This is a genomic window from Trichococcus flocculiformis, from assembly GCF_900113645.1.
Taxonomy (GTDB): Bacteria; Bacillota; Bacilli; order Lactobacillales; family Aerococcaceae; genus Trichococcus; species Trichococcus flocculiformis.
In genome coordinates this window covers 1-57,671 of the sequence record NZ_FOQC01000011.1, presented here as the reverse complement: position 1 = coordinate 57,671, position 57,671 = coordinate 1, and the positions used below count along the sequence as shown (strand labels likewise).

Here is a 57,671-nt window from a genome sequence, read left to right as displayed (position 1 = left end):
TTTGTTGCGGTTCAGGAATTCGACGTAGCTCTTGATCCCACCTTCGTAATGATATTCTTGTTTCAAAGGTTCTTCCGGACGATTGTCGACGATCGAGATGTTCAGTCCTTTATTCAAAAAGGCCAATTCCCTTACACGCACAGCCAATTTTTCAAAATCAAAAACGGTTGTTTCCTTGAATATTTCCGGATCCGGAAGGAAATTTACGGTCGTTCCGTGCTTATCCGTATCGCCGGTCACTGTCAATTCGGAAGTGATGTCCCCGCGCTCAAATGTCTGCGTATAAATTTTGTTGTCTTTATGTACACTGACGGACAGCTTGGAGGAAAGGGCGTTTACGACGGAAGCTCCAACACCGTGCAGGCCGCCGGATACTTTATAGCCTCCGCCGCCGAATTTACCGCCTGCGTGAAGAACAGTGAAGACTGTTTCCACAGCGGGACGACCGGTATTGGCTTGGATATCGACAGGAATGCCGCGTCCGTTATCGGTTACAGTGATGCTGTTGTCCTCTTCGATTGCGATTTCGATTTTTGTCGCAAAACCAGCCAGCGCTTCATCGATGGAATTATCCACGATTTCCCAGACTAAATGATGCAGACCTGCGCCACTGGTGGAACCAATATACATCCCGGGACGTTTACGGACTGCTTCCAGTCCTTCCAGAACCTGGATCTGACTGGCATCATATTCCTTAGCTCGTTCAGCTTTGTTCTTTTCGTTTTCTACCATTCTGTTACACACCTTCCATTTCTACTTCACCGTTTTTTATATGGTAGATAGTCGGTTCGTCTATCTTATTCTTCTTTATGCCATCCAAACTGGTTGTCGTCAAAAAGGTCTGAACCTTCTTCTCGATCGCTTTCAACAAATGGGTCTGGCGTTCATCATCCAATTCTGACAGGACATCATCCAACAAGAGGATCGGATACTCCCCCAGAACCTCATTCATACATTCGATTTCCGCCAGTTTGAGACTGAGTACAGTTGTTCTTTGCTGTCCTTGAGAGCCAAAGTTTTGGACATTGCGCCCGTTCACCTGAAAAACCAGATCATCACGGTGCGGGCCGAAAAGGGTGACTGCCTGGTCTCTTTCACGGCTTTTCCCTTGCTTGAAAGCTTCCATCAGTTTCAAAAAAAGAGCGTCCTTATCCATCTCATCCGACAACTCGACATTGGATTTGTAGGCGATCGTCAGTTCTTCCCGCTCCAAAGAAATCTCTTTATGAAGCGGTTGGGCCCAGGCTTCCAATTTTTTGATGAACTGCAGACGGTAGACCAGCAGATCGGCACCCAAAATGGCCAATTGCTCAGTCAGCACATCCAAATAGACTTCATCCTTGGCTTTGCCGGTCACCAACTGCTTCAGATAAAGATTCCGTTGCTTCAGTATCCGCTGATATTGCACAAGATCATGCAGGTAGACCGGGTTCATCTGGCCCAGCTCCATGTCCAGGAATTTTCTCCGGTTGGCCGGTGCACCCTTGACTAAATTCAAGTCTTCGGGAGCAAACAACACAACATTCAGTTGGCCGATGTATTGGCTCAGCTTTTTTTGCTCCAAATGATTGACTTTAGCGATCTTACCCTTTTTGGAAAAAATGATTTCTAAAGGGAATGTTGAAACCCTTTTTTGGATTTTTCCGGTTATCTTGGCGGAGTCTTCTTGCCATCGAATCATTTCTTTTTCGTTTGACGTACGCGGACTTCTTGCCAAAGCCAATGCATAGATAGCTTCCATGAGATTGGTTTTGCCTTGCGCATTCTCACCTAAAAACACATTGATGCCATCTGAAAAGGACACAGAAAGAGACGGATAATTCCGAAAATTTTGCAGCGTCACTTCTTTCAGGATCATGCTTCGGACTCACTGTTGTCTTGCTCAGCCTCTTCTTTATCCGATTTTGTTGACTGAATGAAGAAAGTGCCTTCACCAGGGATGTCGATCATCGTACCAGGAAATAATTTGCGGCCTCTGCGGTCTTCTTTTTCGTTGTCTACATACACCACATATTCTGAAAGGAACCATTTGGCCATACCGCCGCTGGAAATCAGATTGACATGTTTCAGTAGTTGACCAAGAGTAATGAACTCTGCGTCAATATTCACAATATTTTTCAAGAAATTCACCTATTTTCCAATAAAATAAGCGTGGAAAACAAAATCCACGCGACCATGCTGATTGATACGTTTATTATACTATTTTTTTTGATCAATTTCAAATTTTCGCGAAAAAAAAGGCCCTTATTTCAATTTTTTTAGAAAACAATACAAATTGGCTATATCCAAACGAAAGCGTCTATAGGCTTATAAATTAAAAATTCGCGTTTTTTATTCATTTTATCTTTATCTGAACAAAAGGACCGAATGCTAACTTTCTTCCTATAGGAAAACAGCAGATCCAAAATTTTTCATTTTCAGATAAACAAAAAGCAAGGAAACGAAAGCATACGTTTCCTTGCTTTTTGGATTTAAGCGGTGGGATTAATAAGTCCTTACAGGCGTGATCAACTGGATGAACGAATTATCGTTTTCGTCTTCACGATCCGCCGGTACGACTGTGAATGGCCGTACAGCTGAAGTGAAATTGACTTGGACATCCTGTTGGCCGAATGTGCGCAGCGCATCCTTCATGTAATCAGGATTGAAGGATATGATCAGTGGGTCGCCACTGGCGGACTGATAGGCTAGGGATTCCTCCACATTACCGACTTCAGGTGAGTTTCCTGAAAGCTCGACTTTATTGGAGTCAATGGACAATTTGACGACGTTGTTCTTTCCTTCATGCGAAAGCAAGGAGGCACGGTCGGTAGCCTGCAGCAAATCGTAAGCGTTCAGGACAATCTGTGTACTTGAGCTGGCTGGAATCAAGCGATTTGTATCGGGATAATAGCCCTCCAACAAACGTGAATAGAAATAAACATTTTCGGCTTTGAAAAGGACCTGGTTCTCCGTGATCATCATTTCGATGGTTGGTTGGTTCTCAACGATCCGTGACAGCTCTACCAGGCTTTTTCCTGGAATGATGACATTGTAGTTTTTTTCAAGCTGTGATTCCGGCGCGGCAATCGAGATGATCCGTTGGCTTAATCGATGGCTGTCCGTAGCGACAGCCGTCAATTTGCCATCTTTGATGGTCATGTTCACTCCCGTCAAAATCGGACGGCTTTCTTGTGTCGACGTTGCGATTACCGTATGTTGGATCACTTGTTTGAACAGGGCTGTCGGCAAGGTGATGACTTCATTCGAATCGATGACCGGAAAATTTGGATAGTTGTTTACATCGATTCCATTGATGGTAAAAGAAGCTTTTGCCGAAGTGATGTTTGTCTGGAAGTGATCTTTGACTTCAATCGTAATTTTTTCATCAGCTAATTTTTTTACGATTTCACTGAAGAAACGAGCTGGCAAGACAATGCCGCCTTGTGTGTGGATTTCGATCTGGTTATTCTCTTCCGACACAGGAATCAGTGTTTCGATGGAAATATCCGAATCGCTTCCGCTCAATACGATCCCATTTTCATCAGCACTGATTTTTACCCCTGTCAAAATAGGAATTGTCGTTCTGCTGGAAATAGCTCTTTGTACGTCAGATAAGTGTTTGATCAAAACCTGACGATTAATGGAAAATTTCATAATAAGGGACCTCCGATGGTTATTCATATAAATTAAATAATATTAGTAATAGTAGTAGGGCCTGTTCATACTGTGGATAAGTGAAAGAAGCCGATAAAACCAATCGTTTTCCACTTGTGGATAACGTGTTCGTAAATGGCGTCTTAGTTATTGGCTTATCCACAATGCGCGAGAGGATCATTTTTTCAGACTGTTTTGGATCGTCTCGATTTCGCGTTGCAGAACAGGGTCTTTTTTTACGGAAAGGGCAATCTTGTCATGGGCGTGGATGACGGTTGTGTGGTCCTTGCCGCCGAATTCAGAACCGATTTTCGGCAAGGAATTGTCCGTCATGACCCGGGAAAGATACATGGCGATTTGTCTTGGCACCACGATTCCCTTAGTGCGCTTTTTGCCTTTCAATTCCTCGACGGTCACATGGTAATATTTCCCTACCGCTTGTTGAATGGCATAGATGGATAATGCTTTTGGTTTTTCGGAAGGCATGATGCTCTTCAGCGCATCCGCAGCCAGGCTGGTGGTGATGTCGGTCCCTTGGATAGCAGAATAGGCTTGAACGCGGACCAGCGCACCTTCCAATTCCCGGATGTTGGAATCTATCTGTCCAGCGATGTAACTGAGAGTGTCATCCGGAATCTCCAGGCGTTCGCTGTTGGCTTTTTTGCGCAGAATAGCAATGCGCGTCTCCAGATCCGGCGGCGTGATATCAACCGATAAGCCCCAAGCAAAACGGGAGACGAGCCGTTCCTGCAGTTTAGGGATTTCATTCGGCAAGCGATCGCTCGTCAATACGATTTGCTTGCGTTCATCGTAAAGCGCATTGAAAGTATGGAAGAACTCTTCCTGCGTTCCTTCTTTGTCGGCAAAAAATTGAATATCATCGACCATCAACAAGTCGACGCTGCGGTATTCATTGCGGAATTGCTCCTGCGTCCGATTCTGGATGGAATTGATGAAATCATTGGCGAACGTTTCGCTGCTGACATATTTTACCCGTGCGGTTGGGCGCAGTTGCAACATTTGATGGCCGATGGCGTGCATCAAATGGGTCTTGCCTAAGCCGACGCCTCCATAGAAGAAGAGTGGGTTGTAGATTGTTCCGGGTTCTTCTGCCACGACGAGGGCAGCTGCGTGAGCCATCTGGTTTCCTTTTCCGATAACAAAGGTGTCAAAGGTATACTTGCTGTTCAGTTGGGCATCCTTGAAGAGACGATTGTTGTTGGTGCGTTTGATGGTCGGTTTTGCAATATCGGGCATTTCCTCGTTCTTGATCATAAAAATGGGAGTCAGTTCTTTGCCGCTGAATTCGTAGATGCCTTCAACAATTCTGCTCATCAAATTATTTTGCCAATAATCTTTATGTAAAGAAGAGGGAACTTCGATGATGATATTCGTATCAGTCAGTCGGACCGGGACTGCGCTGTCTATCCAAGTATCGTAGCTGACTTTTGACAGTGATTCTTGAAATTTTTCTTGCAGATAACGCCATAATGAATAGATGTCATCCAAATGGGACACCTCCTTTTAGTGAGTCCTTTTTATTTTAGCATTATATCAAAAAGTTTTCCACAACTCTTTTAAGCTGTGAATAAAACAATTAACCGGTGTATAAATAGTTGTCCACAGGTCGATTTAGGATGTGGACAAGGTTTGTGGACGAAGTTGTTATCCACGGTTTTTTGTGTGTTTTAATTCGGGTTTAAATGCCATTGTTACAGCTTTTGGAACACTTATCCACAAGTTCCGGAAATGGTTATCCTACGGAAATACACACCCTGTAAGAATGTGGACAAGTCGGTTCGAAGGTGTGCGCAAGCGAGGGGATTGCAGGAGTTATCCATGGGCATTGTGCATTAAAAAAAAGGTTGTGGATAATTTTATTTCGATGAAAATCAAATTTTTTTCAAGAAAGGTGTTTAATCTTTCATTGTTTTGTGCTATTATATCTCAGTGAGTTCAATAAAAATGAACCAATTTTACTTGACAGGTCACATTCTGTCTCTTTATAATGTATTGGACTGTCTAAACAGTGAAATATAACCTATTTGAAAGATAGTTTATCAGGAGGTGTAAAGATCAATGAAAAGAACATACCAACCTAAAAAACGTCACCGTCAATCCGTTCATGGTTTCCGTAAACGTATGAGCACAAAAAACGGCCGTAGAGTATTAGCAAGAAGACGCGCTAAAGGCAGAAAAGTTATCTCTGCATAGATCACTGACCGTTTCAGTGGTCTTTTTTTTTAAGTATTTCGAAAAATGCAAAAATGTCTTTCTTAAATGGAGAGTGTGACAAATGTGTCCGACAGAACCGAAAGCTGTAAAGCTTCGGGAGTGGGTTTGCATTTGTGATGAGAACGGAGAGAGAAATTTTTCTGTTTTTCTCCATTTTCGGGAGATTTTTTTGTATGTTATGATTGCAGATTTGAGGGAAGAAACATGAGGAAATCTTTTCGTGTTAAGAAAGAGAAAGAATTTCAAAAAGTATTTCATAATGGTGTTTCCAAAGCGAATCGCCAATTCGTGGTTTATGTGCTCGATAAAAAAGGACAACCGCATTTCCGGGTAGGGTTGTCCGTCGGCAAAAAAATCGGCAACGCCGTAGTGCGGAATGCCGTCAAAAGAAAAATCCGCCAGGCACTCACGGAATTGAAGGAAGAGTTGGTTCAGGATATTGACTTCATCGTTATCGCACGCAAGCCGGTTGCTGAAATGTCGGCTGCGGAAGTAAAGAAAAGCCTGATCCATGTTCTTAAGCTTTCCAACCTTTTGAAAAAAAAATAAACTATATTATTCCTATTAAGGAGGAGTTCTCTTGTCAAAGCGTAAGCGATTACTTTTTACACTCAGCTTATTTGCTGTTATGATGGTTCTATCAGCATGTGGAACGGAACCTATCACCTCAGAAAGTACCGGTTTTTGGGATCGGTATGTTGTTTTAAACTTCTCAAACATGATTGTGTGGTTGTCCAATCTATTTTTCAGTAATTATGGTCTGGGAATCATTGCCTTTACGATCATCATCCGGGTTATCCTATTGCCGCTCAATCATTTTCAGACGAAGAGCACGAAAAAGATGTCGGCTGTTCAACCAAAGGTAAAAGCGTTGCAGGAAAAATATGCCTCTAAAGATCGGGAGACGCAGGAACGTCTGCAAAAGGAAGTTTCTAAGCTGTATGCAGATAATGATGTGAATCCTTATATGGGATGTTTGCCTGTTTTGGTTCAGATGCCTGTATTGATGGCACTGTATCAAGCAATCAGCCGGACTGAAATTTTGAAGAGCGGTAGCTTCCTCTGGATGAACTTGGGAGAACGCGATCCATTCTTTATTTTACCAATAGTGGCCGCGATACTGACGTATGCCACCAGTAAGCTGACGATGATGTCACAAGCAGAAGCGAATTCTGCGACAAAATCGATGACGTACACGATGCCGATTATGATTTTGTTGATGGGTATCAACTTCCCGAGTGCCCTGTCGTTGTACTGGGTAGCCAGCAATGCCTTCTCGGTAGGACAGACGATGTTGTTGAACAATCCGTATAAGGCCATCCGTGAACGCGAAGAAGCTGAAGCTCAGGCAAAGGCGCGCGAAAAAGCATTGAAGAAAGCCCAAAATCCTAAAAAGAAAAAGAAAAACTAGTTAGACTTTGAAGTAGGAAAGGATGACATTCTATTATGGATAAAGTAATTGCGAAAGATACGACTGTTGACAAAGCCATCCGCAAAGGTCTGGATATGTTGGGCGTCGATAGCCATGAGGCCGATATCGTCATAATCTCTGAAGGAAAAAAAGGGATTTTCGGATTCGGACAAAAAGAGGCTGTCGTGGAAATCACGCGCAAAGAAATCAGGGACTTTGATGAAGCCGGCGATATCCAATTAGCCGAAATCGAGGAGACAGTCGAAGATATCGTAGAAGATCTTGAAGAGGATTATCCGGAAGCTGCGGAAAAGATATTGGCTGATCAACCTGAAGTCGATAAGGTGATTTATTCGGACGAGAACGTGGAATCTTTCCCGGAAGATTATGATGAAGAATCCGGTCGCGATGAAGCGATTGCCGCCGTGACTGCTTATCTTACATCTGTAGCTGAAGCATACGGGGCTCCTGCGATCGTGACGGTCGAAGAGAAGAACAACATGCTGATTTTCCAAATGGAAAGCGAAAAGCCAGGCTTATTGATCGGCAAATACGGAAAAATCGTCAATGCTTTGCAGATATTGGCCCAAGCGCTGGTGCAACGTTATGTGCGTCGCCGCTTGTCCGTAATCGTGAACGTCGGTGACTACCGTGAGCGCAGAGCTTCCGTTTTGGAAAGCATCGCTGACCGTACTGCAGAACGCGTCCTCAAAACGAGACAGCCCGTGTTCCTTGAGCCGCTGCCTGCTTTCGAAAGAAAACAGATCCATGCGCGCTTGAGCCAGAACAAACGCATCAAAACCCATTCCGAAGGCAAAGAGCCGCATCGTTATTTGGTTGTTGAGATAGCGGACTAATCGAATATCCTAAAACCTTCATCGGGGATCAGCTTGATTCTCGGTGAAGGTTTTTTTATTTGGCTCTTTTTTCATGTGGGTTGCGGGGAAGAGGTCGCAAATTATGGGCAGATGGATTAAACTTAAGAAAATACACGCTGAAAAGAGGGAAATGCAGTATGGAAGAGTTCAAAGCTTTATGGGCGGAAAATATAGATGCGAAAGTGGAAACGACGGTCAGAACATTCAACGAAGAGGACTTACCTGATGGGGAGGTGCTGATCGAAGTGCACTATTCGAGCGTCAACTACAAGGACGGGCTGGCCGGAACCAATCCGAAAAGCGGGGTCATCCGCAACTATCCGATGATTTTGGGGATCGATCTGAGCGGCGTGGTTGTGGAATCGCTCGATCCAACTTTCCAGGCAGGGGATAAGGTGATCGTGACTGGCTACGGTTTAGGTGTGAGTCATTTCGGCGGATTCAGCCAATATGCCCGGGTCCCTGCAGCCTGGGTCGTGCCGTTGCCTGAAGGGTTGAGTTTAAGGGAAGCAATGATTTTCGGGACGGCCGGGTACACAGCGGCTGAATCGGTGGATGCTTTGGAGAAGCAAGGCATCCAGCCGCGAATGGGGAACGTATTGGTGACAGGTGCTTCCGGCGGTGTCGGCGGGATGGCGATCGCGATGCTGAAGCGCCTAGGTTATACGGTCGAAGCTGTGTCCCGCAAAAAAGCGGACTGCACGGATTACCTGAAGAAGGGACTCGGTGCTGAAGCGGTCCTCCATCCCGATGAAGTAGCACTGGAGAAGAAGCGGCCATTGGCACAGCAACGTTGGGCGGCGATCGTCGATCCGGTCGGCGGTCCGATGTTGCCTGACTTGCTGGCGCAGCTGCACTACGGCGGCTGTATGGCTTTGAGCGGGAATGCTGGCGGAATCGCATTCGAGGCGACCGTGCTGCCATTCATCCTGAGGGGCGTCAAGCTTGTGGGGATCGACTCGGTGAGCCATCCTTACGCAGAGCGCATCAAACTTTGGGGGCGGATGGCAAGCGATCTGAAGCCGGAAAATCTGGATCTGTTGGTGGAACAGGAAATCACGCTGGAGGATTTACCGGTGGCTTTCGAGAAAATCATGGAAGGAAAGATGCACGGGCGTACGTTGGTGAAAGTGAAGCAAGGGATATGATCGGTTTGGCATAATCAAAAAAACGGCAAGGGACCGGTAATTCGATCCTTTTGCCGTTTTTTTTAGTGCAATTGTCCAGTATTCTAATGGTTAATGAAACAGTAAAAACCATGAACTTGTCTATACAAGAAAAAGAATAGCGGATGGAAAACGTTTGCATTGCCCGTCCATTCACGGTAAAATAGAATCGTCAGGAACATGTATATACAAGTTGAGGAGGAGAAAAAATGGTGGATTTCAACAAAGATGCAAAAGATTTGCTGGAGTATATCGGAGGGCCCGATAATATTTCTGCCGTCAGTCACTGTGCCACTCGGATGCGTTTCGTTCTGAATGACCCTGCTGCCGCCAACATCAAGAAAATCGAAGACATACCCGCAGTCAAAGGAACCTTCACGCAAGCTGGACAATTTCAGGTCATCATCGGTAATGAAGTGCCACAATTCTATAATGCATTCGCGAAGGTATCAGGCAAAGAGGGTGTTTCGAAGGATGAGGCAAAAGCTGCAGCAAAGCAGAACCAAAATGTAGTGCAGCGTGCCATGGCTGTGCTGGCGGAAATCTTTACGCCGCTGATTCCGGCGATCGTAGTAGGGGGTCTTATCCTCGGATTTCGGAATGTGATTGAAGGGATCAATTTCGCCAACGGCACAATCGTTTCCAATTCCCAGTTCTGGACAGGCGTCAATGATTTTCTTTGGCTGATCGGTGAGGCGATTTTCCACTTCTTGCCAGTCGGTATCACTTGGAGCATCACGAAAAAGATGGGCACTACGCAGATTCTGGGTATCGTTCTCGGGATTACATTGGTATCACCGCAATTATTGAATGCTTATGGTGTCGCTGGTGCAACAGAGATTCCGTTCTGGGATTTCGGTGCTTTCACGATCAACAAGATCGGCTATCAAGCACAAGTCATTCCCGCCATGTTGGCTGGGTTTGTGCTGGCCTATCTGGAGATTTGGCTGCGTAAATGGGTTCCGCAATATATTTCGATGATTGTGGTCCCATTGTTGGCCCTGGTTCCTACTGTCATCATCGCGCATACGGTGCTGGGCCCTATCGGTTGGACGATCGGACAATGGGTTTCCGAAGTCGTCTATGCCGGATTGACTGGGGACTTCAGATGGTTGTTCGGTCTGTTCTTCGGTACGCTGTATTCTCCGCTTGTCATCACAGGGCTTCATCATATGTCCAATGCCATCGACCTGCAGCTGATTGCTGATTTCGGCGGCACGAACCTGTGGCCGATGATCGCCCTTTCGAATATCGCACAAGGCTCGGCCGTGCTGGCAATCATCTTCCTGCACAGAGGCAATGAAAAAGAGGAACAAGTTTCCATCCCTGCTGCCATTTCCTGCTACTTGGGCGTAACCGAGCCGGCCATGTTCGGGATCAACATCAAATACATCTATCCGTTCGTTGCAGCCATGATTGGATCCGGAATCGCCGGATTGGTGGCTACGACCTTCAACGTCATGGCGAACAGTATCGGAGTAGGTGGGATTCCAGGTTTCTTGAGTATCCAGACCGATTCGATGGCAATGTTCATCGTATGTATGGCCATCGCGATTGTCGTGCCGTTCCTGTTGACGGTTTTGTTCGAAAAGAAACAACTTTTCGCTCCTAAAGGCGAAGTCGAGGACGCACCGGTTATCCAAACGCAAAAATAAAAAGTGAATTACTGAAGACAAAAAGCTGTGACTGAAGCTTTTTGCCTTCAGTCATAGTAAGAAGACAGGGGGCTTTACAATGAAAGACTTTCAAAAAAAAGTGATCTATCAGCTTTATCCAAAATCATTCAAGGATTCCGATGGCAATGGTATCGGTGATCTCCAAGGGATCATCAGCAAAGTGCCCTATTTGGCGGAGTTAGGCATCGATATGATTTGGATGAATCCGATCTTCGTATCCCCGCAAATGGACAATGGATACGACATCACTGATTATTATGCCATCGATCCTGTTTTCGGCACGATGGCGGATTTTGAAGAACTGATCGGCAAGCTGAAGCAGCATGGCATCGAAATTATGTTCGACATGGTGTTCAATCATACATCGACCACACATGAGTGGTTCCGGAAAGCGTTGGCCGGGGACAAAGAGTACCAGGATTATTACATCATCCGCGATCCGAAAGAAGACGGCAGCCTGCCGACCAACTGGAGTTCGAAATTCGGCGGCGAGGCGTGGGCGCCATTCGGGGACACCGGCAAGTACTACCTGCATCTGTTTGATGTCACGCAAGCGGATCTGAACTGGCGCAACCCGAAAGTGCGCGAGGAACTGCAGAAAGTCGTCAATTTCTGGTTGGAAAAGGGCATCAAGGGCTTCCGCTTCGATGTGTTGAACCTGATAGGCAAAGATGTCGCGCTGGTCGACAGTGAAGGAAGCAACGAAAAGAGCCTCTACACGGATCGACCGATCGTCCATGAGTACATCCGTGAGTTGAACCAAGCATCGTTCGGGACGCTGGAGGATATCATCACGGTCGGCGAGATGTCCTCGACCACTGTCGAAAATGGTATTCTTTATTCGAATCCGGACAGAAACGAACTCTCGATGATTTTCAGTTTCCACCATCTGAAAGTTGATTACAAAGATGGTGAAAAATGGACGGATCAGCCATTCGATTTTCTTGAACTGAAGCGAATTCTGAATGAGTGGCAGGCAGGGATGTCGGACGGAAACGGATGGAACGCACTGTTCTGGAACAATCATGATCAACCGCGAGCCAACAGCCGATTCGGTGATCCGGAGCGGTATCCTTTCGAGACAGCCTCCATGCTGGCGCAAACAATCCATCTCTTGCGGGGAACGCCTTACATCTATCAAGGCGAGGAAATCGGCATGACGAATCCGGATTATGATGACATCAGCAGTTATCGGGATATCGAATCGCACAATGCCTACCGCGAGCTGAAACTTGCCGGATTGACGCATCAGGAGGCAATGCGGATCATCAAACAAAAATCCCGCGACAACAGCCGGACGCCGATGCAATGGGACAGCAGCCGGCACGCAGGCTTCACGACCGGCGAACCATGGCTGCAGGTCGCGGCCAATTATCCAGAAGTAAACGTCGAAAAAGAATGCGCTGAGGGCCAAATTTTCCGTTACTACCAGGAGTTGATCCGTATCCGCAAAGAGCATGCAGTCATTGCGGATGGTTCCTACGAGGGTATCCTGTTGGACGATTCGGAAGTGTTCGCCTATATCCGGGAGAACGAGGAAGAAAAAGTGTTGGTTCTGAATCATTTCTATGCCGGTGAGTACACAATCAGCGTACCGGAAGAATGGGCAAGCAAGGCCAGCAGTTTCTTGGTCGGCAATTATGGGGAAAGGCAGCTTGCGTCTTCCTTCACGCTGAACCCGTACGAAACCATCGCTTTCAGGATAATCAAATAAGCACAAAAGAAATGGTCGTCTCACTAGAGATGGCCATTTTTTGGTGCCCTGCTCCGGTAAGACGCATGCTCACAGGAGAAAACCGGCAACTATCGATGTGAACGCCGACGAAGCGGCGCTCATAGGAGCTGGCAAGAAAAATGTTGGCCGGCATCTGGCGAGGCCTCCTATTACCGGAGCAGAACGGTGATAGGAGACGATGAAGGATGATTACACAGAAAGTTACCGGCTAACGCCAAAAATACCGGGCGGCCTCAAAAATGGGGCCGCTCGGTATTTTTGTTGTTTGGCAATCGCTCCTGCACTTCACAGTAGTTCAGGAAAGGGTGCGTTTTTCGCCGTCAAGATCGATGATCGGCTGGATGTCCTGCACATATTCAAGGGTTCCCATGTAGCTGCCGTCGTCATCCCTGACGGCGCGATAGGTTACCAGGATGAATTTACCCATCGCGCGGAACCACATCGATTCGCTTTCTTTGGCGCCTGATTTCAAGTCAGCGAGCAGTTTTGTGACAATCGGCAAACTCTTCGGTGGATGGCAATTCAGCACATCTCGGCCGATTGCACTGCTTGTGCGCTTGAAGAACTTTTCTTCGCCGTTGTCGTTGTAGTAGCGCACGATATTGTCGGCATCGACGAAAGTCAATTCCAAAGGGATATTATTCAGCATCTTTTCCAACTGGTGCGGCGTCAGATGTCCGGTTTGGAAATTTATGTATGCATTTTCTTCAGTTATAAATGTTTCATGTGAAACATTTTCTGGGAGGGTCCGTTCCGGCACCCATTTTGCTTCCGGTTTTACGATGCAGTAGCCGATTTCATCAGACTCCTGGGCGATCTGTAGCCAATGGTCCTCGTTGAAGATGTCGATAATCATCGGCAAGAGGATATCTTCCTCTTTTGTGATCATTTCCGTCATTTCGTATTTCAGGTCGGAGAATGCTTTCGGGATCGCATCGAAGTCCTCGTTCTGCAACAGTGTTCGGAATTCCTTGAACATGCTGCGAATTTCATCATCGACACCCCACATGACTTTCGGTGGGGCTGTGATGCCTTTGTTTTCCATAATCGGGAAGATGGCGTATTCTTTGCGGGCATAGTGCTTATCGAATTCGCCGAGCAAATTCAATTGGTTTTGGATACCTTTTTTGATTTCCGGCTCTTTTGTTTCAAGATAGACAGCCAGTAATTTGCTGATTTTTTCCAGCGTATTTTCGATGGCTAAGTTTTCGAGTTTCATAACTTGGATTGGATGGCCGGCATGCTGCTGTTCTGTTGAAGTGGTGTAGACCGCTTCGATGGATCCGCCGAAGAGCGAGGCGTGCACGTTGCAAAGGCGCTGGATGTCTTCGGCGTCAATCCCTTTGCCCATCAGGCCTTGCTCCATGACGGAAATTTCGTAGGCACTGACGCCCGTGAAATGTTTCTTGAAGTCGGCTTGCACCGCATCCCAGTCCTCCCCTCTATGCAAACGCAGGATGAGGCTCTGCAGAATGTCTTGGCGCTCCTGGAATTCCGTTGAACCCATGCGGGCAATTCCACCGGTTGGAGCAGAGGGCTCTTCGGATTCGCTTGGGGCAACCGTTACGGCTGATATTGCCAATTCCTTCACGCTGAATCCGTTTTTCGCCAGCGTTTCAACGAATAGTTCCTCCGGCACATCATTGCGCTTGAGGGCTTTCCCTATAGTCATGATGCGGCCGGCGGTGTTCAGCATTTTGTCGCTGCGCAATGGTTCGAAGCCTAGGCTGATGATGAGCTCCCTGATTTCAGGGTACTGCTTTACCAGAATGTAGACGGTATCGTTCAAACTGATTTCCTTCATATTTTTTCCACCTCTATTTAAAATTTGTGAAATGTTTCTTTTAGTTTCGTGCTGGCTTCATTATACTTGAAAGGAGCTGCTCAGTGCCACAGCATTCGTGCACGGCAGCAATAGTTAGGGTAATGCCTTAGAAAGCGGTTGTGATATAATGAAGATAACTAAGGCAGAAGGTGGGAAAAAAATATGAGAAAGAAAGTTCCGAATCTGATGGTAGCGTTAGTGGTGCCCCTATTAGCTTCTTGCAGTCTCTTTGGAGGATCCGATTCCTCATCCGATTCTTCGGCTGCCAGCAGTGTATCTTCTTCCGTGTCCAGTTCAACAGACAGCGGCTCGGCTTCCTCGTCCTCTTCCGAAAATGTAGAAGCAGTGACAATCGAAGCTTATTATCCGTTCAGCGCATCCGTATTCACTAAATATTTGGGCGAGGGGAATGAGTATGCTTCCTTCACGGTCTATCCGCAATACATCGAGGGTAACCGGATGCAAATCACTTCCAACAACGGTGGCACGCAGGTTGTGACGGTATTGGAACTGGCTGACGGGGAACTCAGAGAAGTATTCACGCGTCCGGAAACCTACTTCAGGGAAAATATGCTTGAAAAAACAGCAAGCGGCGATGCGGCAAACCAGTTGGATATTCTGTTGAAGGAGCCTTTGGAAGTCGGGAACAGTTGGGTGAATGCGAGCGGAGTCCCTTCCGAAATCACGAATCTGACGGCACAGATCGAAACACCAATGGGTAATTTTGAAGCGCTTGAAGTGACGACGACTTATGAAGCTTCGACTACCAAGGATTACTATGTGAAAGATATGGGTTTGGTGAAACGGGTGACGGACCTTGGGGATGACATGGTTGTCTCTTCCAGTCTGGAAGCCCGCAACGAGGACGTTCCGGAAACGCAACAGTTGCGCGTTTTTTATCCGGACAGCGAGCTGATGGGATTGAATGCAACAAGCATCGCTTTATCTTATACGACCAATGATATTACCCGCACCATTCTGGCGGAAGCGCTGAAGAATGTTCCGGATGCTCCGGGGGGAAGTCTGATTGGGCCGAATGTCTCCATCAACAGCTTGTCCTTGAGTGACGATGGGCGTGTCTATGTGGACTTCTCGCAGGAATTTGTTTCTGAAATGAATGCCGGAACATCAGCGGAATCATTGATTTTGCAGGGAGTCGTCAATACGATCGGGGAATATTACGGAGTCCAGGAAGTCTACCTTACGGTGGCCGGAAACCCTTACGAATCAGGGCATATCCTGATGGCTGAAGGTGCCTATTTTACTGTTGATTATACGGAAGTCAATGAATGAACAGTCCCTGCACAACCAAAAAAGATGAGGCCATGCCGGCTTCATCTTTTTTCTAATTTGTAGCATGTTATTAACTAAAAAGCGCATCACCATGGGTGTTTTATAGGTTTGCACAACGTTTTATGCATCTAAAATGATGGCTAGCGGTCCAAGCCTGCCTCTCGGAAATTAGATAAATCTGACCCATTGCGCTCTGCGATGCTCATTTGCATGGGAGTCTTAGGGATTCATCCCTTAGACTCCCAGTACAAGGTGACCGCAGGGAACGTTGCGAGGCCAGATTTCCTAAATTTCTTTCGAGGCAAAGTGGGCTTGTCCCGCTTTTCTTTTATAGGCTGTGTTTTCTGCGGGCGAATTCGACGAAGCGGAAGCGATCCAAACGATGGCGAGACTCGGTGTACTGGAAAAGGCGAGTATCCTCCAGATAGACTTCGCTCTTTACGACAACAATATGCGTGTCATCTTTTAAATTCATCAGTTTGTGATCTTCCCGTGTCGCAGGCTCCACAACGAATTCCTTTTTGGCATAAGCGATATTCAGACCAAGTTCATTCTCCAAATACGCATAAATGGAATTTTCAGCAGCTTCGGAAGGGATTTGTTCGACGATATCATGGAAGAGATAGTCTTTGTCCATGATGACAACTTCCCCGGCAATCTTGCGAAGCCGGACAAGGGAAATTACTTCGCGGCCTGGATCTACCTTCAAATTTTCTGCAAGGAACTCCGGAAGCGTCTCTAGTTTATTTTTGATGACGATTGTTTCATTTGGGATTTGTTGGGAGTCTTGAAGCTCTTTAAAACTGGTAAGCCCGGAAACAGGGAAATTGAAGCGTCTGATGTCAAGTACAATGGAACCTTTGCCTTGTTTCTTTTGGATATAGCCACCTTCCAGCAACAGGGCCAAAGCCTTTCTGATTGTTTCCCGCGAAACGTGATAGTGGTCCGAAAGTGTTTTTTCGCTGGGCAACAGAGATCCTGTTTCGAATTCAGCATGTTCGATTTTTTTTCTCAAATCCATATAGATATCAAAGAATTTATTCATAATCATCACTCCTTCTGTAAGTGGATGGGTTTATTGGAAATAAAATAAATAAGTTGAAATAATCGTGTTTAATAATATTATTCCCGTTTATTCTATATTATAACCACGGAAATAAAAAGAGAATCAGCATTATTTTAATTTGTAAGGGTTTGCATATCATTATTTTATCATATTGTTGCCATTTATGGTGAAAAATTTTCACTTTTTTAATGTGAAATGAGGTCATTATTTCTTCTCTTTTGAAAAAAAATAGATTATTTCCGAACGAACGGTCCTTCAGTATCTAAAATTGTTTGGAATAATTACAGGTGATGTGCTATATTAAAAATGAAAAATCGATAATGGGGGAAAATGGATGAATACGGTTGTTTCTGTCGTAATGGGTAGTACTTCTGACTGGGAAACTATGAAAGAAGCTTGCATAATACTGGATGAATTCGGTATCGCTTATGAAAAGAAAGTCGTTTCGGCACACCGGACGCCTGATCTGATGTTCACTTTTGCGGAACAAGCACGGGCTGCGGGAACGAAAGTCATCATTGCCGGCGCGGGCGGCGCAGCGCACCTTCCGGGCATGATTGCCGCGAAAACGACGCTTCCGGTCATCGGTGTTCCGGTCCAATCGCGCGCTTTGAGCGGAATGGATTCTTTGTTGTCCATCGTCCAGATGCCCGGTGGTGTTCCGGTTGCGACGGTAGCGATCGGCAAAGCAGGGGCAATCAATGCCGGTCTGCTGGCCGTGCAGATCCTTTCAATCGAAAATCAGGATTTGGCCGATCAATTGGAAAAGAGACGGGAAGATTTAAAACAAAAAGTATTGGAAAGTAGTGAAGATCTTGTATAAAATACTGAAACCGAACGACGTGATCGGCATCATCGGCGGGGGACAATTAGGACGTATGCTGGCACAGTCCGCAAAGAGGATGGGATTCACCGTCGGAATTTTGGATCCGGGAGAAAATTGCCCGGCAGCCCAAGTTGCGGATTGGCACATCCAGGCGGCATACGCTGACGCGGTGGCTTTGCGCGAATTGGCCGAAAAATCCGATGTCGTGACATTCGAATTTGAGAACATCGATGCAGTAGCGCTGCAGGAAGTGGAAACACTGTCCAGCATTCCGCAAGGCAGCGGAATTTTGACGATCACGCAGGACCGCATCAAGGAGAAGGAATTCCTTCAATCCGCCGGTGTATCGATTGCGCAATTCGCGGTAGTGGAAAATGCGGAACAATTGGATGCGGCCATCGCTAAAATCGGTTATCCGAGTGTTTTAAAAACGACCCGTTTCGGGTATGATGGTAAGGGACAGGTTGTCCTGAAATCGGAAGCGGACAAAGCGGAAGCCATGAAACTGGCAACGGACAGCATCTGCGTTTTGGAGGCTTGGGTTCCGTTCACGAAAGAACTTTCGGTCATGATCGTACGCAATCAAAAAGGTGAAGCGACGGTGTTCCCGGTCTCCGAAAATATCCACATCAACAATATTCTGCACGAATCGATTGTGCCGGCCCGCGTCACGCCTGCGGTAGCCGAAAAAGCCAACAAGGCGGCCCACCAAATCGCCGACGCGCTGCAGTTGGTAGGTACGCTGGGCATCGAAATGTTCCTGGCTGCGGATGATACGATCTTCATCAATGAGTTGGCGCCGCGTCCGCATAATTCTGGCCATTACACAATCGAGGCAATGAACGTTTCCCAATTTGATGCCCATATCCAAGCAGTCGCCGGATTGCCGATGCCGACAGCGCGTCAATTGTCGCCTGCCATCATGGTCAATATCCTGGGACAGCATATGGAAGGCACAATCGCGCTGCGGGAAGAAAAAGCGGATTGGTCTTTCCATTACTACGGCAAAGCGGAATCGCGCACAGACAGAAAAATGGGTCATATCACCATTTTGACAGATGATCAAGAAGCAACCTTAACAGAAATAGACAATACCCGAATCTGGAACGGAGGAACAATTTAAAATGCTTACACGTTATACACGCCCTGAGATGGCCGAGGTTTGGTCCGAATACAATCGTTACAAATGCTGGCTGGAGGTCGAAATCCTGGCTGATGAAGCTTGGGCAGCCCTAGGTGAGATCCCTGCGGAAGACGTTGCTAAAATCCGCGCGAATGCAACTTTTGATATCGACCGTATCCTTGAAATCGAAAAAGAGACCAGACATGATGTAGTGGCGTTCACACGCGCCGTTTCCGAATCTTTGGGAGAAGAAAGAAAATGGGTCCACTATGGCCTTACGAGTACCGATGTGGTCGATACTGCCTACGGTTACCAATTAAAGCAAGCTAATGATATCCTGCGCAAGGATCTGCAGAATATGCTGGAAATCATCGGCAACAAGGCAAAAGAACACAAAAAGACTGTCTGCATGGGTCGTACGCATGGTGTACATGCAGAACCTACGACATTCGGCTTGAAACTGGCTACGATGTATTCAGAAATGAAACGCAACATCGAGCGTTTTGAACACGCAGCAAAAGGTGTTGAAGCCGGAAAAATCAGCGGTGCAGTAGGCACTTTCGCAAACATCCCGCCATTCGTGGAGGAGTATGTCTGTGAAAAATTAGGTATAAGACCGCAAGAGATTTCGACGCAGGTTCTTCCGCGCGATCTGCATGCCGAATATATGGCAACGATCGCTTTGATCGCGACAAGCATCGAGCGTTTCGCAACTGAAATACGTGGACTGCAAAAATCGGAAACCCGCGAAGTGGAAGAATTCTTCGCGAAAGGCCAAAAAGGTTCTTCCGCTATGCCGCACAAGCGCAACCCGATCGGTTCCGAAAATATGGTTGGCCTTGCCCGCGTCATCCGCGGTTACATGGTAACTGCTTACGAGAATGTAGGCTTATGGCATGAACGCGACATTTCCCACTCTTCAGCGGAACGCATCATCCTTCCTGACGCAACGACATTGTTGAACTATCAGTTGAACCGTTTTGGGAACATCATCAAGAACTTGACTGTGTTCCCTGAGAATATGCTCCGCAACATGAATGCCACGTTCGGATTGATCTATAGCCAACGCGTTCTGTTGAAATTGATCGACAAAGGTATGAGCCGTGAAGAAGCTTATGACTTGGTACAGCCGAAGACTGCCCTTTCATGGGATAATCAGACCGATTTCCGTCCATTGGTGGAAGCGGACGAAGCGATCATGGCAAAATTAACGAAAGAAGACATCGAGGATGCCTTCAACTATAACTATCACTTGAGTCACGTCGACGAAGTATTCGCAAGACTTGGTTTAGGAGACTAATGGAAAGGCTGGGACTACGGTTCCGGCCTTTTTCTGTTCATCGGATGACTGAAAGGCACTGAGGAAAAACCGGGATTTATTTCATTTTTCATGAAAATGCCATTGACAAGTAGAGGGCAGATGATACAATATAAACGAATGAATAAGGCGTTTGTATAAATTAATGTTCGGTTTTGGAAAGGGACGGGGAAGATGGAAAGAAAAGAATTGCTTTATACTGGGAAAGCTAAAAAGATGTATGCTACAGATCAGGAGAATGTTCTTTGGGCCGAGTACCTAAATCAAGCTACGGCATTAAACGGCATAAAAAAGGATACTATCGAGGGGAAAGGCAGACTCAATAACCAGATCACCGGCCGCATCTTCGAGTATCTGGCTGAAAAGGGTATCGCGAGCCATTACATCCAAGAACTATCAGAAACCGAACAATCAGTGAAAAGAGTCAATATGTTCCCATTGGAAGTGGTTGTCCGCAATGTAGCCGCTGGAAGCTTCGCGAAACGTTTCGGCATGGAGGAAGGCATCGACTTGCCGTTCCCTGTTTTGGAATTCTACTACAAAGACGACGCGCTCAATGATCCTTTCATCAATGATGCCCATGTACAAGTCCTTGGAGCAGCGACTGAAGAAGAAGTTGCCGAAATCAAGCAGCAAGCGCTGAAGATCAATGCAGCCTTGATCGAGATGTTCAAGGCAATCGGCATCCGCCTGATCGATTTCAAAATCGAATTCGGCAAGACAGCTGAGGGAGAAATCATCCTGGCTGATGAAATTTCACCGGATACATGCCGCCTTTGGGATCTCGAAACGAATGAACATTTGGACAAAGACATCTACCGCCGTGACTTGGGAGATCTGATTCCGGTCTACGTGGAAGTGCTGGACCGCCTGAACAAAATGTAAGCCAACCGGAACAAAACCAACTAAAAAAAAACAAAAAATAAAAAAACAAAAGCGAGGAATTTGGACATGTATAAAGTAACCGTGTATGTAACGTATAAAGACTCAGTATTGGATCCGCAAGGGGAAGCCGTGAAGGGTGCCGTCCACCGTATGGGTTACCCGACGATCGAAGATATCCGCATCGGGAAATATTTCGAAATCCAAGTTTCCAAAGATGAAGAGAACGTTGAACAAGTCATCGAAGAGATCTGCGACAAATTGCTGGCGAACGTGGTCATGGAAACTTACCGTTATGAAATCCAGGAGGTTGAAGCTTAATGAAATTCGCTGTCATCGTTTTTCCTGGCTCGAACTGTGATTTAGATATGTATGCAGCCATCAAAGATATTCTTGGAGAAGATGCAGAGTATGTGCAACATTATGAAACAAGCCTTGAAGGTTTCGATGCTGTCCTATTGCCCGGCGGATTCACATATGGCGATTACTTGCGTACAGGTGCGATTGCCCGCTTTGCGAACATCATGAGCGAAGTCGTCCGTTTCGCTGAAGAAGGCAAGCCTGTATTCGGCACTTGCAACGGATTCCAGATTTTGGCTGAAGCCGGTTTATTGCCTGGTGCTTTGCGCCGCAATGATACTTTGAAGTTCGTCTGCAAACCGCAGGATCTCAAAGTCGTGAATGCTGATACGCAATTCACTTCCCTCTATAAAGAAGACGAAATCATCTCTGTTCCGATCGCGCACGGTGAAGGAAACTACTTCTGCGATGCAGAGACTTTGGCTGACCTGAAAGCCAACAATCAAATCGTATTCACTTATGCTAATGGTAACCCGAACGGCAGCATCGAAGACATCGCCGGCATCATCAACAAAAAAGGCAATGTCCTCGGCATGATGCCTCACCCGGAGCGTGCTGTCGAAGCTTTGCTGGGATCGGCTGACGGCCTGCGCCTGTTCCAATCCATGGTTGAAAATTATAAGAAGGAGCTGAACAAATAATGGCATTTTTAGAACCAACGCCAGAACAAGTAAAAGAATCCAAAATTTATCGTGAATGGGGTCTGACAGACGAAGAGTACGGCACAATCTGCGATAAAATTTTGCATCGTTTGCCGAATTATACTGAAACTGGCCTGTTTGCCGTTATGTGGAGCGAACACTGTTCTTATAAAAATTCAAAACCAGTCCTGAGAAAATTCCCTACTACCGGCCCGCAAGTGTTGCAAGGACCTGGCGAAGGCGCTGGTATCGTGGATATCGGCGACGGCCAAGCTGTCGTTTTCAAAGCGGAAAGCCACAACCACCCATCAGCTGTCGAGCCTTATGAAGGTGCAGCTACCGGTGTCGGCGGAATTATCCGTGACATCTTCAGCATGGGAGCACGCCCAATTGCGATCCTTGACTCTTTGCGTTTCGGAGAATTGGACAATGAGCGTACGAAACACATCTTCGAAGAAGTCGTTGCCGGTATCAGCGGTTACGGCAACTGTATCGGTATTCCGACTGTCGGCGGAGAAACGGTCTTCGACCCTTGCTACAAAGGCAATCCGTTGGTCAACGCAATGTGCGTCGGTTTGATCGATCAAAAAGATATGCAAAAAGGCCAAGCTGCCGGAGTCGGCAACTCGATCATGTACGTGGGCGCAAAAACAGGCCGCGATGGCATCCATGGCGCCACTTTCGCTTCCGAAGAATTCAAGGAAGAGGAAGAAGCGCAACGTTCAGCTGTCCAAGTGGGCGATCCATTCATGGAAAAATTATTGATGGAAGCTTGTTTGGAATGCATTTATGATTACTCCGACGCTTTGATCGGTATCCAGGACATGGGTGCTGCCGGTTTAGTCTCTTCCAGCTCGGAAATGGCTTCAAAAGCAGGCAGCGGCTTGCTTTTGAACCTTGACGATGTTCCGCAGCGCGAAACAGAAATGACACCTTACGAAATGATGCTTTCCGAGTCACAGGAGCGTATGCTGTTGTGCATCAAGAAGGGCGAAGAGCAACGCATCGTCGACCTGTTCAAAAAATATGAATTGGATGCAGTCGTGATCGGTGAAGTTACCGATGATGGCATGTACCGTCTATCCCATGCAGGCAAAGTGGTCGCTGAACTTCCGGTTGATGCTTTGGCTGAAGATGCACCGGTCTACTACAAGCCGACTGCAGTACCTGCCCGCATCGCTGCATTCGCAGCTATGGAAGACTATAAGCCAGTCTTCACATCAGCGCAGGATACCTTAGTGGCTTTATTGCAACAAGCGACGCTGGCTTCCAAGAAGAGCGTCTATGATACCTATGATTCCATGGTCCGCACCAGCACGGTTGTAGGCCCAGGAAGCGATGCTGCAGTTGTCCGCGTCCGCGGCACCAAAAAAGCGATCGCAATGACAACGGACTGCAACGGCCGTTACCTGTATTTGAACCCGGAAATCGGCGGACAGATCGCTGTCGCTGAAGCTGCCCGCAATATCGTTGCCAGCGGCGGAAAACCATTGGCAATCACAGACTGCTTGAACTACGGAAATCCTGATAAACCAGAAATTTTCTGGGAATTAAGCACTTCCGCGGACGGTATCTCTGAAGCTTGCCGCCAATTGGATACGCCTGTCATCTCAGGTAACGTGTCCCTTTACAATGAAACCGACGGCGTGGCCGTTTATCCGACACCGATGATCGGTATGGTTGGTCTGATCGAGGATCTTGCACACATCACTACGCAAGCTTTCAAAGCTGCAGGCGACCATATCATTCTGATCGGCGAAACCAAAGCAGATTTCAACGGTTCCGAACTGCAAAAAATGGAATTGGGCAAAATCGAAGGCAAACTGATGGACTTTGACTTGGCTGTCGAAAAAGAAAACCAAGCGAACGTCCTGAAAGCAATCAAAGCGGGTCTGATCGCAAGCGCGCATGACCTATCAGAAGGCGGCTTGGCGGTCGGCTTGATGGAGAGCGTCTTTGACACCGGCTTAGGCTTCGACGTAACGGTTGCCATGGACAAAACGTTGTTGTTCAGCGAAACGCAATCACGCTTCATCCTGACCGTAAAACCTGAAAATGTTGCCGCTGTGGAAGCAATCTTCGGATCAGCTGCTGCGCAAATCGGAACCGTGACTGCTGATGCTGTCGCAAAAATCGCTGCCGCGAACGAAACAATCACTTTGGATGTGAAAGAAGTACAAACGAAATGGGAGGAGGCTATTCCATGCTTGCTGAAACAAAAAGCTTAAACGAAGAATGTGGCGTATTCGGCATTTGGGGAGACGACAATGCCAGCCAGTTGACTTACTTCGGTTTGCACAGCTTGCAGCACCGTGGACAAGAGGGTGCAGGGATAGTTTCATGTGATGAAGGAAAACTGTTGGTTCACCGTAATCTTGGTCTGATCAGCGAAGTGTTCAAGGACGAAGCGGATCTGCAAAGATTGACAGGGAACCGTGCCATCGGGCATGTGCGTTACTCGACTTCCGGACAGAACAGCATCGAGAATGTGCAGCCGTTTTTGTACCATTTCTATGATATGGACATCGCCATTTGCCACAACGGCAACTTGGTGAATGCCAAATCATTGCGACGCAATCTTGAGGAAAACGGCGCCATCTTCCATTCGACTTCGGATACGGAAGTTCTGATGCATCTGATCAGACGCAGCCAGAAAGACAGCCTGATCGAAAAGATCAAAGAGAGCCTGAATCAGGTTAAAGGCGGCTTCACTTATATCCTTTTGACCGAAGAGAAAATGTTCGGTGCCGTCGATCCGAATTCATTCCGTCCGCTTGTCATCGGCCAATTGCCGAATGGCGCGTATGTGATGGCCAGCGAAACGTGTGCCATCGATACGATCGGCGCGGATTTTGTCCGCAACGTCAATGCCGGCGAACTGGCGATCATTGACGACAACGGCTTGACGATCGAAAAATATACCGACGATACAACCATCTCCATCGCTGCGATGGAGTATATCTACTTCGCGCGTCCGGATTCCAATATTGCCGGCGTGAATGTGCATACTGCACGCAAGCGGATGGGAACGCGTTTGGCCATCGAAGCACCTGCAGTGACAGCCGATATCGTTATCGGTGTGCCCAACTCTTCCTTGTCCGCAGCGAGCGGATTTGCGGAAGAAAGCGGAACGCCTTACGAAATGGGCCTGATCAAGAACCAATATGTCGGACGTACGTTCATCCAACCGACGCAGGAACTGCGCGAATTGGGCGTAAAAATGAAGTTGTCCGCCGTAAAAGGGGTTGTCCAAGGCAAGAGCGTCGTCATGGTGGATGATTCGATCGTGCGCGGGACGACCAGCAAACGCATCGTGACGTTATTGAAAGAAGCGGGAGCCAAAGAAGTGCATGTCCGCATCTCTTCCCCACCTTTGATCTACCCGAGTTTTTACGGCATCGACATCAGCAAGTCAGCTGAACTGATCGCCGCTAAAATGACCGTTGATGAAATTTGTGCATACATCGGTGCGGACAGCTTGGCTTTCCTTAGCCAAGAGGGTCTGATCGATTCAATCGGTTTGAAATTTGATATGCCGTATTCAGGCTTATGCATGGACAGCTTCAACGGGGATTATCCGACTGGGCTACACGACTATGAAGCGGATTACGTGAACAATATGACAGCTATTCAAAAAGAGAATCTAAAGGGAGGGCAAGCTTGATGGAAAACGCATATGCAAAAGCGGGTGTGGATGTCACAGCCGGTTATGAAACAGTCAGCCGCATCAAGAAGCACATCGACCGCACAAAACGTCCAGGCGTTTTTGGCGAAGTCGGCGGATTCGGCGGAAACTTTGACCTTTCTGAATTGAATTATAAAAAACCTGTACTTGTATCGGGTACGGATGGTGTCGGCACGAAGCTGATGCTGGCCATTGAAGCCGGAAAATTCGATACGATCGGGATCGATTGTGTCGCAATGTGCGTCAACGATGTCGTAGCGCAAGGTGCAGAACCTCTTTATTTCTTGGATTATGTAGCTGTCGGTAAAAACCGTCCGGAAAAATTGGAGCAGATCGTTGCTGGCGTAGCTGAAGGCTGCGTCCAAGCCGGAGCTGCCCTGATCGGCGGAGAAACAGCTGAAATGCCCGATATGTACGATCCGGAAGATTTCGATCTGGCCGGATTTACGGTAGGCATTGCGGAAAAAGATGCTTTGTTGACACCTGCCTTGATCAAAGAAGGCGATGTGTTGGTTGGTTTGCCTTCATCAGGCATCCATTCGAACGGCTACTCCTTGGTGCGCAAAATCTTCTTCAAGGACAATGACTACAAATTGGCCGACAAGGTCGAAGGCATCGAAGACCAAGAATTGGGCGATGTTTTATTGACGCCTACAAGAATCTACGTGAATGCTTTATTGCCGTTGATCAAAAAACAACTGCTGCACGGCGTTGCCCACATCACAGGCGGCGGCTTTGTCGAAAACGTGCCGCGTATGCTTCCTGAGAACGTCCAAGCGGAAATCCAATTAGGCAGCTGGCCTGTCTTGCCGATCTTCCAAGTGATGGAAAAAATCGGCAACATTCCGGCTCTTGAAATGTACGAAATCTTCAACATGGGCATCGGTATGGTGTTGGCGGTCGCTCCCGAAAACTTGACGGAAGTGCTCGGCGTTCTAACCGAGAACGATGAAAAAGCCTACGTGATCGGATCCGTGGCTGCAAAAACATCAGAAAAAGAGGTTATCCTGAAAGAGGCTCAAGCATGAGGATAGCTGTCTTTGCTTCAGGAAACGGCTCGAATTTTCAAGCCATCGCCGAAGCCATCGCGTCAGGCGAAGTGGATGCGACGATCGCTTTCCTGTTCTGCGACAAGCCGAAAGCATATGCGATCGAGCGCGCCAAACAACACAATATCCCGGTGATTTCCTTTACGCCGAAAGGATTCACGGATCGAGTCGCCTACGAAAATGAAATTTTGAAGCATCTGGCTGAAGAAAATGTCGACTTGGTTGTCTTGGCCGGCTATATGCGGATTGTCGGACCGACTTTGCTATCGGCCTACGCCGACCGCATCGTCAATATCCACCCGTCCTTGCTGCCGGATTTCCCGGGTCGGCATGGCATCCAGGATGCCTTCGAAGCAGGCGTTCTGGAGACCGGCGTCACCGTCCATTTCGTCGATGAGGGGGTCGATACCGGCCCGATCATCGCCCAAGAAAAAGTGGCGATCCTTCCGGAGGATACGCTGGAGACTTTGGAGACCCGTATCCATCAAGTGGAGCACCGGATTTTCCCACAAGTGATCCAACAACTGGCACAAAAGAATAAAGGCTAAGAAAAGCTGAACGGGTTCGTTCAGCCCTGAAAGAAATTTAGGAAATCTGTCCACGCAACGTTCCCTACGGTCACCTTGTACTGGGGCTCTAAGGGATGAATCCCTAAGAGTCCCATGCAACTGAGCATCGTAGAGCGCAATATGCTGAGAGACTTCCTGCGTCAGCAGGTTAGTCGAATAGTATCCTTGGCTCGCAGAGACAAGGGGTTCCTTTATCCTTTCCGAAGGGCTAACCCGTGAAGCTAGCCATCATTATTAGGTGCATGAAACATTTTGCAAATGTGTGGAACACCTACGGTGATGCGCTTTTATGTTGAAAACAATTTTATAAATTCCTATAGGCTAACAAAATGGATGAGGACTCCGCGCTTGCGGAAGTCCTTCCTTTTGTTAAAACCGCATGAATCCATCATAAATTTAAGGAGTGACACACAGTGACAAGAGCATTGATCAGTGTTTCAGATAAAACAGGCGTAGTAGCATTTGCGCAGGCATTAGCAGCAAAAGGAATCGAAATCATCTCAACTGGCGGAACGAAGAAAGCTTTGGAAGAGGCTGGCGTACCGACTATTTCCGTAGAGGATGTAACCGGCTTTCCTGAAATGATGGACGGCCGCGTAAAAACGTTGCACCCACTGATCCATGGCGGACTTTTGGGCAGACGTGATCTTGCGGACCATATGCAAGCCATGAAAGATCACAATATCGCACCGATTGATTTTGTTGTCGTCAACCTGTACCCATTCAAGGAAACCATCAGCAAAAACGATGTGACTTTGGCTGATGCCATCGAAAACATCGACATCGGCGGCCCAAGCATGCTCCGCAGCGCGGCTAAGAACTACGCGAGCGTAACTGTTTTGACCGATCCGATCGACTATGAAAAAGTCCTTGCCGAATTGGAAGCTGCCGGCGAAACGACTTTCGAAACACGCCAAGCTTTGGCTGCAAAAGTGTTCCGTCATACAGCCAGCTACGATGCTTTGATCGCCCAATACTTGACCAATGTGGTCGGCGAAACCGAACCTGAAAAATTGACAGTGACTTATGATCTGAAACAAAGCCTGCGTTACGGAGAAAACGGCCACCAAACAGCGACTTTCTACCAAGAACCATTGGCTGTACCGTTCTCGATCGCGAGCGCGGTCCAATTGCACGGAAAAGAATTGTCCTACAACAACATCAAAGATGCTGATGCAGCTATCCGTATCGCACGCGAATTCGACGAGCCCGCTGTAGTTGCCGTCAAGCATATGAATCCATGCGGCGTCGGTATCGCAGACGACATCGATGCAGCCTTCGATCGTTGCTATGCAGCTGATCCTGTCTCCATCTTCGGCGGCATCGTGGTTGCGAACCGTCCTTTGGATGTGGCGACTGCCGAAAAACTGAACAGCATGTTCCTGGAAATCGTTTTGGCGCCAAGTTATACAGAAGCGGCTCTAGCCATTCTGTCCAAGAAGAAAAATGTCCGCATCATGACTTTGGATTTCTCGGCTGCAAAAGCAGGCGGAAAAGAATTCGTCTCCGTATTGGGCGGCATGCTGGAACAGACGCAGGACATCAACACAGAAGACGTACCGGCTAATTGGGAAGTCTTGACCGAACGTCAACCGACTGAAGACGAAATGAAAGCAATGGATTTCGCCTGGAAAGTCGTGAAACACGTGAAGAGCAATGCCATCGTATTGGCAAACAGCAAACAGACAGTCGGCATCGGCGCAGGCCAGATGAACCGTGTCGGATCCGTCAAAATTGCCATCGAGCAAGCCGAAGCGGCCAACGCCATCGAAGGCGCTGTATTGGCGAGTGATGCCTTCTTCCCGATGAACGACAGCGTAGAGTATGCTGCCAAACACGGCATCAAAGCGATCGTTCAACCAGGCGGCAGCATCAAGGACCAAGATTCGATCGAAATGGCAAACAAATACGGCATCACGATGCTGAAAACAAGCGTAAGACACTTCAGACACTAAGATGAGATGAAATCCGTTTAGACCCTGAGCACTAAGAGGACAAACGCAAAGCGGACGCTTTTTGTCCGTGTGCGTTTGTCAACTTAGGCGGAGGGGTCTGGATTTCAGAACTCGATTAAAACAAGATGTGATGAATCCCATGGTAGAAATCGAGCACTAAGAAGGCAACTGCAAAGCGGGCGCTTTTTGCCCGTGTGCAGTTGACAGCTTAGGCGGAGATTTCTGGGATTCAGAACTCGATTAATAGGCAATATCAAGCTTCATATAAAAGGTTGGAGGATCTCAAAGATGAAACTTCTTGTAATCGGCAGTGGCGGACGCGAGCATGCCATCGCTAAAAAATTAATGCAAAGCCCGTTGGTGGAGACTATTTACTGCGCCAAAGGCAACCCAGGGATGGCCCAGGACGGCATCACGTTAGTAGACATTGCGGAAAACGATCACCAAGGATTGATCCAATTCGTCAAAGACAACAACATCGCTTGGACTTTCGTCGGACCGGAAATCCCTTTGTTTGAAGGGGTTACGGATGCATTTGAAGCGGCTGGCCTGAAAGTCTTCGGACCCAGCAAAAAAGCGGCCGACTTGGAATGCTCCAAGCAATTCGCAAAAGACCTGATGAAAAAATACGGCATCCCGACTGCAGCCTATGAGACATTCGAAGACTATGAGGCAGCTGTTGCTTATGTGGAAGCCAATGGTGTTCCGATCGTCATCAAGGCGGACGGTCTGGCGGCCGGCAAAGGCGTCGTTGTCGCGATGACGATGACGGAGGCTCTGAATGCACTGAACGACATGCTCCTGCAAGGCAAATATGCAGCCGGCAAACCGAAAGTCGTCATCGAAGAGTACCTTGAAGGGGAAGAATTCTCGTTGTTCGCGTTGGCGAATGGTGCGAAGTATTACTATTCAGGCGTCGCACAGGACCACAAGCGGGCTTACGACGGCGACAAAGGACCGAATACGGGCGGCATGGGCGCTTATTCGCCTGTACCGCAAGTATCCGAAGCTATGATTCAAGAAGTGCTGGATACGGTCGTAAAACCGACTGTAGAGGCGATGGTTGCTGAAGGCATCCCATTCAAGGGAGTTGTCTATGCCGGCTTGATGATCACCGCCAAAGGGCTGCGCGTCATCGAATTCAATGCCCGTTTCGGCGATCCGGAAACACAGGTCATCATGAATCAGATGGCATCCGATTTGGCGCAAGTCATCGATGACATCCTGAACGGAAAAGATCCGGTCATCGAAATGTACACCGATCGTTACACTTTGGGTGTCGTTGTTGCCGCTGAAGGCTATCCGGAAGCGCCGATGAAAGATATCCCATTGCCTGATCTGGATAAGGAAAATGCGGATTGCATCGTCTATGCAGCAGGCGTGAAGGCTGGCGAACAAGGACTATTGTCAAACGGCGGTCGTATCCTGTTGATCGCTGGCCAAGGCGAAACGCTCCAAGCCGCGCAAGACAAAGCCTACCGTTACCTGAGTGCAAATCCGATTGCGCACACGTTCTACCGTTCCGATATCGGAGCAAAAGCGATCCGTTTTACCGAAAAATAGCAAGTGAGAGGGAGGCTTCGGGTCTCCCTCTTTGTATTTCTGTCCGGAAAAGTTATACTGAATCTGACAGAACTATCCATTTGAGGAGTGATCGATATGGTGAAAACATTGATTCACAGCGGAAAAGTCGGACTGGAAGGTTTGAAATGGGAAGACCGTGCGGAACAGCCGGCTGGACCTTTCGAGATCAAAATAAAGGTCAAAGCGGCGGGACTGAATCATCGCGACCTTTTTGCCTTGAGCCAAGTCCATGAGAAGCATCCGGTTGTCATCGGATCGGATGCTGCCGGTGTCGTTGTGGCTGTCGGAGCAGAGGTGACACGTTTCAAAATCGGTGATGAAGTGATGCTTTATCCCGGCAGTGGTTGGCGCAAGAACAGCGATACGGCACCGGAAAATTTCACGATCCTCGGGAGTTCGGAGCAGGGGGCGATGGCGGAGGAAATCGTTGTTTCCGAAGAGAATGCTGTCCATAAACCGGCCCATCTGTCTTGGGAAGAAGCCGGCGTGTTGTCTCTGTCCGCTTTGACAGCTTACCGGGCTTTGTTCACAAAAGGCGGCGTATCGGAAGGCATGAAAGTTCTGATCCCAGGCATCGGCGGCGGAGTAGCCAACTATCTGCTGCAATTCGCCAAGGCAGCTGGAGCTATGGTGTACGTCACTTCCCGTTCCCAAGAAAAATTGGGAATGGCGCTGCAGCACGGAGCCGAAAAAGGCTTGCTGCACGATGAGGATTGGGTCGAAGCGATGGACGGCGGAAAAGTGGATGTCGTGATCGAATCGGTCGGAGCAGCCACTTTCGACAAATCGCTGGATGCGGTCCGCAGAGGCGGCACCATCGTGACTTTCGGCTCATCGACGGGCGATCTGGTCACCTTCGATCTGCGGAAATTCTTTTACGGACAATACACGCTGAAAGGTTCGACAATGGGCAGTTTTGAAGAATATGAAGCGATGATCCGTTTTGTTGAGGAACATGATCTCCATCCAGTGGTCGATGCCGTTTACCCGGCAGAGCAGTTCAAGGAGGCTTTCCAACGGCTGGAAAGTGCCGAACAGACAGGGAAAATCGCCCTGCAGATTGGCTGATCCGCAACAGCATCCTCCTGTTGGCGGGCGGAGCTTTGTATCTGATGATGAAATGAAAAAACATCCGTCAAATGCTTGCATTGCGCCGGCATTGCTTGTATAATCGGCTAGAAATCTATTTAAAGTAAGCTGAAAAGAATATCCAAAGTGAACTGCAGTCAAAGTGCTTTTCCTCCCGCTTGAACGAAGGGGAGGAGTGGGCGCTTTTTTTGTACGCTGAAATGACCGAGAAAGGATGAAAATGAATGATTACAAATGAATTTGATACCATCGCCGCCATTTCGACGCCGCCAGGAGAAGGGGCCATCGGAATCGTGCGTTTGAGCGGGGATCAGGCGATCCAGATCGCCGATGCCTTATACCGAGCCGGAACGAAGCATTTGGCTGACGTCGCCACGCACACCATCAATTACGGCCACCTTTATGATCCGCGCACAGGCGACATGATTGACGAGGTCATGGTGTCCGTCATGCACGGACCGAAGACATTCACCCGCGAAGATGTCGTGGAAATCAACTGCCACGGCGGTGTCGTGAGCGTCAACCGGATTCTGCAGACGATTCTCCAGAACGGCGCCCGCATGGCGGAGCCCGGGGAATTCACAAAGCGTGCTTTCCTGAACGGCCGAATCGATCTGTCGCAGGCCGAAGCGGTCATGGACTTGATCCGTGCTAAGACCGATCGTGCGATGAATGTGGCTCTACATCAGTTGGACGGCAAATTGTCCGGTATGATTCGGGATATCCGTCAGATCATCCTGAACACGTTGGCTGAGGTCGAAGTGAACATCGACTACCCGGAATACGATGACGTCGAGGAAGTGACGACAAAGCTCTTGAAAGAACGCACCATTGAAGTGCGCGGACACATCCAGCATCTGTTGGATACCGCCAAACAAGGAAAGATTCTGCGCGAAGGTCTTCAGACAGCCATCATCGGCCGGCCGAACGTAGGCAAATCCAGTCTGCTGAACCGCCTGTTGCGTGAAGAGAAAGCCATCGTGACGGACATCGCCGGCACTACCCGCGATACGATCGAGGAATACGTGAACGTCAGAGGCGTTCCTTTGAAACTGATCGACACAGCGGGCATCCGCGAAACAGAGGATGTCGTGGAAAAAATCGGCGTCGAGCGCAGCCGTAAAGCCTTGGCCGAAGCGGATCTGATTCTGCTGTTGATCAACCAAAATGAAGGGCTGACGGAAGAGGATAAGCAGCTTCTGGAAGACACGAAGGACATGAACCGCATCATCCTTATGAATAAAATGGATCTGGAAGCCAAGATGACAACCGGTGAGCTGGAACCTTGGAGCGATCCTGAAAGAATCATCGAAACATCGATGCTGAGCGAAACCGGCCTGGACCAACTGGAACAACAGATTACGAAGATGTTCTTCTCCGGGGAAACCGGCGAGAAGGATGCTACCTATGTATCAAATGTCCGCCACATCGCGCTCTTGAACGATGCGATGGATTCGCTGGATGAAGTGCTGAGCGGCATCGCATCAGGCATGCCGATCGACCTCGTCCAGATCGACTTCACCCGTTGCTGGGACCTGCTCGGAGAAATCACCGGTGACAGCGTCCAAGACGAACTCCTCACCCAACTCTTCACACAGTTCTGTTTAGGGAAATAACAGTGTGTGATGAATCCTGAGCTCAGAGTTTGAGCACTAACGAGGTTCAGGACTAAGCAGCCCGGTTTTGGCTGCGTGGGCCTGAAGAGCGTTAGGCGGAGAACTCTAGGATTCAGAACCGTTCTAAAAATGATACGATGAATTGCGTAATGAATGTTAGGAACAAATAGATAGCACAAACGAAAGGAATGGAAAAATGAACAGATTTGAAGCTGGAAGTTTTGATGTGATTGTTGTAGGAGCCGGACATGCCGGATCCGAAGCGGCGCTTGCCGCTGCGCGTATGGGATGCAGCACGATGCTGGTCACCATCGATTTGAACATGGTCGCCTTTATGCCCTGCAATCCATCCATCGGCGGACCTGCGAAAGGTGTCGTCGTAAGAGAAATTGATGCATTAGGCGGCGAGATGGGACGCAACATCGACAAAACCTATATCCAAATGCGCATGCTGAACACAGGGAAAGGCCCTGCCGTCCAAGCATTGCGCGCACAAGCGGATAAGGATGACTATGCCCATCATATGAAGCATACCATCGAAAAACAGGAGAACCTGCTGCTGAAGCAAGCCATCGTTGAGGAATTGATCGTGGAAGACGGTGAAGTCAAGGGTGTAGTGACGCATACAGGCGCCGTTTACCGCGCTGGGGCTGTCGTCATCACAGCCGGAACTTCTTCCCGAGGCAAAATCATCATCGGGGACTTGGCTTATTCATCCGGACCGAACAATTCGCAGCCATCCATCAAGCTGTCCGAAAATCTGCTTGATCTGGGATTTGAATTGGCGCGCTTCAAGACCGGCACGCCGCCGCGGGTGATGGCTTCGAGCATCGATTATTCCAAAACCGAGGAACAACCCGGTGACGCTGAGCCGAACCATTTCAGCTTCCTTTCCAAAGATGAAGACTATCTGAAGGATCAACTGTCCTGCTGGCTGACGTATACAAGCCCGGAAAGCCATGAAATCATCCGTGACAATCTCCACCGCGCGCCGATGTTCACGGGTATCGTGGAAGGCGTAGGGGCACGTTATTGCCCATCTATCGAAGACAAAATCGTCCGCTTCAGCGACAAACCGCGCCATCAGCTCTTCCTGGAGCCCGAAGGCCGCGAAAACGAAGAAGTCTATGTGCAAGGCTTGTCCACCTCATTGCCGGAAGATGTTCAGCTTGATCTGATCCGTTCCGTTCCGGGGATGGAAAATGCCCAAATGATGCGGACAGGCTATGCCATCGAATACGATGTCGTGAAACCGCATCAGCTGCGTCTTTCCTTGGAGACGAAACTGGTGAAGAATCTGTTCACTGCCGGTCAAACAAACGGTACGTCCGGTTATGAAGAAGCTGCCGGACAAGGCATCATCGCCGGCATCAATGCAGCACTGGCTGTGCAAGGCAAAGAACCTTTCATCCTGAAGCGCAGCGATGGCTATATCGGCGTCATGATCGATGATTTGGTCACAAAAGGGACGATGGAGCCTTATCGCTTGCTGACTTCGCGCGCTGAGTACCGTCTGTTGCTTCGCCATGATAACGCCGACTTCCGCTTGACCGAAATGAGCCGTGAAATCGGTTTGGTGACGGAAGAACGCTACGCCTCATTCCTTGAGAAAAAACAGGCTGTCGAAAAGGAAATCGCCCGCCTCGAAAGTACGCGCCTGAAACCGACTGAAGAGCTGCAGGCTTTCCTTGCGGAACAAAATTCCGCTCCGCTGAAGGATGGCATTCTGTTTGCGGATATTTTGAAGCGTCCAGAACTGAAATATGAAGGTCTGATCGCTTTTGCTCCGCTTGAAGAAGCTTTGCCGAAAGAGGTCATCAAGCAAGTAGAAGTGCAGATCAAATATGCCGGCTACATCAAGAAAGCAGTCGAAAAAGTGGACAAGCTGAGGAAGATGGAAGAAAAACGCATCCCTGTGAACATCGATTACGATGCAATCAACGGAATCGCCAATGAAGCCAAACAAAATCTGAAGAAGATCCAACCGGAAACAATTGCCCAAGCAAGCCGGATCAGCGGCGTCAATCCAGCCGATATTTCCGTATTGATGGTCTACGTGACCCAAGGGAAAATCGCCAAAGTTTCAGAGTAAAATTAAAGAAGCAGAACGCCTATTAATATGGGCGTTCTGCTTCTTTTTTTGCTCTAATCAAAAAAGATGGACTAGCCATTCTCTCTTTTTTGAATATGTTTTGTAATGAATAGGTAGTTGTAAAAAGCAAGACTGACCAGAATGATTAACATTAAAAAATATCCGTATCGAACTCCTGAAAAAAATGCTAATCCGTATATAACAGCAGGTGCCAACAAAAGTGCTGCCAGAAAGATGAGTTCCAGTTCCAACAAAATCAGGATGCTCAGGCCATTGGATTTGAGTGAAAAAACATAGGTAAAGATAATTAAAAAAATCAAAATCAACATCAGAAGATTATCCGAAAGGAAGCGAAAACCCGTTACAGGCAGAACCGTGAATGTTTCTGAATCTGGAACCAGAATCCAAGGCATAAACAGAGTGCTTAACAAAACTAAATACATAACGGAAATGACATTATTTTTAAGAAAATTCATTCCAATCAGCCCCTCATCTCTAAATTAGTCTACAAAGAAAGAAATATACTTCCACAATGCTTTTTTATTAGTGTGCTACCCGTTACTTCTAATGACTTGTGTTGATTGTATCACAATTATATTCATGTGAAATATATATGCTGATGTTTATTTGGTATATTTTTATGCAAAATAGTCTCATAACGGCGTTTACAGTTTTTTCCCCTCAATGAACTATCAAAAAAGTGAAATTGCCGCATAAAAAATTATAGTATAATGGAGCTTGAGCTTTAGAGGCGCAAACAGAGCAAGTGTCTTTGGGAGCCGAATCAACAAGGATAGGAGGCGCAGCAGATGCGTTACCATCATGAAATCATCGAACCGGATCCGGAACTCCCCGTTTTCTATATTTTTCACAACGAAAGAACGGATTCCGGTGTCCTTGCCCATTGGCACAAATCATTGGAAATAAGCTATACGATGTCCGGAAAGATCAGTGAATTCAAGATCGATGGGACCGTCCACGAAACGAATGCCGGAGACATCCTGGTCATCAATTCAAATGAAGTCCATTCCATCTGGGACGAGCATAATCAGACGAAAGCTTTGTCGCTCATTTTCCCGTATGCCTTCATCAAATCCGAGATACCCGATTACGACAACAAAAGCTTCCGCCTGACGAACCGGCTTGCCTATTCGGATCTGCAAAGAGAGAAGCTGGATGAACTGCGCAGCTTGCTGGACCGGTACTTTTTCGTTATGGAAAGCGATGGCGCAGATAAGGGGAGACTTTTGCTGAAAGGCATGCTGTACCAGATCCTTTTCCTTCTGGATACGTACTTTTCTGCCCCGAAAACGGATAAGAACAGAGGCAGCTCCTCGTTGCCGCTGATTTCCGCCATAACGGAACACATCGACGAGAATCTGGACAAAGATCTGGCGGTCGATAAATTGGCAGCGGCTTTCCATCTCTCTTATACGCATCTGTGCCGCTTGTTCAAAAAGGAAACCGGCAGCACGATCCACAGCCATATTGTCGAACAACGCCTCAACAAAGCCGTGAAACTGCTGATGTTCACCGACAAAAACATCCGTTACATTGTGGACGCCTGCGGTTTTCCGAATCAAAAATCCTTTTCGTCGGCCTTCAAAAACAAATACGGCATGACGCCAAAACGTTACCGGGATGAGAACAGGGCATAAACTGCCCATAATGATGGCACAAATCGCCCTTTTTTCTGCCGGAAATCCCCTAAAATAATAAGTAGAAAAAGCGCTACCCGTTTCAGCTATGGTTGATTTTTAACGAAATGAAACCGTTTTACGGCAGGGTGGGGTATTGCCTGTTTGGATGGAAAAAAGGATATGGAGGGATTAGGGAATGAGACGTAAGACATTCAGCACTATTTTTACATTAGGGATAACGGCAGGTTTGCTTGCCGGTTGCGGTTCCGGAGAATCGGTGGATCAACAGGATTCAGACCAGCAAGAAGGCGTGCAATCAGCCGATGCCTATGCTGGCGTCGTGAAGACCAGCATCTATGTGAAGGGATATGAAGGAGGACCGGGCGTACCGAAGCTCATCATCGAACTGGAGGATGCGGTCGACAGTGTCGATCCTAGCGGCTGGCAGGTCATGACGGCCGGATCGGAACGCACGGTGACGGACGTCTATACATCCGATGAAAACGGGAACCCGCAGGAGAATTCAAACTTCATCGCGATCGATATGGAGACCGGTTTTAATGATGAAACCTTCAGTGTGATCGGATCCCCGTTCACCTACAATACGACGACATCGATGAATGAGTGGTCTCCAGCTTATGAGGTCGCAATCGCTGCGCCTTCGATCACGATCAAGGACGAAACCTACTCTTTGAGCATCACGGAGAATGCCGTGAACAACCGCATCTCCCCGGATACGGATCTGTTTGCCGCCAGAGGGACTTTCAGCGGCAGCTACGTGAGTCCGTTGACGGACCAGGAAGAGGAAGTGACGCTGTCGACAGCTGCCTATGAACCGGAAGGACTTGCCGAAGGGGAAGCCAATCCGTTGGTTATTTGGCTGCACGGTCAAGGTGAAGGCGGAACAGATCCCGACATCGCGATCCTTGGGAATGAAGTTTCCGCGTTGGCAAAAGAGGAGATCCAGTCCTATTTCAAAACTGACGACGTGACCGGAGCTTACGTGTTGGCTGTCCAAGCGCCTACCTATTGGATGGACGAAGGGGACGGAACGAACGGCAACGGCAGCGGCATCTCCAGATACACCGAAATATTGATGGATACCATCAATGATTATGTAGCTGCGCATCCGGATGTCGATACCGATCGCATCTATTTGGGAGGCTGCTCGAACGGCGGCTACATGACCATGAATATGGTCATCCAATACCCGGAATATTTTGCTGCGGCTTATCCGGTCTGCGAGGCGTATGCTTATTATGAATACGAGCGCAACAGTGATGGTACGTATGTGAAAGCAAGCGAGGAAGCTACCGGTACTTCCGCTTTCTTGAAGACCGGGCGAGTTTGGTTCACGGAAGAAAAACTCCAGGCAATCAAAGACTTGCCGATTTGGTTTGTCCAATCAGCTGATGACCCGGTCGTCGTCCCTGCGAACTACTTGCTGCCGACTTACCAGGCACTTGTCCAGGCGGGAGCCGAAAACACTTGGGTTTCCTACTTCGAAACAGTTGAAGGAACGGATAGCCCCGGCACGACTTACATGGGTCACTTCTCCTGGATCTATCTCTTCAACAACCAGGTGACGGGCGTTCAGGACAAAGCGGCGATCGCGGCCTCGACTGACGCTGAAATATTCGGCTTCGAGCCAAGCAACGCTACCGGAGGGGGCACAGCTGCAGCGACAGTCGGTGAAACCACTTATACAAATATTTTCGAGTGGCTGAATGCGCAATCAAGATAAAAAGAATCAGCAAAAATGATTCTTGAGTAAGGCTGGCGCTTATGTTAAGATAGTTACAAAATTACATACGAAAAAGGGAGCTTGTGTCAGCAGGCTGAGAGGAAGTAATCAACTTCGACCGATTACCTGATTTGGATAATGCCAACGTAGGGAAATAACATTGAATGATTCTATTCAGCGGGAAATGCCTATCCGGACATTTCCCGCTTTTTTTTGTCGCAAAAAAACTATTTGGAGGTACCTCATGTTCAAAACGCTATTCGAAAATGTCCAGCAACAGTCTCCGCTGGTCCACTGCATCACCAATTACGTCACCGTCAATGATGTCGCCAATGTCCTGCTGGCTGCCGGTGGGTCGCCGATCATGGCGGATGCCCCCGAGGAAGTCGCGGACATCACAAGCATCTGCACCGCCCTGAATCTGAATATCGGCACCTTGAACAGCCGAGCCGTGGAGTCGATGCTGCTGGCAGGGCGCCAAGCCAATGCGCTCGCCCATCCCGTTGTTTTGGATCCGGTCGGTGCGGGAGCATCCCCTTTCAGGACTGAAACGACATTCAACTTGCTGGAAGACATTGCCTTCACCGTGATCAAAGGGAACATTTCGGAAATGAAAACGATCCATTCCGGCAGCGGCACGACGAAAGGCGTCGATGCAGACATCAGCGATGCCGTGACCGAGGAGACGCTCGAGGCAACGGTCGCTTTCGCCAAACGCTTGGCCGACCGCAATGAGGCGGTCATTGCGATCACCGGCGCAATCGATATCGTTGCGGACCGGGACAAAGCCTACATCATCCGCAACGGACATCCGCAGATGGCGAAGGTGTCCGGAACTGGGTGCATGCTGTCGGCATTGATCGCCGCCTATTGCGGAGCCAACCCGGAGCAGTTGCTGGATGCTACCGCGGCAGCGGTATGCCTGATGGGAGTCAGCGGCGAGCTGGCTTATGAAAGGATGATCCGCAATGCGGCAGGGACTTCATCCTATCGCAGCTACCTCATCGATGAAATCAGCAAGATGTCGGCCAAAAAATTGGAAGGAGGCGCTAAAATTGAGAATAGATAAGAACGATTTGCTGCTTTATGCGGTTACCGATCGCCAATGGCTGGGGGAAGCATCCTTGGCGGAACAGCTTGAAGAAGCCATCCAGGCGGGCGTTACTGTCGTGCAATTGCGCGAGAAGGAACTGGATTTTGATGCCTTTGTATCCCTTGGCAAGGAACTGCAGGCTGTGGCCAAACGCCACCGCATTCCCTTCATCATCAATGATGCGGTCGATGTGGCCTTGGCATTGGATGCGGACGGTGTACATGTGGGGCAGAGTGATATGCAGGCGGGAGATGTCCGCAGCCGGATCGGCGAGGGGAAAATCCTGGGTGTTTCTGCCCATTCCGTCGAAGAGGCGCTGGCGGCCGAACGGAACGGGGCCGATTATCTGGGCGTCGGTGCCATCTACGGTACAGCAACGAAGCCGGATGCCAATACGCTATCGATCGAGACGCTGCAGCAGATCTGCCAGGCGGTGAGCATACCCGTTGTGGGGATCGGAGGCATTGCTGAAGGGAATATCCCCAATCTGAATGGCAGCGGCATCGATGGGGTTGCCGTCGTATCCGCCATCTTTGCGCAGCCTGACATAACCGCGGCTGTGAAGCGACTGCGCCCGTTAGCTGAAGCGATGGTGCAGCCATGAAGCTGGAAGCAGCCATCTTCGATCTGGACGGGACGCTGCTGGATTCCATGCCGATTTGGCAAGGATTGGGAGAAAAGTATTTGCTTCAGAAAAAGCTGCAGCCGGCTCCTGGCTTGCAGGATGCCTTGAAGACGATGAGCCTCACGCAAGCTGCACAACATTTTCGTGCAGCATACGGATTGCATGAAACCGAAGCGACGATCCTTACGGAAATCGAGATGCTGATTGCGGATCTTTACCGTCATGAAGTCCCGCTTAAAGCCGGCGCCGCGGAATATCTGCAGACCTTGCAGGAGCAGAATGTGAAAATGTGCATCGCCACCGCGACCGAAAGAAATTTGGCCGAGAGCGCCTTGGAACGTTTGGGCATCCGGGAATATTTCAGCACTATCCTGACCAGCAGTGAAGTAAAGACGGGCAAAGACAATCCGCTCATTTATCAGCGGGCGTTCGAACATCTCGGGGCTCCCCTCACGAAGACCGTCATCTTTGAGGATGCCCTGCACGCCATCGAAACGGCAACGGCAGCCGGTTTTCGGGTAGTCGGCGTCTATGATGAGACGGCGGCACAGGATAGGGAGCGCATTGAAGCGTTGACGGAGCAGTACATCTATTCATTTTCGGATTGGAAAGGATGAGCAAAAACATGAAAACAGTATTGACGATCGCCGGGTCGGACAGCAGCGGCGGAGCAGGGATCCAAGCGGACCTGAAGACGATGATGGCGCATAAAGTCTATGGGATGAGCGTGATCACAGCGTTGACGGCGCAGAACACAACAGGCGTGGCCGGAATCATGGAAGTGACGCCTGAATTTGTGGCGCAACAGCTGGATTGCGTCTTCAAGGATATCCGGCCGGATGCGGTGAAGATCGGCATGGTGTCGAACGCCGCAATCATCAAAGTCATTGCGGAGAAGCTGATCGAATACAAAGCGGAAAATATCGTCGTGGACCCGGTCATGGTGGCCACAAGCGGCAGCAGCCTGATGCAGGACGATGCCAGCCAAGCTTTGCGGACGCTGCTGTTGCCGTGGGCTGATGTGATCACACCGAATGTGCCGGAAGGAGAGGTATTGAGCGGTGTCAAAATCGAGAGGAAGGCGGATATGCTGGCTGCGGCGGAGCGCATCGCTTCAGCAGCGGGGACCAGCGTGCTCCTGAAAGGCGGCCATCTCAAGGACAGCGCCGACGATCTGCTCTTTATGGACGGGAAAGTCAGTTGGTTCGAGTCGGAACGGATCGAAAACTCGAATACTCATGGCACCGGCTGTACGCTTTCCTCGGCCATCGCCGCGAATCTGGCTTTAGGTCACGGAATGGAAGCGAGCATCCGCCAAGCCAAAGCCTACATCACCGGCGCACTGCGTGACGGACTGGATCTGGGCAAGGGCAGCGGCCCACTCAATCATGCTTACCGCATCAACTAAAAAAGAAGGGCTCTCGAGTCATCAATTGAGAGCCCTTATTTTTTGAGTGCCGTTGGACGGATCTTTCACCGGAAGACATCAGTAACTTTTGACCTCAACTCCGGGGAAGACAGGCTCGCCGGAGAACGCACTAAAATGCAGAACGAACTCCGGCGAAGCCTACATTCGCCGGAGTTCGGATTTTCTTCTTATTGGAAAGTTAGCCAGTCTTTATGCTTTAGGTTTGCGGTTGTAGCCGCGTTCCCCGAAAGGTTGCTTTTCGATCAGCCATTTCTCCTCCAGTTGTTCCAAGGCTTTCTTCTCGTTGAAGGAAGGGTCCTCGCTCTTTTCAACCACTTCCAAAATTGTAAACGTGAAGGCATCCTGCCCGAAGTGGTTCCAATCGGCTTGGAGTTCCTTGTTGTTGTTCGCACCCATATTCAAAATATGTTTCATGCCATTCAAAGTCTTCAGGTTAGGGGTTTTGCCGATGAAAATCTTTTGATTTTCCGTATTCTGTACTTCGTAGATACCGGCTTCAACCGGGACCGCTTCAAATTGGCGCCGCAGTTCTTTTTTCTGTTCCATTTCGCTTCTAACTCCCTTTCTGGATTTACTCAAAAGCATACGTAAATTTTGATATTCCGTCAATTACCCCTGTCCACAGATGGAGACTACAACGGGTAAGCATTGGAGGTTCAAAATCAGTACGTTTATAATTATCTTTCCTCCTAATATTCGTGAATATCCGGTTTTATAGGATCAAAAATAGGTATTTCTTTCCAAATTCTAAATAAAACCTCATTATTCTGTCGTTTTTGTTTGCTATAATTTTGATTATAGTGAACATTCGGAATTTTTGAACTCCTGCGCCAAAAGTAGAGTACACTCTATTGTCCGCATCCGGTTCATATTTGCGATCGAAGGGAAGATGGAAGATGGGATTACTATTATTCGATTTTGACGGTACCTTGGCGGAAACATGCAAAATTAGCGAAATGGCTACAATGGATACATTTGAACATTTTGGCTATCCCGTTCCAACCCCTGAGCAACTGTGTGAGGATAGAGGAAAGCCCCATTTTGTGAAATTTATCGGCTACCTGAAGAAACATGCACTCTCTCCGGTCGAACTGGATAAGCTGATGGAAGTCTTTTGGGACAACTACGAAAAATATGAAAATATGCTGTTGGAACCATACGATTTATCGCGGGAGTCCTTAATGGAACTGAAAGGGAACGGACACCATCTGGGCGTGATTTCCAACAAAGCAACCAAAGCTTTGTTGCGCAGTCTTGCTGCAGTAGATCTGTTGGACCTGATGGAAGTGGTCATCGGATTGGAAAACATGGACCAGCACAAACCGAATCCCGAAGGCATCTTCACCGCTTGGGAGAAAATCCCGATGGCGAAAGAAGAAACCGTGATGATCGGTGATACCATTTATGATATGCAGATGGGGAAAATGGCAGGCGTAAAGACCGTCGGCATCACCTGGGGAGGGAGTTCCGCCCAAACCTTGCGCGCGGAAAATCCGGATCGCATCGCCAACTGTTTTGTGGAACTGGAAATCATCATCGCAAGCCTGCTTGATGCTTAAATAGATTGGAAAAAGCCGTTGTCCTTTATTCTGGACAGCGGCTTTAAAGTTGATTTAGCCCTTGTACAGACTGCACTTTCAGGATAAAGTAGAGAGGTAGAAAAACAGACGAAGCCAATGATGAAAGGAAACACCTATGAATCCAGAACAATTTGCCCAAGCCCTTGCCGAAAAGGGGATCCTTTTGAATGAAACGCAACTCGAACAATACGCAACTTATTTGCGCCTGTTGCGCGAGTGGAATGAGAAAATCAACCTGACCGCCATCACCGAGCCGGATGAAGTCTATCTGAAGCATTTCTATGACTCCATTTCGCTGGGCTTCCATATGGATTTTACCCAAGCGGAAGTCACCCTTTGTGATGTCGGCGCCGGTGCCGGTTTTCCGAGTATCCCGCTCAAAATTGCTTTCCCGAAATTGCAGGTGACGATCGTGGACTCGTTGAACAAACGGATCACTTTCCTGGAGACTTTGGTTTCCGAATTAGGTTTGACGGGGGTGTCCTGCTTTCATGACCGTGCGGAGACTTTCGGACAGAACAAGAAATTCCGTGCCCAATTTGATGTGGTGACGGCACGTGCGGTTGCGAGACTGAGTGTCTTGAGCGAACTGTGTCTGCCTTTGGTCAAAAAAGGTGGCACTTTCGTCGCGATGAAAGCAGCCAGCACGGAAGAAGAGCTTCGCGATGCAGAGCGCGCCATCGCAACACTGGGCGGCAAAATCGAAGAGGATATTTTCTTTGAACTGCCGAATGATGCAGGCGAACGCCATATCGTAAAAATCAAGAAAACGAAAGAAACACCCAAAACCTACCCGAGAAAAGCCGGGACACCGAATAAGAATCCGTTGTAAACCGGAAAAGGAACGGCCCGGCCACCTGTTGATCTGCAGGATGGCCGGGTCGTTTTTAGTGGGAAGGACGATCTTGAATTGATTTTCCCGCAGAGACTTTATCTATCCTATATTTTTCTGAACTTTTTTGTTACAATAGTCTGGTAAAGTTATAGCCTTTTTTATAAATAGACATATTGAGCGATAAATGATGATTCATTTTGAAGAAATGCGTAGGAGAAAAGGCGCAGGTATCGTTTTTTCTCTTTTTTTAGGCAAAAAAGTAGAACGGCGGCACAGTAGCTTCAAATGAAAGACAGAAAGCGGAGGAGAACAGATGGCACGGATTATTGCAGTCGCAAATCAGAAAGGCGGCGTCGGAAAAACGACGACCACCGTCAATTTAGCAGCGTCTTTGGCCTACTTAGGCAAAAAAGTGTTATTGATAGATAGTGATGCCCAAGGGAATGCCACCAGCGGACTCGGCATTTCAAAAGCAGATGTTGAAAAAGATATATATGATGTATTAGTGAACCAAGAGCCCATCGCGAACGTCATCAGAGAATCCTCACGGGAAAATTTATGGGTCGTACCGGCAACCATCCAATTGGCAGGCGCCGAAATCGAGTTGACGAATCAGCCGCATCGTGAAGCGCGCCTTTATGAGGCAGTGCAGTCATTGCGTGAGGAATACGACTTCATTTTTATTGATTGCCCGCCCTCACTGGGACATTTGACGATCAATGCCTTCACCGCCAGTGATTCGGTTTTGATTCCGGTTCAGTGCGAATACTATGCTTTGGAAGGGTTGAGTCAACTGTTGAACACCTTCCGCTTGGTTCAGAAGCATTTCAATAAGGATCTGAAATTGGAAGGGGTATTGTTGACGATGCTGGACGCTCGCACAAACCTCGGCTTTGAGGTCGTGGATGAGGTCAAAAAGTATTTCAAAGAGAAAGTATACAAGACAATCATTCCGCGCAATGTCCGTTTATCGGAAGCGCCAAGCTATGGACAATCAATCGTTGACTATGATATCCGTTCAAAAGGAGCGGAAGTTTATCTTGAGTTGGCAAAGGAAGTGTTAGCAGATGGCGAATAAAAACAGCAAAGGGCTAGGACGCGGCATCGACGCGCTCTTCAGCAACTTTGAAGATATCGAAAAAATCGATGAAAAGACAGAGAAGGTACAGGAGATCCCTTTAGATGAGATCCGTCCCAATCCTTATCAGCCACGAAAAACCTTTGATGATTCGACTTTGCGGGAATTAGCTGACTCGATCATGCTGAACGGTGTCATCCAGCCGGTCATCCTGCGCCAATCCAGTGTGAAGGGTTATGAAATCATTGCAGGCGAACGCCGCGTCCGCGCGTCCCGTTTGGCCGGCAAAACAACAATCCCGGCAATCGTCCGTGAATTTGACGAAACAGCCATGATCGAAGTCGCCATTCTGGAAAATCTGCAGCGGGAAGATTTGACTCCGCTGGAAGAGGCAGAAGGCTACCAAACCTTGATGAACAAGCTGAATCTTACGCAAGTGGATGTCGCCCAACGGTTAGGCAAGAGCCGCCCGTACATCGCCAACCATCTGCGCTTGTTGAATCTGCCTCAGGACGTCAAGGGGATGCTGCAAGAGGGATTGATCTCTATGGGGCAAGCCCGTACGCTTTTGGGTTTGAACGATGAATCGTTGATCAGCGAACTGGCAAAACGAGCTGCCGAAGAAGGCATCACGGTCCGACACTTGGAATTGTTGGTTCAACAATTGAATAATCCCGGTGATGTCGCCAAAAAGAAAAATAAAAAGAAAAAAGAAACGAAGCCGGTATACATCAAAGAGAGTGAAGAACGTTTGATGGACAAATTCGGGACATCCGTACAAATATCCAGTAAGGGTGAAAAAGGCAAAATCGAGATCGAATACCTTTCTCCAGCCGACCTGACCCGGATTTTGGATATCCTGCAAATTTCGCTGGACGATTAAGAATAGACGAAGACATCAGAAAGAGGTGCATTTGGCCTTGGTACAACAAGATTATGGATTGCATGATGTGGTCGAAATGAAAAAACCGCATCCTTGCAAAAGCAACTCATGGGAAATCATCCGAATGGGTATGGACATCCGCATCAAATGCCTGAAATGCGGGCAGATGGTCATGATGCCGCGCCGCGAATTCGAGAAAAAAATGAAAAAAGTACTGACTAAGGCAGAAGAAACTGTCGAATAGGTCTTTGAACGAACAAATGAAAAGCAATATAAGTGGAAAGAGTGTGAAGAAATGTCATTAACAGCAGGAATCGTAGGGTTACCGAACGTCGGGAAATCCACTTTATTCAACGCCATCACCAAAGCGGGAGTGGAAGCCGCAAACTATCCATTCGCAACGATCGACCCCAATGTTGGAGTAGTCGAAGTTCCCGATGAACGTTTGAATAAATTAACAGAATTAGTGAAACCTAAAAAAACCGTCCCGACAACTTTTGAATTTACGGATATCGCCGGCATCGTAAAAGGCGCCAGCAAAGGGGAAGGTTTGGGGAATAAATTTTTGGCCAACATCCGCCAAGTGGATGCTATCTGTCATGTTGTCCGTTGTTTCCAAGACGATAACATCACGCACGTAAGCGGTAAAGTGGATCCCTTGGATGACGTCGAAACCATCAACCTGGAACTGATTTTTGCCGACTTGGAGTCCATCGAGAAACGCTATACACGCATCAGCAAAATTGCCCGCACAAAAGACAAAGATGCTGTGCGCGAACTGGAAATCCTGGAAAAAATCAAGACGACTTTGGAAGAAGGCAAATCCGCGCGTACGATTGAATTCACACCCGAAGAAGAACCGCTTGTGAAGAGCTTATTCCTTTTGACGACAAAGCCTGTTCTGTATGTCGCAAACATCTCCGAAGAGGACGTAATAGCCGGCGGAGACAATGAAATGGTTCAAGCTGTCCGTGAATTTGCGGCAACAGAAGGCGCAGAGGTCGTTACCGTTTGCGCCCGTATCGAAGAAGAAGTGGCTGAACTGGATGACGAAGAAAAAGCTGAATTCCTGGCGGAGTTGGGCATCAAAGAATCCGGATTGGATCAACTAATCCGTAAAGCTTACACGTTGCTTGGCCTGGGAACATATTTTACGGCAGGCGAAAAAGAAGTTCGTGCCTGGACCTTCAGACTAGGGATGAAAACACCACAAACGGCAGGAATCATCCATACCGACTTTGAGCGCGGCTTCATTCGTGCCGAAACAGTTTCCTACGCTGACCTGTTGGCTTACGGCAGCATGCAAGCCGCCAAAGAAGCAGGGAAAGTCAGACTAGAAGGAAAAGACTACGTAGTCCAAGACGGCGACGTAATGGAATTCAGATTTAACGTATAAGAGTGTGATGAATCCTAAGCTCAGAGTTTGAGCACTAACGAGGTTCAGGACCAAGCAGCCTGGTCTTGGCTGAGTGGGCCTGAACAGCGTTAGGCGGAGAACTCTAGGATTCAGAACACGTTTAGGATGTGATGATTCGCGTTTAGATACCCGGACGTTGGAGCACCCAGCGAAGTGAACCTCTTTTGTTCACTACGCTGGGTGTGAAACGGGAGCGGTATCTGCGAATCAGAACTCAACTAAAGGATACGATGAAATGCGGGAGGGGATGAGCACTAAGAGGATATTACGAGAACGGCCGCAGTTTGGCCGTGACGTAATGTCAGCTTAGGCGGAATCCCCTGCATTTCAGAGTTCAACTAAAAGGATACGATGAAATGCGGGAGGGGATGAGCACTAAGAGGATATTACGAGAACGGCCGCAGTTTGGCCGTGACGTAATGTCAGCTTAGGCGGAATCCCCTGCATTTCAGAGTTCAACTAAAAGGATACGATGAATCCCGGGTAGAAACCGAGCACTAAGGGGCCAAGCACAAAGCGGACGCTTTTTGTCCGTGTGAGTTTGGCAACTTAGGCGGAGGTTTCTGGGATTCAGAGTTCAACTAAGAGCATGTGATGAATCTCTCTTTATTTCAGATTCAGGGATTCACAACACGTTTGACAAGGGTGCCGCATGTAATCAAGGGAGGATTTATCATTGGAAGAAACGAAGAGCGTTGCACAAATGAAGGTCGAAAACAAAGCCTTATGGCAGAGTTTGACAAAAAGAAATGAACAATACATGATGGGGCTGGACAGGACCTTGAGAGCTGCAAACCTGGAAGAGGAACGCAGAGAGGAAATCTACAATAAAATGATGCGGGAGTTGCTGGAAGCCCAAAAAACCGGTAAAACCGCCCGCCAATTATATGGCACAGTATCTGAGTGCGCCTCGAATATCCTGGTGAATCCGTCAGACAACGAAGTGAAAGTACGTTCGTCTGATTGGCTGATCGCTTTGGATGGCGGTTTATTGCTAGGGTCTCTTTTCGCGATGATTTCGGGGATTTCCTTGCTGACCAACAGTGGCGAAGATGTCATCGGAATGGGTCTGATCAGCTTGATTCTGAACTTTGTTGTGGGCGGTATCGCCATGCTCGTCATCTCTAAATACACGCCGAATCCAGACGCTCCAAAAGGCGAAAAAGGCTTTGGGAAATATATCTTTGCGACGACAGGTGCTATGCTGCTTTGGATGCTCATCATGACTGTTTCCATGATGCTTATTCCAGCAAGCATTAATATCGCGCTACCTGCGTGGATATACCTTGGAATCGCTGGGATAGGTTTTGCTGCAAAAGTATATTTGAAGAAAAAATATCATATCATGGGCGGCATATTGTAGCCCGTCAATTGGTGGAGGCCGAGATGCAAAGGAATACTTGTATCTCGGCTATTTTCGTATATTGATAGAGAAAAAAACTGAAAATGAATCAAAGGACATAACCGAACGCGTTAATTCCGAACGTTATGTCAGATTTAAATAAACAGCATTCGATAAAAAGCGCTGCTATATGAGAATTGTATGATAAAGGGGGCTTTGCGCTTGACGTGGGTTGTTGAGGGTGGTATTTTAGATGATAAAAAATCAGCATAAATAAAAAGGAGTGTTCATCGAAAATGTCAAATTGGGAAACAAAATTCGCTAGAGAAGGTTTTACTTTTGATGATGTATTATTAGTCCCGGCTGAAAGCCATGTATTACCTAACGATGTGGATTTATCGATTGATTTAGCTAAAAATTTACACTTGAATATTCCTATCATAAGCGCAAGTATGGACACAGTTACCGATTCGGCGATGGCAATCGCAATGGCCCGCCAAGGCGGGTTGGGCGTCATCCATAAAAACATGACCATCGAAGCGCAGGCTGAAGAAGTGCATAAAGTAAAACGTTCCGAAAGTGGCGTCATCATCGACCCATTCTTCCTGACCCCGGATCACTTGGTCTCTGAAGCAGAGAATCTCATGAGTAAATACCGTATCAGCGGTGTGCCTGTTGTCAATGATATGGAAGACCGCAAGTTGGTAGGGATTTTGACGAACCGCGATCTGCGATTCATTGCAGACTACCAAGTTCCGATCGGCGATGTGATGACAAAAGAACACTTGGTTACCGCTCCTGTAGGGACTTCTTTGAAGGATGCCGAATCCATCCTGCAAAAATATAAAATCGAAAAATTACCTCTAGTTGATGACAGTGGCCGTCTGGCTGGTCTGATCACAATCAAGGATATCGAAAAAGTAATTGAGTTTCCCAACTCCGCAAAAGATGCACACGGCCGTTTGATCGTTGCGGCTGCAGTAGGTGTGACAAGCGATACGTTCGAACGTGCCCAAGCCTTATTGGATGCCGGTGCAGATGCAATCGTCATCGACACAGCGCATGGCCATAGCGCCGGCGTTATCCGCAAAATTAAAGAAATCCGCGATCAGTTCCCTGACGCAACCTTGATTGCCGGAAATGTAGCGACTGCAGAAGGAACCCGCGCTTTGTTTGACGTCGGAGTCGATGTAGTCAAAGTCGGAATCGGACCGGGCTCGATTTGTACGACCCGTGTCGTAGCCGGTGTTGGTGTTCCGCAAATCACAGCCATCTATGATGCTGCAAGTGTGGCGAGAGAATACGGCAAAGCAATTATCGCTGACGGCGGAATCAAGTATTCGGGAGACATCGTCAAAGCGATGGCTGCCGGTGGACATGCCGTCATGTTGGGCAGTATGTTGGCTGGTACGGATGAGTCTCCGGGCGAATTCGAAATCTTCCAAGGCCGTCGTTTCAAGACATACCGTGGCATGGGCAGTCTGGCGGCAATGGAAAAAGGCTCCAGCGACCGCTACTTCCAAGGCGGGGTGAATGAAGCGAAGAAAATGGTTCCGGAAGGTATCGAAGGCCGTGTCGCTTATAAAGGGGCAGCCAGCGATATCATCTTCCAACTGCTCGGCGGTGTCCGTTCCGGTATGGGTTATGTTGGTGCCGGCAATCTGCAGGAGCTTCGCGAAAATGCACAATTCATCAAGATGTCCGGTGCCGGATTGATCGAATCCCATCCGCATGACATCCAAATCACTAAAGAAGCACCAAACTACTCCATCCATAGATAAACAGGCAAGAAACCAAAATGCCCGGGACACTGTTCTCGGGCGTTTTTTCTTATGTTCGCAGTTTGCTGGGGCTTTCTGATATAATTAAAATGGAATTTCTTTATGCTTCCTTAAGCAAAAATTTAGAACACTTTGGTACGATGGGGAAAAATACATATTTTGGGGAAAGGGTTGTCCGATATGAGTAAAATTTTGATCGTCGATGACGACAGGGAAATCGTGGATTTGTTGAGCATTTATTGCAAAAATGAAGGATACGATCCGATAAAAGCCTATGACGGCGTGGACGCTTTCCACAAGCTTGAGGAGAATGCGGATATCCAACTGATCATTTTGGATGTGATGATGCCGAAGAAGGATGGCATCTCGGTAGTGAGGGAGCTGCGGGAACAGAACAATCCGATCCCGATTCTGATGTTGAGCGCAAAATCCGCCGATATGGATAAAATCCAAGGGTTGACGACAGGTGCGGACGACTATGTTTCCAAGCCGTTCAATCCACTGGAAGTGATGGCTCGCATCAAATCGCTCTTGCGCAGGACCACTATGCAGGCAGATGCAGCAGAGGTGGATTCGATCGAAATAGGTCCGCTGATCATCAAGAAAGATTCCCATGAGGTAAAGACGCTGAACGGGAAAAGTATCCAGTTGACCGCGCTGGAATTTGGTATTTTGCACCTATTGGCAAGCCATCCGAATCGCGTCTTCAGTGCCGATGAAATTTTTGAACGTGTTTGGCAACAAGAGAGTATCGTATCGGCCAAGACCGTTATGGTGCATGTGAGTCATCTCCGCGATAAAATTGAAGAGGCTACAGGGGGCGAGAAGGTCATCCAGACCGTTTGGGGTGTAGGCTATAAGATCGGCGAATAAGCAAGCCTGTAGGCACATTGGCAAAAAAAAACAGCTGGGAGGCTGCAGCTTTGTTTAACAAGTTGAAAAAAAAAGAACTGAGTGAACTCGTTTTTGAAGGGGCGTTGACGCTGGGTATCGTCTATCTGCTCTACATCGGGATGGAGCTGATGTTCAACCGACTGGTCGCAAACCCTCCGATGATTTTGAGGGAAGTTCCCTCCTTGAGGCGATTCGTGGTGGTAGTCGATGCGTTCTTGACTATTTACGATGATGTTTTTCAATGGATAGCGGCCATTTTTGCGGCCATCTTCACTGGCTGGCGTTTGGTCAGGAGATACAAGCAGATGCAGTTGACGCATATCCTGGACGAACTGCATTACATCGCCGCGGGGAACTTTGACCATCGGATCGACGCAAACAATGCCGGAAGCTATGTTGATGTTGTGGACAGTATCAATACGCTCGTGGAAAGTACGGTCCAAGCGATGGAAGAGGAACGAAAGATTGAACAGTCGAAGGATGAGTTGATCACGAACGTCAGTCACGACATCCGTACTCCTTTGACATCCATCATCGGATACTTGGGATTGATAGAGGATAAGCAATTCACAAGTGAAGAGGATGCTTTGCGATATATCCATATCGCTTACACAAAAGCGCTGCAGATGAAGGTGCTTGTCGATGATCTCTTCGAATACACGAAAGTGCGACAACCGACGACACCGCTGTTGTTGAAGACAATCAACATCGGCAATTTTTTGGAGCAGATTGTCGCGGACTATGAGTTGGAGTCGCGCAAGCGCCATATGGAGATTGAGGTGATCATGAAAACGAGTCCGTTGATGATCGAAATGGATGTCGATAAAATGGCCCGTGTCTTCAACAATCTGATTTCCAATGCCCTGAAGTATGCGCATGGCGGCACGTGGGTTCACATCGAAGCCGAAAAGATAGGTTCCGAAGTGATTGTTTCCGTGAAGAACAATGGGGAGCACATCCCTGAAGAATCGCTGCAGGAGTTGTTCGGGCGTTTTTATAGGGTGGAAAATTCCCGTTCGAAGGAGACTGGGGGAACCGGGCTTGGATTGGCGATCGCCCAAAGCATCGTCACGCTCCATGGCGGATATATCTATGCGGAATCGGATGAGGCGGAAACCAAATTCGTGCTGCATCTCCCCTTGAAACAGACTCCGGTTGCCAAGGAATAAGGAACGTACGTTTTCTGTGTACGTTCCTTTTTTTGGTTGTCTTTTTATGCCATTTCCGCTAACATAGAAGGGTATATCAACCGAACGAAATGACTGATTGGAGATAACTACAAACAATGATAACTATAAAAAACAGAAAAATGATCATGGGAACAATTTCGGCGGCCTCGGTATTGGTGAACAGCTTGTTTGTTGCACCGGTTGCCTTGGCTGCTGAACAACCTTCTATCGATGCGAAAGCCGCTTTCGTGATAGAAGATGAAACAGATAAAGTGCTTATGAACCAAAATGGGGATGAGGCACTGGGCATCGCCTCAATGACAAAAATGCTGAGTATCTACTTGATACTCGAAGCCATCGAAGAAGGCAAATTGGCTTGGGACAAGCAAATCACCGTCAGCGATTACGTCTATGAAGTCAGCCAGAACTACAACTTTTCCAATGTGCCTTTGCGTCAGGACATCACGTATTCCGTGGAAGAACTTTATCAGTCCGCATTGATCTATTCCGCAAACGGATCGACGATCGCTTTAGCGGAAGCTTTGGCTGGTTCGGAGGCGAAGTTCGTTGATTTGATGAAGGCTCAGTTGGATGAGTGGGGCGTAGATAATTATGAACTTTATAATGCCACCGGCTTGTCGAACAGCGATATGCCGGAAGAGCATCTTTATCCGGGTGCATCGTCTGATGGCTACAACAAAATGACTGCGCGCGGGGTAGCGATGGTTGCGGATCATCTGATCGATGATTACCCTGAAGTTTTGGAAACGACTGCCGTGCCGGAGTTGGCTTTCCAAGCGGGAACATCCGATGAAATCATGATGCACAGCTACAACTTGATGTTGCCTGGCATGTTCTATTATCGTGAAGGTGTGGACGGTCTGAAGACCGGAACAACACTGGAGTCGGGTGCATCCTTTACTGGTACAGCCGTTCAGGATGATATGCGGATCATCACCGTGGTCATCGGTGCTGATGAGAGCACCAAGCGCTTTAAGGAAACGGGGCGCTTGATGGACTATGCCTTCTCAACCTTCGAGAAGACGACGGTAGCAACAAAAGGCGAGGCTGTTTCCACGCAAGAACCGATTACCGTGGCCAAAGGGAAGCAAACAGAGGTCGGGCTTGTCTACAACGAAGACCTGGTGACCGTTACCGAAAAAGGTGCGGAAGAGCTCGCGCTCACAACTGTTTTCACACCGGCGGAAGAGAGCCTGAATGAGGACGGCGAGATTGAAGCGCCTATCGAAAAAGGAACTGAAGTCGGGTCCGTCGCTGTGACGGTCGAAGGTGATGAGTTTGGTTATCTGGACGGCACGACCTCCGAGGATGTCAAAGTCGCAGTGGCAAGCAGCGTTGAAAAAGCCAATATATTTGTGCGCGGCGGTCGTGTTGTCGGAGACCTGTTCGGAAAAGCTTGGCAAACAGTATCCGATTTTGTCGGAGGGTTTTTTGACTGATCCTGAAGAGCTGAGGGTTTAACGGAAAACCGTCGCATTATTGACAGCACAGGGTTTGTTCAGTAAAATGAGGGTATCGAAGCTTAGACCAATTGAATAGAGAAAGCCATGCATGTGACCAGTAGATGATGTGAAGCGCCCCAGAGAGTCAGTGGTTCGGTGAGAACTGACCCTTCACCTGTTGAATCCCCACATGAAGCGAACAATGAAAACAAGAAATTGACTAAATTGTTCCGGATCCGTCCGTTAACGCAATGAAGCGCAGCCAGACCTGATCGGGACTGGCTGAAGTTGGGTGGTACCGCGAACGTTAAAGCCATTTCGTCCCAGATTATTCTAGGGATGGAGTGGCTATTTTTGTACAAATAATGAGGAGGAAAGCATATGTTGGATGTAAAATTTTTGAGGGATGGATTTGAAGATACTGCAGAGAAATTGGCTGCACGTGGCGTTAAAACGGAAGAGTTAGTGACATTCAAGGAATTGGATGCGCAACGACGGGAGAAAATCGTTGAGACGGAAAACCTGAAGCAATACCGCAATGGCGTTTCCCAGGAAATTGCGCAATTGAAACGCAACAAAGAGAATGCGGATGATAAGATTGCCGAAATGAAAGAAGTCGGCGACAAAATCAAAGCATTGGATGAAGAACTGAATGAAATCGAAGAGAAGACGACTTTCATCGCAACAAGATTGCCTAACTTGCCGCATGCCTCCGTTCCTGTCGGTGCAGATGAAGAGGATAACGTGGAAGTAAGAAGATGGGGGACGCCGCGCGCGTTCGATTTCGAACCAAAAGCCCACTATGATATCGCCGAGGCATTGGATATTCTGGACTTCGAACGCGGCGCTAAAGTGACCGGCAGCCGTTTCGTCTTCTATAAAGGCCTGGGAGCCCGCTTGGAGCGCGCTTGCTACAATTATATGCTGGATCTGCATACCGAAGAGCATGGCTATACGGAAATGATTCCGCCATACATGGCGAATGAAGCGTCCATGTTCGGTACGGGACAATTCCCTAAATTCAAAGAGGACGTTTTCCAATTGACGGATGAACGCAACTTTACGCTGATTCCTACGGCGGAAGTTCCTTTGACGAACTATTATCGCGATGAAATCATGAATGAAGCAGATTTGCCGGTCTATTTCACAGCGATGAGTCCGTCTTTCCGTTCTGAAGCCGGAAGCGCAGGACGCGACACAAGAGGACTGATCAGGATGCACCAGTTCCATAAAGTGGAGATGGTGAAATTCAGCAAACCGGAAACTTCCTATGAAGAGTTGGAAAAAATGACGGACGATGCTGAAGCGGTGCTGAGAGGCTTGAACTTGCCGCACCGTACGATCACGTTATGCACGGGCGACATGGGCTTCTCCGCAGCCAAAACGTATGATATAGAAGTCTGGATCCCGGCTCAAGATACCTACCGGGAAATCAGTTCTTGTTCAAATACCGAGGCATTCCAAGCCCGCCGCGCGAAAATCCGTTACCGTAACGAAGAAACAGGGAAACTGGAATTTGTGCACACGTTGAATGGCTCAGGGCTGGCTGTCGGCCGCACTGTAACTGCGATACTTGAAAATTACCAAAACGAAGACGGTTCCGTCACAATCCCTGATGCACTTGTGCCATATATGGGCGGCATCACAAAAATAACCAAAGAGAACGCAAGCAACAAACGCTGATCATAAGCAAGATATGCGCGTAAGCTTCTGGGTATATGATACAATCATTTCATACGTAAACGCATACGAAAGGAATGAGGATAGTGAGCGAATCAAAATTGGAAAAAGCTACTTTTGCTGGAGGCTGTTTTTGGTGCATGGTCAAGCCGTTCGACAGTCTACCAGGCATCGAATCAGTCGTTTCCGGGTACACGGGCGGACACACAGAAAACCCTACTTATGAAGAAGTGTGTTCCGGAACGACCGGGCATACGGAAGCTGTTCAAATCACATTTAACCCAGCTTTGTTCCCGTACAAAGACTTGGTGGAGGTCTACTGGCAGCAGACGGATCCAACTGATGCCATGGGTCAATTCGTAGATCGCGGCACTTCTTATCGTCCGGTAATTTTTTATCATACACCGGAACAAAAGGAGATAGCGGAAGCATCGAAACAAGCTTTACAGGACAGTGGGAAATTCACTAAGCCAATCGTGACTTCGATCGAACCGGCCCAACCGTTTTACGAAGCAGAAGAATATCATCAGGATTTCTACAAAAAAAGTAGCGCGCATTATCACGGATACCGTTCGCATTCAGGGCGAGATTCGTATATCGAATCACATTGGAAAAAGTAGAAAATGTGCCGAAACCATACTGAAAAGAAGGTCCATTCCGAAGAAATGACTTTGGAGTGAACCTTCTTTTTTGCTGCAAATGAATGTTTTATCCTATTGCAGAGATCTTTTGCCGTCATTATGCAATAAAAAAATATATTCAATCAAAAAAGACTTGCCAAAAAGCTCTGAAACAGGTAAGATTGTTATTCGTTGGCAGATCAAATGGACAACCGCAAAAGTATCCAAGGTCGTTGATGACAGTATGAACTTCCAGGCCAATTCATTAATAACATTTTTTAAAAAGTTGTTGACAAACTGGATGTGCAAGTGGTATTATATAGAAGTTGTCATGTGAGAGCGTGCGACACAATTAGACCTTTGAAAACTGAACAAAGAATGAACGAACCAAATGTGCAGGGAGCTTAGACTTCGGTCGAAGCAAACGAAGGCGATACATTGTATCGCAAACATAAAGTCAGTAAGAAATTTAGAGCTTTTCAGCTTTTCATGAGGGTTTCTGTACAAGAGCCCACATTACATGAGAGTTTGATCCTGGCTCAGGACGAACGCTGGCGGCGTGCCTAATACATGCAAGTCGAACGGTCTTTTCTATGGAAGCTTGCTTCCACTGAGAAGATAGTGGCGAACGGGTGAGTAACACGTGGGTAACCTGCCCATAAGAGGGGGATAACATCCGGAAACGGGT

Annotated in this window: 51 protein-coding genes, 1 rRNA gene and 1 other annotated feature (1 of these 53 running past the window's edge); of the genes, 43 read left to right on the top strand and 9 right to left on the bottom strand. The window is 48.0% G+C overall.

Features of this window, described 5'->3' with window-relative positions:
- From gyrB to dnaA, 5 genes are all read right to left on the bottom strand, one after another.
- Positions 1–732, bottom strand: partial view of a DNA topoisomerase (ATP-hydrolyzing) subunit B gene (gene gyrB / locus BMZ71_RS06320; protein ID WP_086988992.1) — the 5' end (the start) only. 1,206 nt of this gene lie to the left of the window's left edge; the window shows 732 of its 1,938 coding nt (coding positions 1–732); the start codon lies at positions 730–732; its stop codon lies beyond the left edge, outside the window.
- A 4-nt stretch (positions 733–736) separates the two neighbouring features.
- Positions 737–1,858, bottom strand: coding sequence for a DNA replication/repair protein RecF (recF, locus tag BMZ71_RS06315; RefSeq protein WP_068562128.1), 1,122 nt, complete (start codon positions 1,856–1,858; stop codon positions 737–739).
- A complete protein-coding gene (yaaA, locus tag BMZ71_RS06310; protein ID WP_068562139.1) occupies positions 1,855–2,121 on the bottom strand; it encodes a S4 domain-containing protein YaaA in 267 nt (88 codons plus the stop codon). Before yaaA ends, recF begins: the two co-directional genes overlap by 4 nt.
- Before the next feature lie 363 nt (positions 2,122–2,484).
- On the bottom strand, positions 2,485–3,636 hold the full coding sequence (dnaN, locus tag BMZ71_RS06305; protein ID WP_086988991.1) for a DNA polymerase III subunit beta: 1,152 nt from the start codon (positions 3,634–3,636) through the stop codon (positions 2,485–2,487).
- Between the two features lie 177 nt (positions 3,637–3,813).
- The gene (gene dnaA, locus BMZ71_RS06300; protein WP_068562126.1) at positions 3,814–5,145 is read right to left on the bottom strand and encodes a chromosomal replication initiator protein DnaA; all 1,332 of its coding nucleotides are present in this window, start codon (positions 5,143–5,145) and stop codon (positions 3,814–3,816) included.
- Between the two features lie 570 nt (positions 5,146–5,715).
- Between dnaA and rpmH the strand changes: the two genes are divergently transcribed.
- The 7 genes from rpmH (at position 5,716) to treC (ending at position 12,716) form a co-directional block, all read left to right on the top strand.
- The gene (gene rpmH / locus BMZ71_RS06295; RefSeq protein WP_072763781.1) at positions 5,716–5,850 is read left to right on the top strand and encodes a 50S ribosomal protein L34; all 135 of its coding nucleotides are present in this window, start codon (positions 5,716–5,718) and stop codon (positions 5,848–5,850) included.
- A 225-nt stretch (positions 5,851–6,075) separates the two neighbouring features.
- Complete coding sequence (rnpA, locus tag BMZ71_RS06290; RefSeq protein WP_086988990.1) at positions 6,076–6,420, top strand: ribonuclease P protein component; 345 nt, start codon at positions 6,076–6,078, stop codon at positions 6,418–6,420.
- 31 nt (positions 6,421–6,451) lie between these two features.
- Positions 6,452–7,282 (top strand): membrane protein insertase YidC, encoded by an 831-nt coding sequence (gene yidC / locus BMZ71_RS06285; RefSeq protein WP_086988989.1) that lies wholly within the window; start codon positions 6,452–6,454, stop codon positions 7,280–7,282.
- A 35-nt stretch (positions 7,283–7,317) separates the two neighbouring features.
- Complete coding sequence (gene jag, locus BMZ71_RS06280) at positions 7,318–8,139, top strand: RNA-binding cell elongation regulator Jag/EloR (protein WP_086988988.1); 822 nt, start codon at positions 7,318–7,320, stop codon at positions 8,137–8,139.
- Between the two features lie 158 nt (positions 8,140–8,297).
- A complete protein-coding gene (locus tag BMZ71_RS06275) occupies positions 8,298–9,308 on the top strand; it encodes an oxidoreductase (RefSeq protein ID WP_086988987.1) in 1,011 nt (336 codons plus the stop codon).
- Between the two features lie 227 nt (positions 9,309–9,535).
- Complete coding sequence (gene treP / locus BMZ71_RS06270; RefSeq protein WP_086988986.1) at positions 9,536–10,981, top strand: PTS system trehalose-specific EIIBC component; 1,446 nt, start codon at positions 9,536–9,538, stop codon at positions 10,979–10,981.
- Positions 10,982–11,060: 79 nt separating this feature from the next.
- A complete protein-coding gene (gene treC, locus BMZ71_RS06265) occupies positions 11,061–12,716 on the top strand; it encodes an alpha,alpha-phosphotrehalase (RefSeq protein ID WP_086988985.1) in 1,656 nt (551 codons plus the stop codon).
- A gap of 316 nt (positions 12,717–13,032) precedes the next feature.
- Here the strand turns inward: treC and BMZ71_RS06260 are convergent, their stop codons facing one another.
- Positions 13,033–14,541, bottom strand: a complete 1,509-nt coding sequence (locus BMZ71_RS06260; RefSeq protein WP_086988984.1) for a DUF438 domain-containing protein — start codon at positions 14,539–14,541, stop codon at positions 13,033–13,035.
- Positions 14,542–14,724: 183 nt separating this feature from the next.
- On the opposite strand from BMZ71_RS06260, the gene BMZ71_RS06255 reads away from it, so the two are divergent.
- Entirely contained in the window at positions 14,725–15,855 is a 1,131-nt protein-coding gene (locus BMZ71_RS06255; protein WP_086988983.1) for a GerMN domain-containing protein, read from the top strand.
- A 328-nt stretch (positions 15,856–16,183) separates the two neighbouring features.
- Here the strand turns inward: BMZ71_RS06255 and treR are convergent, their stop codons facing one another.
- On the bottom strand, positions 16,184–16,900 hold the full coding sequence (gene treR, locus BMZ71_RS06250) for a trehalose operon repressor (RefSeq protein WP_086988982.1): 717 nt from the start codon (positions 16,898–16,900) through the stop codon (positions 16,184–16,186).
- A gap of 355 nt (positions 16,901–17,255) precedes the next feature.
- On the opposite strand from treR, the gene purE reads away from it, so the two are divergent.
- The 15 genes from purE to mnmG all read left to right on the top strand — a co-directional run bounded on the left by purE (position 17,256) and on the right by mnmG (position 35,710).
- Positions 17,256–17,744 (top strand): 5-(carboxyamino)imidazole ribonucleotide mutase, encoded by a 489-nt coding sequence (gene purE / locus BMZ71_RS06245; RefSeq protein WP_086988981.1) that lies wholly within the window; start codon positions 17,256–17,258, stop codon positions 17,742–17,744.
- Entirely contained in the window at positions 17,737–18,870 is a 1,134-nt protein-coding gene (purK, locus tag BMZ71_RS06240) for a 5-(carboxyamino)imidazole ribonucleotide synthase (protein ID WP_370684635.1), read from the top strand. Before purE ends, purK begins: the two co-directional genes overlap by 8 nt.
- A 1-nt stretch (position 18,871) precedes the next feature.
- Positions 18,872–20,170, top strand: a complete 1,299-nt coding sequence (gene purB, locus BMZ71_RS06235) for an adenylosuccinate lyase (RefSeq protein ID WP_086988979.1) — start codon at positions 18,872–18,874, stop codon at positions 20,168–20,170.
- 192 nt (positions 20,171–20,362) lie between these two features.
- Positions 20,363–21,073, top strand: coding sequence for a phosphoribosylaminoimidazolesuccinocarboxamide synthase (gene purC / locus BMZ71_RS06230; RefSeq protein ID WP_068562114.1), 711 nt, complete (start codon positions 20,363–20,365; stop codon positions 21,071–21,073).
- A gap of 66 nt (positions 21,074–21,139) precedes the next feature.
- Positions 21,140–21,391: a phosphoribosylformylglycinamidine synthase subunit PurS gene (purS, locus tag BMZ71_RS06225; RefSeq protein WP_068562113.1), complete on the top strand. Its 252-nt coding sequence runs from the start codon at positions 21,140–21,142 to the stop codon at positions 21,389–21,391.
- Positions 21,391–22,071 (top strand): phosphoribosylformylglycinamidine synthase subunit PurQ, encoded by a 681-nt coding sequence (gene purQ, locus BMZ71_RS06220; protein ID WP_086988978.1) that lies wholly within the window; start codon positions 21,391–21,393, stop codon positions 22,069–22,071. The genes purS and purQ overlap by 1 nt, the downstream gene beginning before the upstream one ends.
- Positions 22,071–24,299 (top strand): phosphoribosylformylglycinamidine synthase subunit PurL, encoded by a 2,229-nt coding sequence (gene purL / locus BMZ71_RS06215; RefSeq protein ID WP_086988977.1) that lies wholly within the window; start codon positions 22,071–22,073, stop codon positions 24,297–24,299. Before purQ ends, purL begins: the two co-directional genes overlap by 1 nt.
- Entirely contained in the window at positions 24,275–25,735 is a 1,461-nt protein-coding gene (purF, locus tag BMZ71_RS06210; RefSeq protein WP_086988976.1) for an amidophosphoribosyltransferase, read from the top strand. Before purL ends, purF begins: the two co-directional genes overlap by 25 nt.
- On the top strand, positions 25,735–26,784 hold the full coding sequence (gene purM / locus BMZ71_RS06205) for a phosphoribosylformylglycinamidine cyclo-ligase (protein WP_086988975.1): 1,050 nt from the start codon (positions 25,735–25,737) through the stop codon (positions 26,782–26,784). The genes purF and purM overlap by 1 nt, the downstream gene beginning before the upstream one ends.
- Positions 26,781–27,353 carry a phosphoribosylglycinamide formyltransferase gene (gene purN / locus BMZ71_RS06200; RefSeq protein WP_086988974.1) on the top strand — a complete coding sequence of 191 codons (573 nt, stop codon included), beginning with the start codon at positions 26,781–26,783 and terminating at the stop codon, positions 27,351–27,353. Before purM ends, purN begins: the two co-directional genes overlap by 4 nt.
- A gap of 434 nt (positions 27,354–27,787) precedes the next feature.
- Complete coding sequence (gene purH, locus BMZ71_RS06195; RefSeq protein ID WP_086988973.1) at positions 27,788–29,329, top strand: bifunctional phosphoribosylaminoimidazolecarboxamide formyltransferase/IMP cyclohydrolase; 1,542 nt, start codon at positions 27,788–27,790, stop codon at positions 29,327–29,329.
- A gap of 288 nt (positions 29,330–29,617) precedes the next feature.
- Positions 29,618–30,892, top strand: a complete 1,275-nt coding sequence (purD, locus tag BMZ71_RS06190) for a phosphoribosylamine--glycine ligase (protein ID WP_086988972.1) — start codon at positions 29,618–29,620, stop codon at positions 30,890–30,892.
- A 96-nt stretch (positions 30,893–30,988) separates the two neighbouring features.
- Positions 30,989–31,981 (top strand): zinc-binding dehydrogenase, encoded by a 993-nt coding sequence (locus tag BMZ71_RS06185; protein WP_245734395.1) that lies wholly within the window; start codon positions 30,989–30,991, stop codon positions 31,979–31,981.
- A gap of 245 nt (positions 31,982–32,226) precedes the next feature.
- The gene (mnmE, locus tag BMZ71_RS06180) at positions 32,227–33,618 is read left to right on the top strand and encodes a tRNA uridine-5-carboxymethylaminomethyl(34) synthesis GTPase MnmE (protein ID WP_086988971.1); all 1,392 of its coding nucleotides are present in this window, start codon (positions 32,227–32,229) and stop codon (positions 33,616–33,618) included.
- A 196-nt stretch (positions 33,619–33,814) separates the two neighbouring features.
- Positions 33,815–35,710: a tRNA uridine-5-carboxymethylaminomethyl(34) synthesis enzyme MnmG gene (gene mnmG / locus BMZ71_RS06175; protein WP_086988970.1), complete on the top strand. Its 1,896-nt coding sequence runs from the start codon at positions 33,815–33,817 to the stop codon at positions 35,708–35,710.
- Positions 35,711–35,781: 71 nt separating this feature from the next.
- Here mnmG and BMZ71_RS06170 read toward each other — a convergent pair whose 3' ends face one another.
- Positions 35,782–36,186, bottom strand: coding sequence for a hypothetical protein (locus tag BMZ71_RS06170; protein ID WP_086988969.1), 405 nt, complete (start codon positions 36,184–36,186; stop codon positions 35,782–35,784).
- Between the two features lie 333 nt (positions 36,187–36,519).
- Between BMZ71_RS06170 and BMZ71_RS06165 the strand changes: the two genes are divergently transcribed.
- From BMZ71_RS06165 to thiD, 6 genes are all read left to right on the top strand, one after another.
- Entirely contained in the window at positions 36,520–37,368 is an 849-nt protein-coding gene (locus tag BMZ71_RS06165) for an AraC family transcriptional regulator (RefSeq protein ID WP_086988968.1), read from the top strand.
- Positions 37,369–37,546: 178 nt separating this feature from the next.
- Positions 37,547–39,094: a prolyl oligopeptidase family serine peptidase gene (locus BMZ71_RS06160; protein ID WP_086988967.1), complete on the top strand. Its 1,548-nt coding sequence runs from the start codon at positions 37,547–37,549 to the stop codon at positions 39,092–39,094.
- A gap of 244 nt (positions 39,095–39,338) precedes the next feature.
- Positions 39,339–40,163, top strand: a complete 825-nt coding sequence (gene thiM / locus BMZ71_RS06155; RefSeq protein WP_086988966.1) for a hydroxyethylthiazole kinase — start codon at positions 39,339–39,341, stop codon at positions 40,161–40,163.
- Positions 40,150–40,791, top strand: a complete 642-nt coding sequence (gene thiE, locus BMZ71_RS06150; RefSeq protein ID WP_086988965.1) for a thiamine phosphate synthase — start codon at positions 40,150–40,152, stop codon at positions 40,789–40,791. The genes thiM and thiE overlap by 14 nt, the downstream gene beginning before the upstream one ends.
- A complete protein-coding gene (locus BMZ71_RS06145; RefSeq protein ID WP_086988964.1) occupies positions 40,788–41,429 on the top strand; it encodes an HAD family hydrolase in 642 nt (213 codons plus the stop codon). The genes thiE and BMZ71_RS06145 overlap by 4 nt, the downstream gene beginning before the upstream one ends.
- A gap of 8 nt (positions 41,430–41,437) precedes the next feature.
- Positions 41,438–42,220, top strand: a complete 783-nt coding sequence (gene thiD / locus BMZ71_RS06140; RefSeq protein WP_086988963.1) for a bifunctional hydroxymethylpyrimidine kinase/phosphomethylpyrimidine kinase — start codon at positions 41,438–41,440, stop codon at positions 42,218–42,220.
- 210 nt (positions 42,221–42,430) lie between these two features.
- Here the strand turns inward: thiD and BMZ71_RS06135 are convergent, their stop codons facing one another.
- Positions 42,431–42,787: a GIY-YIG nuclease family protein gene (locus BMZ71_RS06135; RefSeq protein ID WP_086988962.1), complete on the bottom strand. Its 357-nt coding sequence runs from the start codon at positions 42,785–42,787 to the stop codon at positions 42,431–42,433.
- A 350-nt stretch (positions 42,788–43,137) separates the two neighbouring features.
- On the opposite strand from BMZ71_RS06135, the gene BMZ71_RS06130 reads away from it, so the two are divergent.
- From BMZ71_RS06130 to BMZ71_RS06060, 14 genes are all read left to right on the top strand, one after another.
- Positions 43,138–43,800, top strand: a complete 663-nt coding sequence (locus tag BMZ71_RS06130; RefSeq protein ID WP_086988961.1) for an HAD family hydrolase — start codon at positions 43,138–43,140, stop codon at positions 43,798–43,800.
- Positions 43,801–43,936: 136 nt separating this feature from the next.
- Complete coding sequence (gene rsmG, locus BMZ71_RS06125; RefSeq protein WP_086988960.1) at positions 43,937–44,653, top strand: 16S rRNA (guanine(527)-N(7))-methyltransferase RsmG; 717 nt, start codon at positions 43,937–43,939, stop codon at positions 44,651–44,653.
- A gap of 316 nt (positions 44,654–44,969) precedes the next feature.
- A complete protein-coding gene (locus BMZ71_RS06120; RefSeq protein ID WP_068562095.1) occupies positions 44,970–45,734 on the top strand; it encodes a ParA family protein in 765 nt (254 codons plus the stop codon).
- On the top strand, positions 45,724–46,617 hold the full coding sequence (locus tag BMZ71_RS06115) for a ParB/RepB/Spo0J family partition protein (RefSeq protein ID WP_086988959.1): 894 nt from the start codon (positions 45,724–45,726) through the stop codon (positions 46,615–46,617). The genes BMZ71_RS06120 and BMZ71_RS06115 overlap by 11 nt, the downstream gene beginning before the upstream one ends.
- Positions 46,618–46,654: 37 nt before the next feature.
- Positions 46,655–46,861: a DUF951 domain-containing protein gene (locus BMZ71_RS06110; RefSeq protein ID WP_086988996.1), complete on the top strand. Its 207-nt coding sequence runs from the start codon at positions 46,655–46,657 to the stop codon at positions 46,859–46,861.
- 51 nt (positions 46,862–46,912) lie between these two features.
- The gene (gene ychF, locus BMZ71_RS06105) at positions 46,913–48,013 is read left to right on the top strand and encodes a redox-regulated ATPase YchF (protein ID WP_086988958.1); all 1,101 of its coding nucleotides are present in this window, start codon (positions 46,913–46,915) and stop codon (positions 48,011–48,013) included.
- A 697-nt stretch (positions 48,014–48,710) separates the two neighbouring features.
- The gene (locus BMZ71_RS06100; protein ID WP_083546513.1) at positions 48,711–49,397 is read left to right on the top strand and encodes a DUF1129 domain-containing protein; all 687 of its coding nucleotides are present in this window, start codon (positions 48,711–48,713) and stop codon (positions 49,395–49,397) included.
- Positions 49,398–49,672: 275 nt separating this feature from the next.
- Positions 49,673–51,157 carry an IMP dehydrogenase gene (gene guaB / locus BMZ71_RS06095; RefSeq protein ID WP_068562091.1) on the top strand — a complete coding sequence of 495 codons (1,485 nt, stop codon included), beginning with the start codon at positions 49,673–49,675 and terminating at the stop codon, positions 51,155–51,157.
- 180 nt (positions 51,158–51,337) lie between these two features.
- Positions 51,338–52,030, top strand: a complete 693-nt coding sequence (locus BMZ71_RS06090) for a response regulator transcription factor (RefSeq protein WP_068562090.1) — start codon at positions 51,338–51,340, stop codon at positions 52,028–52,030.
- A gap of 50 nt (positions 52,031–52,080) precedes the next feature.
- On the top strand, positions 52,081–53,220 hold the full coding sequence (locus BMZ71_RS06085; RefSeq protein WP_245734394.1) for a sensor histidine kinase: 1,140 nt from the start codon (positions 52,081–52,083) through the stop codon (positions 53,218–53,220).
- Between the two features lie 116 nt (positions 53,221–53,336).
- A complete protein-coding gene (locus tag BMZ71_RS06080; protein ID WP_086988957.1) occupies positions 53,337–54,680 on the top strand; it encodes a serine hydrolase in 1,344 nt (447 codons plus the stop codon).
- A gap of 99 nt (positions 54,681–54,779) precedes the next feature.
- Positions 54,780–55,012, top strand: a binding site (T-box leader).
- 52 nt (positions 55,013–55,064) lie between these two features.
- A complete protein-coding gene (gene serS, locus BMZ71_RS06075) occupies positions 55,065–56,366 on the top strand; it encodes a serine--tRNA ligase (protein WP_068562088.1) in 1,302 nt (433 codons plus the stop codon).
- 83 nt (positions 56,367–56,449) lie between these two features.
- Positions 56,450–56,983 carry a peptide-methionine (S)-S-oxide reductase MsrA gene (msrA, locus tag BMZ71_RS06070; RefSeq protein ID WP_086988956.1) on the top strand — a complete coding sequence of 178 codons (534 nt, stop codon included), beginning with the start codon at positions 56,450–56,452 and terminating at the stop codon, positions 56,981–56,983.
- 516 nt (positions 56,984–57,499) lie between these two features.
- Positions 57,500–57,671, top strand: a 16S ribosomal RNA gene (locus BMZ71_RS06060); the annotation flags it as partial.

Excerpts from the sequence above, each read along its gene's own strand:
- recF (WP_068562128.1), bottom strand. The coding sequence starts at position 1,858 with ATGATCCTGAAAGAAGTGACGCTGCAAAATTTTCGGAATTATCCGTCT.
- dnaN (WP_086988991.1), bottom strand. The coding sequence starts at position 3,636 with ATGAAATTTTCCATTAATCGTCAGGTTTTGATCAAACACTTATCTGAC.
- rpmH (WP_072763781.1), top strand. The coding sequence starts at position 5,716 with ATGAAAAGAACATACCAACCTAAAAAACGTCACCGTCAATCCGTTCAT.
- rnpA (WP_086988990.1), top strand. The coding sequence starts at position 6,076 with ATGAGGAAATCTTTTCGTGTTAAGAAAGAGAAAGAATTTCAAAAAGTA.
- jag (WP_086988988.1), top strand. The coding sequence starts at position 7,318 with ATGGATAAAGTAATTGCGAAAGATACGACTGTTGACAAAGCCATCCGC.
- BMZ71_RS06275 (WP_086988987.1), top strand. The coding sequence starts at position 8,298 with ATGGAAGAGTTCAAAGCTTTATGGGCGGAAAATATAGATGCGAAAGTG.
- treP (WP_086988986.1), top strand. The coding sequence starts at position 9,536 with ATGGTGGATTTCAACAAAGATGCAAAAGATTTGCTGGAGTATATCGGA.
- treC (WP_086988985.1), top strand. The coding sequence starts at position 11,061 with ATGAAAGACTTTCAAAAAAAAGTGATCTATCAGCTTTATCCAAAATCA.
- BMZ71_RS06260 (WP_086988984.1), bottom strand. The coding sequence starts at position 14,541 with ATGAAGGAAATCAGTTTGAACGATACCGTCTACATTCTGGTAAAGCAG.
- BMZ71_RS06255 (WP_086988983.1), top strand. The coding sequence starts at position 14,725 with ATGAGAAAGAAAGTTCCGAATCTGATGGTAGCGTTAGTGGTGCCCCTA.
- treR (WP_086988982.1), bottom strand. The coding sequence starts at position 16,900 with ATGAATAAATTCTTTGATATCTATATGGATTTGAGAAAAAAAATCGAA.
- purE (WP_086988981.1), top strand. The coding sequence starts at position 17,256 with ATGAATACGGTTGTTTCTGTCGTAATGGGTAGTACTTCTGACTGGGAA.
- purB (WP_086988979.1), top strand. The coding sequence starts at position 18,872 with ATGCTTACACGTTATACACGCCCTGAGATGGCCGAGGTTTGGTCCGAA.
- purC (WP_068562114.1), top strand. The coding sequence starts at position 20,363 with ATGGAAAGAAAAGAATTGCTTTATACTGGGAAAGCTAAAAAGATGTAT.
- purS (WP_068562113.1), top strand. The coding sequence starts at position 21,140 with ATGTATAAAGTAACCGTGTATGTAACGTATAAAGACTCAGTATTGGAT.
- purQ (WP_086988978.1), top strand. The coding sequence starts at position 21,391 with ATGAAATTCGCTGTCATCGTTTTTCCTGGCTCGAACTGTGATTTAGAT.
- purL (WP_086988977.1), top strand. The coding sequence starts at position 22,071 with ATGGCATTTTTAGAACCAACGCCAGAACAAGTAAAAGAATCCAAAATT.
- purF (WP_086988976.1), top strand. The coding sequence starts at position 24,275 with ATGCTTGCTGAAACAAAAAGCTTAAACGAAGAATGTGGCGTATTCGGC.
- purM (WP_086988975.1), top strand. The coding sequence starts at position 25,735 with ATGGAAAACGCATATGCAAAAGCGGGTGTGGATGTCACAGCCGGTTAT.
- purN (WP_086988974.1), top strand. The coding sequence starts at position 26,781 with ATGAGGATAGCTGTCTTTGCTTCAGGAAACGGCTCGAATTTTCAAGCC.
- purD (WP_086988972.1), top strand. The coding sequence starts at position 29,618 with ATGAAACTTCTTGTAATCGGCAGTGGCGGACGCGAGCATGCCATCGCT.
- BMZ71_RS06185 (WP_245734395.1), top strand. The coding sequence starts at position 30,989 with ATGGTGAAAACATTGATTCACAGCGGAAAAGTCGGACTGGAAGGTTTG.
- mnmE (WP_086988971.1), top strand. The coding sequence starts at position 32,227 with ATGATTACAAATGAATTTGATACCATCGCCGCCATTTCGACGCCGCCA.
- mnmG (WP_086988970.1), top strand. The coding sequence starts at position 33,815 with ATGAACAGATTTGAAGCTGGAAGTTTTGATGTGATTGTTGTAGGAGCC.
- BMZ71_RS06170 (WP_086988969.1), bottom strand. The coding sequence starts at position 36,186 with ATGAATTTTCTTAAAAATAATGTCATTTCCGTTATGTATTTAGTTTTG.
- BMZ71_RS06165 (WP_086988968.1), top strand. The coding sequence starts at position 36,520 with ATGCGTTACCATCATGAAATCATCGAACCGGATCCGGAACTCCCCGTT.
- BMZ71_RS06160 (WP_086988967.1), top strand. The coding sequence starts at position 37,547 with ATGAGACGTAAGACATTCAGCACTATTTTTACATTAGGGATAACGGCA.
- thiM (WP_086988966.1), top strand. The coding sequence starts at position 39,339 with ATGTTCAAAACGCTATTCGAAAATGTCCAGCAACAGTCTCCGCTGGTC.
- BMZ71_RS06145 (WP_086988964.1), top strand. The coding sequence starts at position 40,788 with ATGAAGCTGGAAGCAGCCATCTTCGATCTGGACGGGACGCTGCTGGAT.
- thiD (WP_086988963.1), top strand. The coding sequence starts at position 41,438 with ATGAAAACAGTATTGACGATCGCCGGGTCGGACAGCAGCGGCGGAGCA.
- BMZ71_RS06135 (WP_086988962.1), bottom strand. The coding sequence starts at position 42,787 with ATGGAACAGAAAAAAGAACTGCGGCGCCAATTTGAAGCGGTCCCGGTT.
- BMZ71_RS06130 (WP_086988961.1), top strand. The coding sequence starts at position 43,138 with ATGGGATTACTATTATTCGATTTTGACGGTACCTTGGCGGAAACATGC.
- rsmG (WP_086988960.1), top strand. The coding sequence starts at position 43,937 with ATGAATCCAGAACAATTTGCCCAAGCCCTTGCCGAAAAGGGGATCCTT.
- BMZ71_RS06120 (WP_068562095.1), top strand. The coding sequence starts at position 44,970 with ATGGCACGGATTATTGCAGTCGCAAATCAGAAAGGCGGCGTCGGAAAA.
- BMZ71_RS06115 (WP_086988959.1), top strand. The coding sequence starts at position 45,724 with ATGGCGAATAAAAACAGCAAAGGGCTAGGACGCGGCATCGACGCGCTC.
- ychF (WP_086988958.1), top strand. The coding sequence starts at position 46,913 with ATGTCATTAACAGCAGGAATCGTAGGGTTACCGAACGTCGGGAAATCC.
- guaB (WP_068562091.1), top strand. The coding sequence starts at position 49,673 with ATGTCAAATTGGGAAACAAAATTCGCTAGAGAAGGTTTTACTTTTGAT.
- BMZ71_RS06090 (WP_068562090.1), top strand. The coding sequence starts at position 51,338 with ATGAGTAAAATTTTGATCGTCGATGACGACAGGGAAATCGTGGATTTG.
- BMZ71_RS06080 (WP_086988957.1), top strand. The coding sequence starts at position 53,337 with ATGATAACTATAAAAAACAGAAAAATGATCATGGGAACAATTTCGGCG.
- serS (WP_068562088.1), top strand. The coding sequence starts at position 55,065 with ATGTTGGATGTAAAATTTTTGAGGGATGGATTTGAAGATACTGCAGAG.